Origin of the sequence: Pseudomonas sp. Bc-h (assembly GCF_002080045.1) — a bacterium.
In the GTDB taxonomy this organism is placed as follows: Bacteria; Pseudomonadota; Gammaproteobacteria; order Pseudomonadales; family Pseudomonadaceae; genus Aquipseudomonas.
In genome coordinates, this window is sequence record NZ_MUIN01000011.1 from 571,742 (window position 1) to 620,100 (window position 48,359).

Here is a 48,359-nt window from a genome sequence, read left to right on the forward strand (position 1 = left end):
GCTCGATGGCGCGATTGACCATGTATTTCTTGATCTCTTCGTAGCCTTGGTTGTTCCACAGCAAGACGATGATCGGCGTGCGCGCTTCGACCGCGCTGGCCAGTTCCGACAGGGTGAACTGCAAGCCACCATCGCCGATCAGGCACGCCACCGGGTTGCGCTCACCGGCGTCCTGGCTGCCCAGCCAAGCACCGACCGCAGCAGGCAAGGCATAACCGAGGGTGCCGTAACCGGTGGACGAGTTGAACCAGCGGCGAGGCTTGTCCAGATCCAGCGTCAGGTTGCCGGTGTAGACCGGTTGGGTCGAATCCCCTACCAGCACCACGTCAGGCAACACGTCCAGCACGGTTTGAAGGAACAGCGTTTGCCCGCGAGTTGCTTCGTCCCACGAGGCATCCAGCGTGGTTTTCAGCGCTGCAGCACGCTTGTGCCCCCAGTCGCTTTGACGCTCGGCGAGGGACTCGCTGGCTAATACAGCGACCAGCGCCTCAGCGGCGGTCTGTGCGTCCGACACCAATGCGACCTTGGGCGCGAAGTTGCGCACGGTCTGGTCCGGGTCGATATCGATGCGCAGCAACGTGCCAGGAATCTTGAAGTGGCCCTGGAAGGTGATGTCGTAATCGGTCTCCGCCAACTCGGTGCCGATGGCCAGCACCACGTCGGCACCCTCGATGATCTCGCGGGTCGGATCGAGGGACTGGGTCGAGCCGATCAACAGCGGATGGCTGGACGGCAGCATGCCCTTGGCGTTGATCGTCAGCGCAACCGGGGCCTCAAGCTTTTCTGCCAGTTCGGTCAGCGCGGCGGCGGCGTCGATGGCGCCCCCCCCGGCCAGAATCAACGGACGTCTGGCATTGGCCAGCAAGCCCGCCATTTGCTTGATCGCGGCAGGTGCGGGCCCGGCACGGGTGATCGACACCGGCTGGCTGTCCAGCAGGTCGTCGGCGTTCTCGACCAAGACGTCCAGCGGGATCTCGATATGCACCGGGCGCGGACGACCTGCCTGAAACAGGGCAAAGGCCTGCGCCAGCACTGACGGCAATTGCGCCGCCGACATCAACGTGTGGGAGAACGCGGCAACGCCGGCCACCAGCGCGCTCTGCGATGGCAGTTCGTGCAGCTTGCCGCGACCGCCGCCCAACTGGCTGCGCGATTGCACACTGGAAATCACCAGCATCGGGATCGAATCGGCGTAGGCCTGGCCCATTGCCGTGGTGATGTTGGTCATGCCCGGGCCGGTGATGATGAAGCACACGCCCGGCTTGCCACTGGTGCGCGCGTAGCCGTCGGCCATGAACCCTGCACCCTGCTCGTGGCGGGGGGTGACGTGATTGATCGAGGAGCTGGCCAGCCCGCGATACAGCTCAACCGTGTGCACGCCGGGAATGCCGAAGACCTGCTCGACACCGTAACCCTCGAGTAACTTGACCAACACTTCGCCGCACGTCGCCATTTGTCTGGACCTTTATATTCGTTCTGATAACCGTATTTCGAAGCTGCCCGCCAGGCTCGCACCAGACGCAGCAGATGTAGGGTAATTGGAACCGTGCAGACATATCGGTGACAACGCAAAAAATGTCATGCTTAGGCATGTTCTCCACTCATGCCTGCGCAATCGATGAAACGTCTGCCCCCCCTCCCCGCCCTGCACACCTTCCTGATCACGGCTCAGTGCTGCAATTTCACGCGGGCTGCGGAGCTGCTGCACATCACGCAGGGCGCGGTGAGCCGGCAGATCTCCGGGCTGGAAACTCACCTGGGTTATAGCCTGTTTCAGCGCCAGGCCCGTGGTTTGAGCCTTACAGCTCAAGGCCGTGAGCTGTTTCCACGGATCCAGCAGGTGTTCGCCCTGATAGACGAGGCGGTCGACCAGGTCGGGGTCAAGCGCGAGGCGCTGCAACTCAAGGCGCCGACTTGCATGATGCGCTGGCTGCTGCCACGGCTGCTGGAATGGCAAAAGGAACGCCCCGACGTGCCGGTTGAGCTGACCACCACAGTCCAGCACGCGGTGGACTTTCGTCGCGAAGAGTTCGACGCGGCAGTGGTCTACGGCGCACGTCCTGACGGGTCGATGCAGGTTCATCACATTTTTGACGAACAACTGACGCCGGTCTGCTCACAATCTTTGCTCGATAGCTCGACTCCGCTCAGTCAATTGAGTGATCTGGAGCAACACATGCTGCTGCACCCGACTCGCGATCAACGGGACTGGGAACAATGGCTCAAGGCTGCCGGTACAACCCTGAGCAACATCAGCAAGGGGCAACATTTCGACACGCTGGACCTGGCGATGACCGTGGCCTCTCAAGGCTCGGGCGTGGCGATTGGTGACTGGGCACTGATTGGTGAGGACTTGAGCGCCGGACGGCTGGTGATGCCGTTCGATCTGAAGGTCCGGACCGGCGCGGCGTATTACTTCGTGTACCCGAACCGCGGCGGATCGTCGCCGCAATTGCAGGAATTGCTGGACTGGTTGCTCGCACAGGCCGCGCAGCGTGAAGAAGAATCGGTGACCCCGTAGCCCCCTTCGCCCGCACGTCTTTGGCAAGCTCGTGCAACAATGAAGCTTCACGCGCCGCAGAATCGATAAAAACATTCAATCTCTATCGTTCCGCCATCATGGCAATCCCGACCTACACTTACCTTGTCCGTCAAAAAAAGCATTTTTTTAACCGGATCGAGGCAAATGTCATGAGAACCACAATAAGAAGACAATGCGTATACGTCGTCGCTGTTCTGACGGTTCTGAGTATCTACGCCGCTGGCGCCTACCGGATCGAGCAACTGCGCCAGCAACCTCGTATGGCGGTGGTCTGCACCTTCGGCCATTGCGCGCCCGCCGATGCCAGTTTCAGTGCATTGCGCTGAACTCACCCAGGATGAATCGATTAAGTCAGCTATCGATTAGCTAGCTAACGGACTAGACTGGTGACACTTTTCCCGCTGAGGTTTACGGCGGGTCAACCTGCCAGTTCGAGTCCTCGTTCGTGACCAGCCTCAATCAAACCCGCCCCGACATTCGCAGCATTCTGTTCGCGCTGATGATGGCCGTCTTCCTCAGTGCGCTGGACCAGACCATCGTTGCGGTCTCGATGCCCGCCATCTCCGCTCAATTCAAGGATTTCGACCTGCTGGCCTGGGTCATCTCGGCCTATATGGTGGCCTTGACCGTGGCCGTGCCGATCTACGGCAAACTTGGCGATCTTTATGGACGCCGACGCCTGATGCTGGTCGGACTCGGAACCTTCACCATCGCCTCGCTGTTCTGTGCCATGGCGCAAAGCATGGAGCAGTTGGTGCTCGCGCGGGTGCTACAGGGGATCGGCGCAGGTGGCATGGTCTCGGTCAGCCAAGCGATCATCGGCGACATCGTGCCGCCTCGTGAGCGCGGTCGCTATCAAGGTTACTTCAGCGGCATGTATGCGACGGCCAGCGTTGCCGGGCCTGTACTTGGCGGCTACATGACCGAGTACTTGTCGTGGCGCTGGGTCTTTATCATCAATCTGCCGCTGGGCTTCCTGGCCTGGTGGGTCGCTCGCCAGACGCTGGTCGGCCTGCCGATTCCGCAACGCAAACCGATCATCGACTATCTCGGCACGATTCTGATGATCGTCGGGCTGACCGCACTGCTGCTTGGCATCACCGAAATCGGTCAGGGCCACAGCTGGCGCGATGATCATGTACTGATCCAGCTGGGTGTCGCCCTGGCGGCATTGCTGCTCTTCGTCCTGTATGAGCGTCGCACACGCGAACCGCTGCTGCCCATGCACCTGTTTGCCAACCGCAGTGCGGTGTTGTGCTGGTGCACGATCTTCTTCACCAGCTTTCAGGCGATCTCGTTGATCGTCCTGCTGCCGCTGCGCTTTCAAACGGTGACCGGCGGCGGCGCCGACAGCGCGGCATTGCATCTGATGCCACTGGCTATCGGCATGCCGATGGGTGCTTATTTCGGAGGCCGACGCACGTCACTGACCGGCCGCTACAAACCTATCATTCTGACGGGTGCGCTGTTGATGCCGCTGGCAATCCTCGGCATCGCCTTCACTGCGCCGCAATCGGCGATTCTGACGGGACTGTTCATGGTTCTCACCGGCATCGCCAGCGGTTTGCAGTTCCCGACATCACTGGTGGGCACGCAGAACTCGGTGGAAATGAAAGACATGGGCGTGGCCACCAGCACCACCAACCTGTTCCGCTCACTGGGTGGTGCAGTGGGTGTTGCCAGCATGTCGGCATTGTTATTGGCAATGCTGGCGGGTTCCGGGCTGGGTCAGGTCAGCGGCAATGCGCTTGGCGAAGGCAGTTCGGGCAATCTGCTGATGGACAGCCTGCACGCTGTCAGCGGCCCGGCGCTGGAGTTGTTGCGCGGCCAGCTGTCGATGACCTTTCAGCATTTGCTGATGATCAGCGCCGCCGTTTCGCTGCTTGGCCTGGCAGCGGCGCTGATGATGCCGAACAACCTGCTCCGTGGGCGTGAAGATAAGGATCGCTGAGGCTCAACCGTTGTAGTAGCCCACCGCCACCAGAAAATCGCCCACTTTGCGCATGTACGCATGCTTGTGTTCAATTTTGCCGGTGACCGGATTGCGCCAGCGGTATTCGTATTCGCCTTCAGGCTGCTTCTTGATCATGTCCAGCATGGGCAAACCAACGGGTTTGCCCTCCGGGTCCTTGATCTTGCTGAAATCGGTGTTGACCAGACGAAGATTGGTGCCATGAGCGACATAACGCTTGGTGTCGACATTGACCACGAACACATAGAGGTCGTCCTGCAGGAACCCGCCCTTGAGGTTATTGATCGCCTCGACGGTGCCGTTCTCATCCTGCTCCAGCGCTCTTGAAGCCTTGTCCAGCAGCGCTCTGGCCTGCTCCGGCGATGCCCTGGGCAAGTAATAACCCACGGCCAGAACGCGATTATCGACACGCTGGAAATAAACGCGCTTGCGCTCGACCTTGCCATCGTTCTGGTTCTTCCAGCGATACTCGGCCTGCTGAACGCCGGCACTTTCCGGGGTTTGAAGGACTTCCTTGAAGCCCTTCTGCAGATCGGGGTCGAGCACCGAGGAAACGTCCCGACCGATCAAAACCACCGACGGGCCGCCACTGGCAAGCATGACGCCGCTGGTGTCGGTAACGAAGACATAGCGCTCGCCGTCGACGTACTCGCCCTGCCGGCTGAACTCAGCCAGCGCCTTGTCGCCCACTTGCCGGTAATGGGCCACGGCTTTTTCCAGCAACGCCTTGGCCGCCGCTGACTCCTGGGCCTCATCGTCCGTCGCCCACGCCTGCCCGGCCAACAGGCAGGCAATGGCGACGAACACAAGTTTTTTCCACGTTCCACGTTCCGAAACGACCGGCATCGCGTTTACCCCGTTGTTGTTGGTTTGGGAGCAAGCTTAGACCGGGGATGGCATTAAGGAAGTATTCAGCACCACAGCGTTGAGCCTGGCTGGAACCACCGCGCTGCACTATTGAGGCTGTCGGCTTGCTGAATGCGCTGGGGGATTTAGGTAAAGGCTAAGTAAACCACCTGTTCAAGCGTGGTGTACGTATGTATAGATGCAGGCTAACCGCCACACGGTTATAGTCGTGCCCTACAGATCAAGACGGCCGTGGCCTACAGGTCTATGGGCGATTGGAAGCGCTCATCAAGTGGGGCCATCAGCGGGCAATGGCGCAAGGTCTCGCAAGGCAGGACTGAAACGGAGCATATCCAGCACGGTATCGACCAGCCGTTCAGCGTCCTGGTACAGCGCAAAGCTGTCCGGCACCAGTAACCACTGGCCGAGGATGCCGTGAATATAAGCATGCAGACAAATGGCCCCGCGCTGGGGATTCAGGTCAGCGGGCAATTGCCCCTGGCGCGCAGCGTTGCTCAACGCCAGAGCGATACGTTCATTGGCATCGAGCCAGACGAATTGACGCTGACGCCGCATGTCACACATTTCATCGGTGAATTCGAATTTATGAAAAAGAATTTCATTGATGCGGCGGGTTTTTGGGTCCATGGCAACTTGCTGAAACAAATGAACCAGAAGCTTTCGCGTCCATCCCAGCGGGTCGACTTCGTCCTCGCTTTCGCTGGCGCGCGCCATTTCTTCGAGCGGCTCATGCAGGCTGTCGAGCATCGCCTGCACCAGATCAGCCTTGTTGCTGAAGTGCCAGTAAATCGCGCCCCGGGTCACGCCCGCGAGGTTGGCGATGTCCGCCAAGGTGGTACGCGCAACGCCTCGCTCATAGAAAGCCTGCTCGGCAGCTTCGAGAATCTGCCTGCGGGTTTCCTGAGCTTCTTCTTTCGTGCGTCGGACCATGGCAGTAAAACCTCAATGAAAATGCGTCAGGCTCTCCGGTCGAGTGGCCTGAATAGCACGCCGGACGGCCTTTGTAATGCCTTGTCCCGGACCTACAATCGATGCCCTCGCTGCGTTCGCATGTCGCAGTCTTGGGTGTTTACAAACAACCGTGAACGTAAGTATATTCATTAGCTTGCTACTTATCCAGCCGGAAACTCTTTTACACCCTTCCAACTTCTCATGAGCTCAGACTCCTGACCCGAGGATCTTCATGCAATTCAAGCCAGCTGTTACCGTACTGGTCACTGCCGTCGCCCTGGCATCGCTGCTCAGCGGATGCAGTAAAAAGGATGAAGCGGCCGCTGCTGCACCACCGCCCCCTCAGGTCGGCGTAGTGACCATCCAGCCCCAGCCTTACACGCTGGTTTCCGATCTGCCGGGTCGCACCACTGCTTATCGCGTCGCCGAAGTACGCCCGCAAGTGAACGGCATCATCCTCAAACGTCAGTTCACCGAAGGCACCGACGTCAAGGCCGGTCAGCAGCTGTATCAGATCGATCCGGCTATCTATGAAGCCAACCTCAACAGCGCAAAGGCGACTTACGACGCGACCAACTCGCTGGCCGGTCGCTACAAGCAGCTGATCAGTGAGCAGGCCGTGAGTCGTCAGGAATACGACACCGCTGTCGGCAACGCTCGGGAAGCTCAGGCCGCTGTGCAGACCGCCGAGATCAATCTGCGTTACACCAAAGTGTATGCGCCGATTTCCGGCCGCATCGGTCGCTCGCTGGTGACTGAAGGTGCACTGGTGAGCAACGGTCAGGCCGATGCGATGGCAACCATTCAACAACTCGACCCGATCTACGTGGACGTCATTCAGTCCTCGACCGAGATGTTGCGCCTGCGTCGCGAGCTGGAAAGCGGCAAGCTGCAGAAAGCCGGTGACAACGCTGCGAAGGTCAAGCTGACCCTTGAAGACAATAGTCAGTACCCGATCGATGGCAAACTCGAGTTCTCCGAAGTGTCGGTCGACCAGACCACAGGTTCGGTCACGCTGCGCGCCGTGTTCCCCAACCCGAACCACACACTGTTGCCGGGCATGTTCGTGCACGCGCGTCTGCAGGCCGGTGTGAACGAGCAGGCCATCCTGGTGCCGCAACAAGGCGTCACCCGTGACCTGAAAGGCACGCCGACTGCCTTGATTGTCAACAAGGACAACAAGGTCGAGCTGCGTACTCTGGTCGCCAATCGCACCAGCGGCACCGACTGGGTCATCGAGAAAGGCCTGAGCGCGGGTGATCGCGTCATCACCGAAGGCCTGCAGTACGTCAAGCCAGGTGCGGAAGTGAAAGTGGCCGAGGCCACCAACGTCAAGGCAGCAGCCGCCCCGGCTCCCGCGCAAGGGAGTAACTGATCCATGTCGAAGTTTTTCATCGACCGTCCCATTTTCGCGTGGGTAATTGCCCTCGTGATCATGCTGGTCGGAGCTTTATCGATCCTCAACTTGCCGATCAACCAGTACCCGGCGATTGCGCCGCCGGCCATCGCGATTCAGGTGACCTACCCAGGTGCGTCTGCACAGACCGTGCAGGACACCGTGGTTCAGGTGATCGAACAGCAGATGAACGGTATCGACAACCTGCGCTACATCTCTTCGGAAAGTAACTCCGATGGCAGCATGACCATCACCGTTACCTTCAACCAGGGGACTAACCCGGACATCGCGCAGGTTCAGGTACAGAACAAGCTGAACCTGGCGACCCCGCTGCTGCCCCAAGAGGTGCAACAGCAGGGCCTGCGCGTCACTAAGGCCGTGAAGAACTTCCTGTTGGTGGTCGGTCTGGTATCCGAAGACGGCAGCATGGGCAAGGAGGACTTGTCCAACTACATCGTGTCCAACATTCAGGACCCCATCGCGCGTACGCCAGGTGTGGGTGACTTCCAGGTGTTCGGTGCACAGTATGCGATGCGTATCTGGCTCGACCCGGACAAACTGAACAACTTCCAACTGACCCCGGTCGACGTGAAATCCGCCATTACTGCGCAGAACGTTCAGGTATCGTCCGGTCAGATTGGTGGTCTGCCTGCCGTCAAAGGTCAGCAACTCAACGCAACCATCATCGGCAAGACGCGCCTGCAAACCGCCGAGCAGTTCGGCAACATCCTGCTTAAGGTCAATCAGGACGGCTCGCAAGTACGCCTCAAAGACGTCGCAAGCATTGGCCTGGGCGGCGAAAACTACAGCGTCGACGCACAGTTCAACGGCAAGCCTGCTTCGGGTCTGGCGATCAAACTGGCCACCGGCGCCAACGCCCTGGACACTTCCAAGGCGATCCGCGACACCCTTAGCCGACTTGAGCCGTTTTTCCCGCCAGGCATGAAAGTCGTTTACCCGTATGACACGACGCCAGTCGTCAAGGAGTCGATCACCGGCGTGGTACACACCCTGGGTGAAGCGATCATCCTCGTGTTCCTGGTGATGTACCTGTTCCTGCAGAACTTCCGCGCCACCGTCATCACCACGCTGACGGTACCGGTGGTATTGCTGGGGACTTTCGGCATTCTTGCGGCAGCCGGCTTCACCATCAACACGCTGACCATGTTCGGTATGGTGTTGGCAATCGGCCTTTTGGTGGACGATGCCATCGTTGTGGTGGAGAACGTCGAGCGGGTAATGGCCGAGGAGCATTTATCTCCCCGGGACGCGACCCGCAAGTCCATGGAGCAGATCCAGGGCGCGCTGGTAGGTATCGCCATGGTGCTCTCGGCCGTACTGCTGCCAATGGCCTTCTTCGGCGGCTCGACCGGTGTGATCTATCGGCAGTTCTCGATCACCGTAGTATCCGCCATGGCGCTGTCGGTGCTGGTCGCGTTGGTCTTCACGCCGGCACTCTGCGCCACCATGCTCAAACCGATCAACCCGGAAAAACACGGTCAGCCGCGCAAGGGTTTCTTCGGCTGGTTCAACCGCACCTTTGATCGCAGCGTACTGAGCTACGAGCGTGGCGTCGGTAATGTCATCCGCCACAAGATCCCGGCATTCCTTGTTTACATACTGATCTTCGCCGGCATGATCTGGATGTTCACCCGCATTCCGACGGCGTTCCTGCCTGAAGAAGACCAAGGTGTGATTTTCGCCCAGGTCCAGACACCGCCAGGCTCTACTGCCGAGCGGACGCAAGGCACCCTGGACAAGATGCGTGAGTTCCTGCTGACCGACCCGGGCGTCAAATCGGTATTCTCGGTCAACGGCTTCAACTTCGCAGGCCGTGGTCAAAGCTCGGGGCTTGCGTTCGTGTTGCTCAAGCCGTGGGAAGAGCGTGACTCCTCCAACAGCGTGTTTGAAGTGGCCAAGCGTGCACAGCAGCACTTCTTCGGCTTCCGCGACGCGATGTCCTTCGCTGTTGTTCCTCCTGCGGTGCTGGAACTGGGTAACGCCACCGGTTTCGACGTTTACCTGCAGGATCAGGCTGGCCTGGGCCATGAAAAGCTCATGCAGGCGCGTAACCAACTGTTGGGCCTGGCGTCACAAAGCAAGGTTCTGGCAGGCGTACGCCCCAATGGCCTGACGGACGAGCCTCAGTACCAGTTGATCATTGACGACGAAAAAGCCCGCGCTCTGGGCGTAACGCAGTCCGACATCAACACCACCCTGTCGGTGGCCATGGGCGGCAGTTACGTCAACGACTTCATCGACCGTGGCCGCGTCAAGAAGGTCTACATCATGGGTAACCCGAAATCCCGGATGAGCCCTGAAGACCTGAAGAAATGGTACGTGCGCAATAGCAGCGGCACGATGGTACCTTTCGATGCCTTCGCGGGCGGCGAATGGGTATTCGGCTCGCCGAAACTGTCGCGTTACAACGGTGTTCCCGCTGAAGAGGTCCTCGGTACCCCGGCCCCGGGCTACAGTACCGGTCAGGCGATGGCCGAGATCGAACGTCTGTCCAAGCAGTTGCCGCAGGGCATCGGCTATTCCTGGACAGGTCTGTCATTCGAAGAACGACTCTCCGGTTCGCAGGCACCAGCGCTGTACGCGATTTCCGTACTCGTCGTATTCCTCTGTCTGGCGGCGCTGTATGAAAGCTGGTCGATCCCGATTGCCGTTCTGTTGGTCGTCCCGCTGGGTGTCATCGGTGCGTTGATGGCAACGAGTTTGCGCGGCCTGTCCAACGACGTGTTCTTCCAGGTAGGCCTGTTGGTGACGGTGGGCCTGGCGGCGAAGAACGCCATTCTGATCGTCGAGTTTGCCAAGGAGCTGCACGAGCAAGGCAAGAGCCTGGCCGACGCGGCAATCGAAGCGTGCCGGATGCGTCTGCGTCCGATCGTGATGACGTCCATGGCGTTCATCCTCGGTGTGGTACCGCTGACCATTTCCACCGGCGCAGGCTCAGGTAGCCAGCATTCGATCGGTACTGGCGTAATCGGCGGTATGATTACCGCGACTATTCTGGCGATCTTCTGGGTACCGTTGTTCTTCGTATCGGTATCCTCGCTGTTCAAGAGCAAACAGAAACACATCCCACACGATGAGGCTGGCCAATGAGCAAGTCCCTGATCTCTCTGGCAGTTACCGCGTTCGTGCTTAGCGGCTGCTCGTTGATCCCTGATTACAAGCAACCTGCAGCACCGGTGGCCGCTCAGTATCCGCAAGGTCCGGCGTACTCGCCGGCCGAAGCGGCCAACCAGGCAGCCGCCGAACAGGGCTGGCGTCAGTTTTTTCATGACCCGGCCCTGCAACAGCTGATTCAGACGGCCCTGACCAACAACCGCGACCTGCGTGTCGCGGCCCTGAACATCGACGCCTACCGTGCGCAGTACCGCATTCAGCGTGCGGATCTGTACCCGGCAGTGAACGCTGAAGCCACCGGAACCCGTCAGCGGGTTCCGGGGGACCTGTCGCAGACTGGCGAATCCGGTATCACCAGCCAGTACTCGGTGGGTCTGGGTGTCAGCTCCTATGAGCTGGACCTGTTCGGTCGTGTTCGCAGCCTGAGCGAGCAGGCTCTGGAAACCTACTTCGCTGGCGAAGAAGCCCGTCGCAGCACGCAGATCAGCCTGGTGGCCAACGTCGCCAACGCTTATCTGACCTGGGAAGCGGACAAGGAGCTGCTCAAGCTGACGCAAGACACCCTCGGTGCCTTTGAAGAAAGCTTGCGCCTGACCTCGCGCAGCAACGAAGTGGGTGTGGCCTCGGCACTGGACCTTGCGCAGTCGCGTACCTCGGTGGAAAGCGCCCGCGTCAGTCTGGCTCGCTACCAGCGTCTGGTCGCGCAGGACGAGAACAATCTGGTCCTGCTGCTGGGTACCGGCCTGCCTGCCAACCTGCCAGCGCCGCAGCCGTTGAGCGCCGATATGCTCAATGAAATGCCAGCGGGCTTGCCTTCCGAATTGTTGCAACGTCGTCCGGACATCCTTCAAGCCGAACACAGCCTGAAGGCCGCCAACGCCAACATCGGCGCGGCACGCGCAGCGTTTTTCCCGAGCATTAGCCTGACGGCCAGTGCCGGCACTGCGAGCGGTGATCTGAGCGGATTGTTCAAAGGCGGTTCGGGTACTTGGCTGTTCCAGCCAACGATCAATCTCCCGATCTTCAACGCGGGCAGCCTGCGCGCCAGCCTGGACTACTCGAAGATCCAGAAAGACATCGGCGTCGCCAACTACGAGAAGGCCATTCAGACCGCGTTTCAGGAAGTCTCCGACGGCCTGGCCTCGCGCAAGACTTTCGTCGATCAGCTCAAGGCGCAGACCGATTTCGTCAACGCCAACCAGGACTACTACCGCCTGGCAGAGCGTCGCTATCGTATCGGCGTCGACAGCAACCTGACCTTCCTCGATGCCCAGCGTCAGTTGTTCAGCGCGCAACAGTCGTTGATCACCGATCGCCTGTCGCAGCTGTCTGCCGAGGTCAATCTGTACCGCGCCCTCGGTGGCGGCTGGTACGAGCAGACCCAGACCGGTCAGAAAAAACCGACTTCGGGCGATGTGCCTGAAATGCGCATGTTCTGATTCACCGCTCATAAGAAACCCACCGCAAGGTGGGTTTTTTATGCCTGCTCACACAGCAAACCTATCTGTGGATGACGGCCTTCGTCACTCCAGTTGGCGCTCAGCTCAACAGAAATTCCGTCACCCGCAAGCTGAACGTCTCGCCCAACTCAACGCTCGACAGGTGCGCCGCGTAGTAATCCGACAGCTGCGACCCATGAATGTGGTTCTGCAGATAGTGCCCGTCTGCGACGGTCGTCACCGAATCATGACTGCCACAAATGATCAGCGTGTCGACGGTGATCGATCCCACCTGCTTGCGCAAATCCGCGTCACGCACCGCCGCGCAACATGCGGCATAGCCCAGCGGTGAAGTCGCCGCCAGAACGTCGGTTACCGCCGCGACCTTATCCGCATGATCGCGGGCGAAGTCTGGGGTAAACCAGCGTCCTACCGCGCCGGCACCCAATTCCTTCATCGCTTGCTCGCCGCCCTTCTCCACCATCTCGATGCGAGGCCCCCACATTTCAGGGCCACCGATCTTCGCCGCGGTGTTGCACAGAATCAGCTTGTGCAGACGGTTGTTGGCATGAATTCCCAGCCACTGACCAATCAGCCCACCCATGGACAGGCCACAGAAATGCGCCTTTTCAACTTTCAGCGCATCGAGCAGCGCCAGTACATCGCGCCCGAGTTGCTCGATGGTGTACGGGCCTTGAGTGACAAGGGATTTGCCATGGCCACGCGTGTCGTAACGCACGACGCGGAACGACTTGCTGAACGATGCGATCTGCGCGTCCCACATGTGCAGATCGGTACCCAGCGAATTGGACAGGACCAGCACCGGCGCACCCGCAGGGCCCTCGATCTGATAATGCAGTTCACCGTCTTCAAGTTGTACGAATGCCATAGCAGCTCCCTTTTGTTGAGCACTTTGCGAAAAAGTCATTGAAGAGTATGGATGACGCGCGCCCGATCACAGGCGCGCGCGATTGAATCAGAGATCTTCGTGCAGGTACGCCGGCTTCTTCGGCAACCGCAGGCTGAACAGGAAGGCAATCGCCATCATGGCGGTGACGTACCAGTAGAACGTACTTTCAATGCCCATGTTCTTGAAGTTCAGCGCGACGAATTCCGCTGAACCGCCAAAGATCGCATTAGCCACGGCGTACGCCAGACCGACGCCCAGTGCCCGCACCTGGACCGGGAACATTTCGGCTTTTACCAGACCGCTGATCGAGGTGTAGAAACTGACGATTGCCAGTGCCAGGGTGATGAGCACAAACGCCAACACCGGACTGGTGGTGGTTTTGAGCGTCATCAACAGCGGCACGGTGCACAGGGTTCCCAGGCCACCGAACCACAGCATCGAGGCGCGTCGGCCGATCTTGTCCGCCAGAGCGCCGAACACCGGCTGCATGCACATGTAAAGGAACAGCGCGCCGGTCATGATGTAGCTCGCGACCTTGGGGTCCATGTGAACAGTGTTCACCAGATACTTCTGCATGTAAGTGGTGAACGTGTAGAAAATCAGCGAACCACCAGCGGTGTAACCAAGCACGGTAATGAACGCGGCTTTGTGATCGCGAAACAATGCCGCGATGCTGCCGGCGTCTTTGTCCTGACGCACTTCAGCGGTGGTGGTTTCCTTCAGCGAGCGACGCAGCAGCAGCGAAATCACTGCGGCAATGGCGCCGACCACGAACGGAATCCGCCAGCCGTAGGCTTTGAGCTCATCGGCGCTGAGGAATTGCTGCAGGATGACCACGGTCAGGACCGCCAGCAACTGGCCGCCGATCAGCGTTACATACTGGAAAGAGGCGAAGAACCCACGCTGCCCCCGCAGCGCGACTTCGCTCATATAAGTCGCCGTGGTGCCGTATTCGCCACCCACCGACAGCCCTTGGAACAGGCGCGCGATCAGCAACAGAAACGGCGCCCAGGCACCGATCGAGGCGTAGGTCGGCAGACAGGCGATGACCAGCGAGCCCGCGCACATCATCAGGACCGAGATCATCATCGAGTTCTTGCGGCCATGCTTGTCGGCCACACGACCGAACAGCCAGCCGCCGATGGGACGCATCAGGAAGCCCGCGGCAAACACGCCCGCCGTGTTGAGCAGTTGCACGGTCGGGTCATCGGACGGGAAGAAAGCCGGTGCAAAGTAGATCGCGCAGAAGGCATAGACATAGAAGTCGAACCATTCCACAAGGTTGCCTGAAGAGGCACCTACAATCGCAAAAATCCGTTTGCTCCTTTCTTCTCCGGTGTAGTGAGTCGTTGTCATTATTTTTCCCCAGTTTTTTAAAAGACCAGTCGGTTCGACCAGGATCCAACCACCAGTCTACGACATAGTCTGCAACACTTAGACTTAAGCAGTAACACTTCGACATCACAAGGACAACCGCCCAAGCCGTCGAGTGGCCTTTTCGTGGAGGCAATCGACAGCTCGGGTAGTTGATTTCAGACGTGTGTCGCTTATCTTTCTATTGCCAGAGCCAAGCCCTGTCCTACACCGACGCACATGGTAGCCAGTCCCTTGCTGCCGCCGGTTTTCTCCAATTGATGCAACGCTGTCAGTACCAGGCGTGCTCCGCTCATTCCCAAAGGGTGGCCCAAGGAAATGGCGCCTCCGTTCGGGTTGACCTTCGGCGAATCGTCGGCGATGCCCAGTTCACGCATGACGGCCAAGCCTTGGCTGGCAAAGGCTTCGTTGAGTTCGATGACGTCGAAGTCCGAAACTGCCAGCCCCAGGCGCTCAACCAGCTTGCGCACCGCCGGAACCGGGCCGATGCCCATCACGCGTGGCTCGACGCCAGCGCTGGCCATGCCCAATACCCTGGCGCGAGGTGTGAGACCGTGCTTCTCGACCGCTTCGGCCGAGGCGAGAATCAGCGCCACGGCGCCGTCGTTCAGACCGGCAGCGTTGCCTGCGGTCACTGTCTTGCCAGCGCCATTGACCGGCTTGAGCTTCGCCAGTCCCTCCAGGCTTGTATCGGCGCGCGGATGCTCGTCCTTGTCGACGACGGTTTCACCCTTTTTGTGAGCGATACGCACCGGCACGATTTCTTCAGCGAAGAAACCCGACGCCTGGGCCGCTGCCGTGCGCTGCTGGCTGCGCAAGGCAAAAGCATCCTGGTCTTCCCGAGACACCTTGAAGTCCTCGGCTACGTTGTCTCCGGTCTGCGGCATGGTCTCGACGCCGTACAGATCCTTCATCTGGGGGTTAACGAAGCGCCATCCCAGCGTGGTGTCTTCAAGCTTCTGACCGCGCCCGAAGGCGGTGTCAGCCTTGCCCATTACGAACGGAGCGCGGGACATGGACTCGACGCCCCCGGCAATCGCCAACTCCATCTCGCCGCAGGCAATGGCACGGAACGCCGTCCCGACAGCATCCAGACCCGAGGCGCAGAGTCGGTTCAAGGTCATGCCCGGCACGGTTTCGGGCAGGCCCGCCAACAACGCAGCCATACGCGCGACATTACGATTGTCTTCACCAGCCTGGTTAGCGCAGCCGAGGAATACCTCGTCAACTTCATTCCAGTTCACTGATGGATTGCGCTCCATCAAGGCCCTGATCGGTAATGCCGCCAAATCATCGGCCCGAACCGTGGCCAGTGCGCCGCCAAAACGGCCGATGGGGGTGCGGATGGCGTCGCAGATGAAGACATCACGCATCATGGAAAGAGTTTCAGCCATGGGTGCTCCAGGTTCAAAAATCTCGATCGGAGAGCGGCGCACTGAGCAGCGCCGGAATGAGATTCAGGTTAAGCCTGAGCGTAAGGCGGGACAATCCGATAACCGACTAACCGTTCGATAATCGAACAGATAGTAGAGTCCTCGCCTGAGCTTGTAGCACCAGTCAGGTGAACAGCTGTGTGCTCAGATCACGGCTGGCATCGAGCATGATCGGGAGAAACTTCTGCTCCAGTTCGTTGCGTGTCACTCGCCCCGCACTGGTACTGACGTTGAGCGCTGCAAGCACCTGGCCCGACGCGTCGTACACTGGCACGGCGATGGAGCGCAAACCCTGCTCCAGCTCCTGATCGACAATGCACCACCCCTGCTGACGAACCTGTTCCAGGCATTCAAGCAGCGCCTCGGGGGTTCGCAGGGTACGGCTGGTCTTGGGTTGCAGATCGGCATGATCCAGGTATTCGTGCAGCGACACATCGTCCAGCGCCGCCAGAAGAATCCGGCCCATGGACGTGCAATAGGCTGGTAGACGACCGCCCACCGCCAGGTCTACCGAGATCAGACGCTGAGTCGTCGCAGAGCGCGCTATATAAAGGATGTCATCGCCTTCCAGCGTGGCCATGTTGCAGGCCTCGTGCAGCTGATTGCTCATGCGATCCAGATAAGGCTGGGAAGAAACCGCCAGCGGCGTCGACGACAGATACGCATGGCCAAGGGTGAGCACCTTCGGCAGCAGAGAGTAGGTACGGCCGTCGGTCGTTGCATAGCCCAGCTTGATCAGCGTGTGCAGGCACCGCCTGACAGCTGCGCGAGGAATTTCAGTGCGGTGGCTGATCTGCGCAATGGTCAGGTGTCGCTTGCGTTCCTGAAAGGCTTGAATGACCGCCAACCCGCGCGCCAGCGACGTCATGAAATCCGGATCACCTGTCAGGGCCTGAATCCGCTTGGCCGGGGACGCCACGATGGGCGGAGCCAGAGAGGCAAAGGAATTTCGCAGTTGATCGTTCATGTGACACCGTTCGTCGTGGCCACGGAGGCCTTCTGTTGCGCCACTCTCGCCTCTTTTCAATGCGACGGCAAGGGCGAATTGGGCGATTATCGAACCAGTGGCCGATAATCGCAATTGACCCGTTGCCTCGTTGCTTATACCTTTCACACGCCACCATGTGGCTTCTTGGAAATACTGGTCAGGTACCCACTGAGAAGTCCCAGGCAACGGCCTTGCTAATCGCGAGGCCGTTTTTGTTTCTCTCCTCCCCACCTTGAATTTCGTTTGTAAGGATCCGGATACAACGACATTGATCGGACCGTCGGATTTCTCAGGAATTACGTCGCCAGTTTTTTGTCTCAGGACTTCCGGAATTGAATAACAAACTACTGTCGTAAATTTCACTGCCAGAAACTTCGGAAGCTTCGTACACGAAAAGAGTATTTGTCCTCTGTAATTGATTAGATGCCCTTTGCGCAGTTGACTCTTTGCATATTCTTGGAGATAGTACCGGCAGTTGACGCGCTATAACGCTGAGGCGTGTGTGACGTCCAAGCCCAATCTGGCGTGGATCCAATCACCCGCTGCATGCACTACCCGAGTGCACTGCCCAGCGATAGACAGGCCAGAAGCCTGGTCAATGAGCCAGCCTCCTGGCAACCCGAGAAAGAGAATGTAGCTACGACAGCAATGTCGTTCTGGTGCCCGTAGCCGCATGTGACTGAAGTGTTTATTACTTTCGCCAAAGACTCATCGCAAACGTTTATCTTCACGCCGATCTGTCAATGGTTTCCCGCACTTTCAGTCACTGCGTTATCGCCAGAACCAAACTCGACACGATCAGGTAATAACGTGACCAAAGATGAACTGCGCGCAGAATTAGAGCGCCAGGAACAACGTTACAAGGAAGTGTACGGTGGCGAAGTGACCACCTACGCCGCTCAACCCGAGCCTGAACGCAAGCCTTGGCGCAAACGCGCCAGCCTGCTGGACCAAGCGTTCAAGCAAGAACTTCAGAAGATGGAAAGCGAGCTAAAAGAAGAGCCTTGATGGCGGTTTCTTGAATCGCCGTGGGCGTGAACGGCGCTCAACTGCTCGATTCCCCCTTGCCCGGTTTCAGCTAAGGTGAAGCTTGCGCGCTTGCGTTTCGCTTCCTGACAGGAAGTCAACGGCCTGGATGAACAGAATTTTCGTTGCAGGTTGCTACCAATTGGCGGCTTGCCTATCGATTAGTTTTTTTTCTGTCATAATCCCGCCCCCTTAATACCGGGTCAGAAAACCTTCCATGATCGATTTATTCAGCGGACTGGATGCTTGGGTGATTGTGAGCCTGCTGCTCGCCCTGGCTTTTGTCCTCACCTTCGAGTTCATCAACGGCTTTCATGACACCGCCAACGCGGTGGCGACAGTCATTTACACCAAGGCCATGCCGCCTCACCTGGCGGTGTTCTTCTCGGGTGTGTTCAACTTTCTCGGGGTGTTGCTCGGCGGCGTCGGCGTGGCTTATGCCATCGTTCACCTGCTGCCGGTCGAGCTGCTGATCAACGTCAACACAGGTCATGGCCTGGCAATGGTGTTCTCGCTGCTGGCCGCTGCGATCACCTGGAACCTGGGTACGTGGTACTTCGGTATCCCCGCTTCCAGCTCCCATACGCTGATCGGGTCGATACTGGGCGTAGGTCTGGCCAACGCATTGATCAACAACATTCCGTTGGCCGACGGGGTGAACTGGCAGAAGGCAATCGATATCGGCGCCTCGCTGGTGTTCTCGCCGCTGATGGGGTTCATCGTCGCAGCGCTCGTGCTCCTTGGTCTCAAGGCTTGGCGTCCATTGTCGAAGATGCACAAGACCCCGGAACAGCGCCGCAAGCTCGACGACAAAAAACACCCGCCGTTCTGGAACCGTCTGGTACTGGTGATTTCAGCGATGGCCGTCAGCTTCGTACACGGCTCCAACGATGGTCAGAAAGGTATCGGCCTTATCATGCTGGTGCTGATCGGTATCGTACCGGCGCAGTTCGTTCTGGACCTGAGCACCACTACCTACCAGATCGAGCGTACCCGCGACGCGACGCTGCATCTGAGCCAGTTCTACCAGCGCAACAACGCGACGCTGGGCGAGTACCTGGCGCTGGGCAAATCGACCACTGGCGACCTGCCCGAGCGTTTCAGCTGCAATCCCGAGCAGACCGAGCCGACCATCGATGCCCTACTGACCAATCTCAAAGGCGTGACCGACTACCGCAGCCTCGCGCCTGAACATCGCATCGAAGTTCGCCGCTATCTGCTGTGTCTGGACGATACCGCGCGCAAGGTTGGCAAGCTGCCGACGCTTGATGCCCGGGAAAAGTCCGACCTCGAGAAACTGCGCAAGGACCTGACCACCACCACCGAATACGCACCGTTCTGGGTGATCTTTGCGGTCGCATTGGCGCTGGGTATTGGCACCATGGTCGGCTGGAAGCGTGTGGTTTTGACCATCGGCGAGAAAATCGGCAAGCAAGGCATGACCTACGCACAGGGCATGTCGGCTCAGATCACCACCGCCAGTGCCATCGCCCTGGCCAACGTGTTCAGCCTGCCGGTGTCGACCACTCACATTCTGTCGTCCGGTGTGGCCGGGACCATGGTCGCGAACAAGAGCGGCCTGCAAGGCGGCACCGTGCGTAACATCCTGTTGGCCTGGGTATTGACCCTGCCAGCGACCGTCGCACTCTCGGCGGGTCTGTTCTGGCTGGCGTCCAAAGCGCTGGCTTGATCCAGGATCTATCCGTATTGATTGACCCATAGCAGTCCGGCTTGCCGGCGGTAGCGACTTAAAAGTGCCTCCGCCAGCTAGCCGGACTGCTACAGGACATCATCCAATCTTCAATTCTCTAGCGCCGTTTCTTGCTCCCGCCGAGCAACGACCCCATCAAGCCTCGCACCAACTCCCGCCCGATCTGATTGGCCGCCTGACGCATCGCGCTCTTGACCGCCTGCCCTGCCAGCCCCCCCAGAAACCCACCGGCCATATCGGCAAAACCGCCCTCGGATTTTTCCTCACCGGCTGAGGCCGTCCCCGCTTCAGGCACTGTTCCCTTGCGCGCCAGGAGCATTTCATAGGCGGACTCACGATCAACCGGTTTGTCATAACGCCCGGCCAATGGCGACTGAGCGATCAACGCCGCGCGCTCTGCTCCACTCAACGGCCCGATTCGCGACTGCGGTGGCGCTACCAGCACTCGCTGGACAATCTCCGGCGTGCCTTTTTCCTGCAATGTCCCCACGAGAGCCTCGCCGATGCCCAACTCCGTCAGCACCGTGAGCGCATCAAACTCGGGGTTGGGCCGAAAGCCGTCGGCCACTGCTCTGAGAGACTTTTGCTCTTTGCTGGTGAAGGCGCGCAGACCATGCTGAACACGCAGCCCAAGCTGGGCGAGGATGTTGTCCGGCAGATCGCCCGGTGACTGAGTGACGAAATACACGCCAACGCCCTTGGACCGAATCAACCTGACCACCTGTTCAAGGCGATCCTGCAACGCCTTCGGTGTATCGGCGAATAGCAGATGCGCCTCGTCGAAGAACAGCGCCAGCAACGGTTTGTCGGCATCGCCGCGTTCCGGCAGCTGCTCGAACAATTCGGCCAGTAACCACAGCAGGAAAGTCGCGTAGACCTTTGGCGCTTCGTGCACCAGACGACTGGCATCGAGCAGGTGGATACGCCCACGCCCATCACTGGCGGGCTGCAGAATGTCTTCAAGGTGCAGCGCCGGTTCGCCGAACAGCGCCTCGGCGCCCTGTTGCTCCAAGACCGCCAGTCGGCGTAACAATGCCTGACTGGATCCGGTGGTCATCAGCGCACTGTCTTCTCCCAGCACTTGCGGGTTATCACGCAGGTAATTGAGCAGCGCCTTGAGATCCTTGATATCCAGAAGCAGCAAACCTTCGCGGTCAGCGACCTTGAATGCGGCGTAAAGCGCCGATTGTTGGCTGTCGGTGAGTTCCAGCAGGCTTCCCAGCAGCAAGGGCCCCATCTCGGACAACGTCGTGCGCAACGGATGTCCAGATTCCCCGTGGACATCCCACAACGTCACCGGATACCCCTGAGGTTTGTGGTTCAGCCACGGCATGCCGGCGATGCGTTCGGCGATCTTGCCTTGCGGGTTTCCCGCCGCGCCGAGGCCGCAGAGGTCGCCCTTGATGTCCGCTGCGAACACCGCCACGCCGGCATCACTGAACACTTCAGCCAGGCGCTGAAGGGTCACCGTCTTGCCTGTGCCCGTGGCGCCTGCCACCAGTCCGTGCCGATTGGCCAGACGCAACGCCTGGCCGATTGGCTGACCGTCGAGGCCTGCGCCAATGAGAATTTGTCGAGAGTCCGGCATGTCTTCACCCACGGATCACACTGTCGTTATCTGAACGGCCGACGCAGCATAGCTACTGGGCCAGCCCTGAATCGCCAACCCAAGTCGGCTCCTTCACTCTAGTCCAAGCCGCGAGATGCCCACTACAGGGCGGGCCTTGCGCACGCAATCCTGAACGAACATCTATTATTGAGAGTGGTCAACCAAGGATGAAACGCCGTCGGATGGAGGCAATCGTGCATATCGCTGACATGACCATGTTCTACGCCCCTGCCAGTGGTGGTGTGCGTACTTATCTGGATGCCAAGCATCGTCGGCTGGCGCTTTATCCCGATGTTCGACACAGCCTTCTGATTCCCGGCCCCGGCGTCGCCCATAAAGATGGCGTGTACAGCGTTCCTGCCCCGCCTGTTCCATTCGGCAACGGCTATCGTTTTCCCTTGCGCGTGGCGCCCTGGCGAAAGGCCCTTCACGATCTTCAGCCAGATCTGATCGAGGCTGGCGATCCCTATCTCACCGCATGGGCCGCGCTGGACGCGCGGCGTCAACTAGATGTGCCAGTGATCGGCTTCTATCATTCCGACCTGCCGCTGCTGGTCAGTAACCGTATCGGCAACTGGCTGGGGAATAACGTCGAGACCTACGTCAGCAAACTCTACGGCAACTTCGACCGGGTTCTCGCCCCCAGCGCCGCCATGGCTGAAAAGCTGACGCGTTTGGGCGTTCGAAATGTGCACGTTCAACCTTTGGGTGTCGACCTCGAAACTTTCGCCCCTTCTCGGCGTGATTCCGGGGTAAAAGCGCAACTGGGACTGAACGAAGACACTCGCCTTTTAATATTCGCCGGAAGAGGTTCGCGCGAGAAAAATCTGGACGTGTTGCTCGGTTGCATGAAACTGCTGGGCAAGGACTATCATCTGCTGCTGGTGGGTTCCCACATGCCCAAAAAGGTGCCAAAAAACGTTTCGGTCATTGATCACTTCTGCCCGGCTGCGCGAGTCGCACGACTACTGGCCAGTGCCGATGCACTGCTGCATGCCGGCGATCAAGAAACGTTCGGCCTGGTGGTGCTTGAAGCCATGGCCTGCGGCACGCCGGTGGTTGCGGTCGATGCAGGGGCTTTTCGCGAGCTCATTCCCGAAGGCTGCGGGTTGTTATGCGAACCCAATCAACCGAAAGCGATGGCTGCGGCTGTACGCCAGCTGTTCCGGAATGAAACCTCAGTCAAAGGGCGCGCGGCACGCCTGCATGTTGAACGACATTACGCTTGGGACGCTGTGGTATTGGGCTTGCTCGGCCATTACCAATCGGTACTTGGTTCAACTGCGGCGGCCTACGCTCATGGCTGAGACGACGAATGAGCGCAGTGTTTTACTGGTCCTGCACGACGTGGCGCCCCAAACGTGGCAGGACTATCGCCCTTTTATCGAAACTGTCGACGCACTGGGCAACATTCCCATGACCTGGCTGGTTGTCCCGGACTTTCACAAAGCAGACCTTGTTGATAAATCGCCCTCCTTTCAACGCCTCATGCATGAGCGTCTCGCCCGTGGTGATGAACTGGCCCTGCATGGCTATTACCATTGCGACGACAGCCCTGCTCCGCGCACCCCGCAGGATTTTTTCATGCGCCGCATTTACACCTGGGAGGGAGAGTTCTATACCCTCGACCGCCAGCAGGCGATGCAACGCCTGGAAGCGGGGATGGAAGTGTTTCAGCACAACGACTGGCCGGTGCGTGGCTTTGTCGCCCCCGCCTGGCTCATGAGTAAAGGCACTCGGCAAGCGCTGAGTCAGTTGCCGCTGGACTACACCAGTGATGCCCAACACCTGTATCGTCTGCCGGACTTTTCCCCGATCGATGCACCGGGTATCGTCTGGAGCGCTCGCAGCGCCTGGCGTCGCGGGATGTCGAAAATCATCAGCGATCATCGTGAGGCTCATTTGCAAACTGCCCCCACCATTCGCCTGGGTCTGCACCCGGTGGACATGCGTCATGAGTTTTCCCGCAACTACTGGCTGCATACCCTGACGCGTCTGCTGGAAAACGGCCGCGTACCGATGACCAAATTCGACTGGCTGCAACGCCAGCGCACCTTAAGGTCGGCGGCGTGAAGCGACTGGCGTGGCTCACAGTGGTTCTGTTACTGGCTTTGCTTATCCCCTTCTTTATGGGCGGCGCGGACATGTTCCATCGCCTGCGCAATTTTCCGCTCTCACTGCTGCTGGGCATGTTCGGCATGGTTCTGGTGGGTTGGTGCATGAACACCATGCGCCTGCGCCTGCTGTTGGGCGACAGCGCCAGCGGGCTGGGCATGCGCAAGAGTCTCGGCGTGGTCATGGCCACGGAGTTCGCCTATTGCGCGACGCCGGGAGGCAGTGGTGCGCCATTGACGCTGGTCGCGCTGCTGTCGCGCAGCGGAATCGGCCCGGCAAAAAGCACGGCCGCGTTTGCAACAGATCAGCTCAATGATCTGGTGTTCTTCCTGCTCGCGCTGATCGGCATCCTCATCTATGCGGTATTTCACAAACTCAGCGAAAACCTTGAGTGGATGCTCATAGCAAGCGCGCTGCTGATCGGCGCAGGTCTGTGCGCCTGTGCAGGTTTCGCGCGCTATCATCGGCGCATCATCCTGTTCAATGGCAAGCTGCTCAAACGCCTGAAACGCAAAAACACCACCCTTATTCGCTGGGCGCGCAAACTCCTGCATTTTCGCGACGCGCTGGCCGAAACCTGGAAGATGCCTCATCGCATTCTGCTGAAGGTGTTCGCGTTGACCTGTATTCACTGGAGTCTGCGCTACAGCGTGATGTATTTGGCTTTGCAGGGACTGGGGGTCGACATCGACTGGGCGTGGACATTCCTGGTGCAGATGCTGTCCCTGAGTGCCGGGCAGTTCAGTCTGTCGCCAGGTGGGGCGGGCGCTGCGGAATTGACGTCGGCGGCCTTGCTGGCGCCGATGGTGGGCAAATCGACGGCGGCGGCCGCGATTCTGATCTGGCGGATCGTCACCTACTACTTCTACCTGGTGGCAGGCGGCCCGGTGTTCTTGCTGATGGTCGGGCGTCCGTTGCTGATCAAGCTACTTCGGATCAAAACTGCCTGAATTTTCATCGCCCTGGGCTTCAGGTTTGAGCTGCTCCCACAACTGCTGCGCACCTTCGAACTCGGTGCCATCTTCGGGCGACAACGCATCGGGGTCGTAACGGCTGAGGCAACCTTCACCAAGGGTTGGCGGGGCTTTGGAGGTGGCTTTGTCGAGCGGATCGGTCATGGCCTGGCCCTTCGGATCTACGAAAAATGACTGTGGGAGCGAATTCATCCGCGAGACATCGGTGCATTCACCGCATCTTTGCCGCGTGCCAGATTGCATCGTGAATGAGTTCGCCCCCACAGGACTACATATTGCCCCGTGCGGCACAGGTAAGTTTAGTCAAACACCACTGTCTTGTTGTCATGCACCAGAACGCGATCTTCCAGATGCGCGCGCAGACCGCGGGCCAGCACCATCTTCTCGACGTCACGGCCGAAACGCACCATGTTTTCGATGCTGTCGCGGTGACTGACACGCACCACGTCCTGCTCGATGATCGGACCGGCGTCCAGCTCTTCGGTTACGTAATGGCAGGTCGCACCAATCAGCTTCACGCCGCGCAGCGACGCCTGGTGGTAAGGCTTGGCGCCAACGAACGATGGCAGGAAGCTGTGGTGAATGTTGATGACCTGGTGCGCGTACTCACGGCACAGCTGTGGCGGCAGAATTTGCATGTAACGCGCAAGAACGACCACATCCGCTTCATGCTGTTTGACCAGACGGGAGACTTCAGCGAAGGCTGGCTCTTTGTCTTTCGGGTCGACCGGAACATGGTAATAGGGAATGTTGTGCCACTCGACCATGCTGCGCAGGTCCTGATGATTGGAAATCACACAGGCGATTTCGCAGTCCAGCTCGTCGCTGTGCCAGCGATGAAGCAAGTCTGCCAGGCAGTGTGACTCGCGGCTGGCCATCAGCACGACGCGCTTCTTCTGATCCGAATCAGTGATGCGCCAGTCCATCGAAAACTCTTCGGCGATCGGCGTAAAAGCCTCGCGGAAACCGTCGAGGTCGAATGGCAGGGTATCGGCACGGATTTCATGACGCATGAAAAACCAGCCGCTGAGATTGTCAGAGTGATGACTCGCTTCGGTGATCCAGCCGTTGTACGACGCCAGAAAGTTACTGACTTTGGCAACGATGCCGACACGGTCCGGGCAGGCAATCACCAGACGAAAAGTGCGCATGGGGGGAAACTCCAGAACTTCGCAAAGGCCGCCATTCTAGCGATTACCCGCCGACTGTGCAGTATTCCGATGGTGTTGATTTCATCGGATCTCATCTGCCCTGATTCCGCGGCCGATCAGAGGTAATGGCTCGCTGTTCTCAAGCCCCGCCAGCCCTTGTGGAACAAGGCTTGGTTTACTGCACTAAATAGAGGCGGACTTGTGCAAGGCACTCGCACAACATTTGTTTCATCGCTGGCACATCTGAGTGAGCTATTTCAAAATGCTACCGACAAAACTTTTCTTAAATGTTTACTTGCGCAAATACTCTGACTATTATTGCGTCATTACACCGTGCCCATCACAACATAGGTAGCCCCCATGTCCCTGATCAACGAATACCGCGCAACAGAAGAAGCCATCAAAGAACTGCAAGCTCGCCTGCAAAACCTGCAACAAGACGGCAAACTGCAAACTGAACTTGAGTTCGAAGGCAAACTGCGCGCCCTGATGGGCGAATATCAAAAATCCCTGCGCGACATCATCGCGCTGCTGGATCCAGAATCCAAAACAAAGGCCCCTCGTGGCGCAGCGGTAAAAACTACCGGCACCAAACGCGCACGCAAGGTCAAGCAATACAAGAACCCCCACAACGGTGAAATCATCGAAACCAAAGGTGGCAACCACAAGACTCTGAAAGAGTGGAAAGCCAAGTGGGGCGGCGACGAGGTAGAAAGCTGGGCAACTCTGCTGGGCTAATAGCTCACGTGCTGCGGCAGCCGTTGTACAGTGATGTGCGACTACAAAAAACGCCAGCGTACGCTGGCGTTTTTTATTGCCTGAGTTTCCTTCCGGCCAGTACTAGAGCCCCAGTCTCTGCTGCAATTGCAGTGAGTAGTCCTGCCACTGGCTCAGCACCTTGAGCTGGTCAGGCGTGGCCTTCAACGAGTGTTCTATCAACGCCTTGGTAAAGCCTTTAAGCGTGTTTGGCGCCCCGGCCTGCGGGTCTGTCAGACGCCACTGGCAGAAACTCAACCAGCGCTGGCGATCCTCGGCGCTGAGGGTTTCTGCAAAGTTACGCGCGCGATAGCGAAACAATAACTCGGGAAGACGCGGATCATCAAAAGGCCACGCTTCGCTGCCCAATTGCTGGGGGTCGGCAATACGAACCTGCTCGCAAAGACGGCGGTCACGGTCGTTAATAAAACCATCATATAACTGTTGTTCGGGGTCTTCGCTGACAGCGAATTCATCGCTCGCATAAACCTTTTTCAACTTGTCCTGCCAGATCGCCTGCCCTTCATTGAGCCGCATCACGCGTTCTTTGTAGACGTCCATATCCAACAGTAGTCGTTGACGATCTTCCTCGCGCAGCACGCTCAACGGCGCGACTACCGGGCATTTGTTTATATGGAGCAATTTGAGCGGAACCGGTAACTGCCCCCGCGCCAGATCCTCTCGGCGGGTATATAAACGCTGACGCAAGGTCTCGCCGTCTTCGTCCAGGAGCGGACTGTGGTCATGAAAAAGATCGCAGACAATCAGCGCATTGCGATTGGTCGGGTGCCAAGCCAGCGGCAGCACGACGCTCAAATAACTTCGCGCTGCGGAAAAGCGCCCGGATATATGCACCAGTGGCTGCAGAAGGCGAATTTGCTCCTGCACCTTGTGCTTGCTGCGTAATTGGAAAAGATAGTCATAGAGCTTGGGTTGTTTATCACGAACCCGCCGCGCCAGTGCAATAGTTGCTCGTACATCGGAAAGCGCATCATGCGCCTGCCCGTGATCAATGCCGTTGGCAGCCGTCAGGCGCTCAAGCTTGAGTGTGACCCGCCCGTCCTCTTCCGGCCAGACGATACCTTCGGGGCGCAGGGCATAGGCCGTTCGCACGACATCGATCAGATCCCAGCGACTGTTACCGCCCTGCCATTCTCGTCCGTAAGGATCGAAAAAGTTGCGATAAAGGCTGTAGCGAGTCATCTCGTCATCGAAACGCAACGTGTTGTAACCCGCGCCGCACGTCCCTGGCTTCGCGAGTTCGGCATGCACGCGGGTCATGAAATCCGCTTCGCACAGCCCTTTTTCCGCCAGACGTGCTGGCGTGATGCCCGTTACCAGACAGGCTGCCGGATGCGGCAGGATGTCGTCGCTGGGCTGGCAGTACAGATTGACCGGCTCGGCGATTTCGTTGAGCTGATCGTCGGTACGGATGCCTGCCACTTGAAGAGGGCGATCGTTACGCGGATTGATCCCGGTGGTTTCGTAGTCGTACCAGAAAATGCTGGAAGTCACGGGCTGATCCTGAGCAGAAGACCGGCAAAGTTTAACAGATGAAGTCGCCCTGCCCGGCTCGGCCTGACGCGGCTGTGACGATAGAGACGTTTCCCACAAATTGTTTCCGTAACCTGCGGTTGCTTAGCTCTCCTACCGTGGCTAGCATCAAGCTTTAATCTCAGGCGCCCACCTCCCGACAATGTCCTCCTCGCAAGCTTGGCCAAGGATCGCTGCGCAGCCTGCCCCGCTGGACACCCGCATCCGCATGGAAACCCCTGAAGGTATCGATCTGCTGCTGCGCCCGGCAGGGCTGTTGTCGCGCTCACTGGCGTTTTCCATTGACCTATTGATCCGCGGCGCATTGCTGGTGGGGTTGTTGTATATGTTTCAGGCGCTGGGTGAGTTCGGCACAGGTCTGTTTCTACTGGCGCTGTTCCTGATCAACTGGTGGTACATGGTGTTGTTCGAGGTGTTGAACCAGGGGCGCTCGCCGGGTAAACAAATCATGGGGCTGCGCGTGGTACATGACGACGGCACGCCAGTCGGTTGGTCCGCATCGCTGCTGCGTAATCTGTTGCGCTTTATCGATATGCTGCCTTTCGGCTACAGCGTCGGCGCTTTTACCTGTCTGCAACATCCCATGTTCAAGCGCTTGGGTGACCTCGCCGCAGGGACGCTGGTGATCTACCGTGACTCGTTAACAGAGCGGCCGGTTCTGCCAGAGGCGCAGCCGGTGGTTGCCCCGTTGGTACTGACACTTGAAGAACAACGCGCGGTGCTGGCATTCGCCGAGCGTCAGCAGACCATTTCTCCGGCACGCGCTCAGGAGCTGGCAACGATCCTCATCGCCCCGCTGCAGCTTCCCGCACACACGGCCCCTCAACATGCAGTTGACCAACTGAACGGCATCGCCCGCGGCTTGGCAGGGTCGATATGAAACAGCGCCAGTTCGAACAACGCCATCAAGACACATGGCTGCACTTTGGCGAACGTCTTGATGCACTTGAACGCAGCCGGGGCAAAAATGACGCTGGCGACGGTTTCACTGAACAATACCGACAAATCTGCCAGCACCTGGCGCTGGCACAACAGCGTGGCTACAGCAGCCACGTTGTCGAGCCGCTGCAGCAACTGGCGATGCGTGGTCATCAACAGCTCTACCGCCATCGCAGCCAGTTCGCCGCTCAACTACTTAACTTCGTGCTCGCCGACTTTCCGCGTCTGGTGCGTGCCGAGTGGCGACTGATGGCACTGGCGAGCCTGCTGTTCTTCGGCAGCCTGATTGTCATGGGGCTTCTGGTCTATGGCTATCCTGATCTGATCTACAGCGTGGTCAGCCCTGCCCAGGTTGGCGAAATGGAGTCGATGTACGATCCCGCCGCGCCCCGCATCGGGCAGGCAGCGGAACGGGCATCGAGCACTGACTGGCTGATGTTCGGCTATTACATCATGCACAACATCGGCATTGCCTTTCAGACCTTCGCCGGCGGTTTGCTGTTCGGTCTCGGCAGTCTGTTCTTCCTGTTCTTCAACGGTTTGATGATCGGCGCCGTAGCCGGTCACCTCACGGATGTCGGTTTCGGCGAAACTTTCTGGCCCTTCGTGGTCGGGCATGGCGCTTTCGAACTGACCGCCATTGCATTGGCAGGCGCCGCCGGATTGAAACTTGGCTGGGCGCTGTTGGCTCCCGGCCCGATGCCGCGCGGCGAAGCATTGCGAGTGGCCGCGCAAACCAGCGTGCGCCTGATCGGCGGCGTCATGCTGTTCCTTCTGATAGCAGCCTTTATAGAGGCTTACTGGTCATCGATGACATGGCCGCACGCGAACACTAAATATCTGGTTGGGGCCGTGCTATGGGCACTGGTCGCGGCCTATCTGATATTTGCCGGACGATCCGCTCATGCGCCTGACTGAGGCCTGCGTCGTCATTCGCCCACGCAACCCATGGGAAGCCATTGATCTGGGTGTCCTGCTCGCGCGCCAACACCGGCGCCTGCTGATGACCAGTTGGGCAATCGTCACATTGCCGGTCTTCGCACTCCTCAGCCTGGTGCTCTGGGACTACCCCACCCTGGCCGTACTGCTGTTCTGGTGGCTGAAGCCTGCGTTTGAACGCCTGCCGTTGTTGATTCTCTCCCAGGCCCTGTTCGGCGCGACACCTACACTCACGGCAGCGCTCAAGGCTTGGCCGCGTACGCTCAAGTCCCAACTGATCGCCAGCCTGACCTGGCGCCGCTTCAGCCTGAGCCGCAGTTTCAATCTTCCGATTCAGCAGCTGGAGGGTCTCGACGGCCTGCCCCGCGCGCAAAGGATCGCCCTTCTGGGCGAGAAAAACCTGCGGGTCGTGCGCCTCCTGACGTCCATGGGCAGCACGCTGGAGATGTGCCTTTGGGTCGGCGCGATGCTGCTGTTCTATGCGCTGATTCCACAGCAGATCGAACTCGACTGGTCCTGGCGCAGCCTGCTGGACATCGAGGGCAACTGGAACTGGCTGGAGCATCTCACCAACGCCTTTTATGCATTGGTGCTAGTTTTGTGGGGGCCGATTTACGTGTCGTGCGGTTTTACGCTGTACCTCAATCGCCGTACCACTCTCGAAGCCTGGGATATAGAGCTGGCCTTCCGCCGTTTACATCAGCGGGTGATGGGCAGCGCTTACGCTTTGATGATCGGCCTGGTGATTGCCTTCAGTGGTCTGCCATCTGAAGCGATGGCTGCTGCAAGGGCCGGCGAATCCACCTACAGCTGCCCTCTCCCCCCGCTGGATTCACCGTTGGCCGACGAGCAGCTCGCCAGCCCCTCTGCCCCTCGCCTGCTGAATCAGCCACTGAACAGTCAGGATTCGCGAGCAGCCATCAAAGGCGTACTGGATACTCCGCCCTTCAAGAACCCCAAGTCCGTATCGGGCTGGCGCCTTTCCGAGCAGAAACACGGCGCGAAAACCAGCGAGACGCCCAATTGGCTGACGAAGCTGATTGTCGGTTTGCTCAACGTCGGGAAGACCCTGTCGACTGTATTCGAGGCATTATTGTGGACGTCGATCACGCTGGTGGCTGCTTGGGTCATCTGGCGCTATCGGGCCTGGTTCACCACCTTTGTCAATGGCCCCGAACGCAAGCCCAAGAGCAGACGTGAAACGCCCCAACAGTTATTTGGCCTGCAAGTGAGTGCCGAAAGCCTGCCTGATGACATCGCCAGCGCGGCAGAAAAACTCTGGTCCCACTCGCCCCGGGAAGCCTTGAGCCTGCTGTACCGCGCGCTGCTCAGTCGCTTGCTCACCGACTATCACCTGCCGCTAAAAAGCGCAGACACCGAAGGCCAGGTGCTGGAACGCATCGCAGGCCTGAATCAACCGCCTCTGCACACCTTCAGCCATGAACTTACCCGCCACTGGCAGAACCTGGCCTACGGTCATCAAATTCCTGCCACCGACGTGCAAATCGCGCTGTGCGAAGACTGGCGAAGACTGTTCGCCTCGCAGGCTGACTCATGAGCCGACGCCTGTGGGTATTGACCGCCGCAGTGGTGCTGGTCGGCCTGGTCGTCGCCAGCATGCCGCTGATCAAACGCCTGGAGCATTATCAGGAAGTGGTCGATCAAGGCCCTTCCCCCGAAGTACGGGCCAATGCGTATCTGGCGGCGCAAACCTTCCTTCGCCAGCGCGGCATTTCGGTCAAGGCCATTCAGGCGCTCAACAACCTGCCCGAGAGTAGCCAGCAGGCGCAGACTCTGATGCTTCTGGATACCCGGGAAAAAATGACGCCGGCCCAAGTCACACGCCTGCTGAGCTGGGTCCGTGCCGGTGGGCGCCTGGTGTTCGTCGCCGAGCAGCTCTGGGACGAAAAGAAAGGCCGTAGCGGCGATCTGTTGCTCGATCAGTTGCAGATCCATCAATTCCTTACCCGCGACCTGCGCGAACAGGACCGACGGCGTGAGCGTGAACAGATCAAGCCAGTCATTCCCTTGAGTACGCCAGACATCGAAGCACCGAAAACGCCCTGGCCGGAGCTGACCAGACTCTACGTACAAAACGAAAACGACCCTGCCTACATGAGTTTCGATCCCGCGTTTCACCTGGACGATCCTCAGGATCATGCTCAGTCGTGGGCCAACAGCGCCGATGCCACGCATCTGCTGCAGATGGTTTACGGCAATGGCCTGATCACCATCCTTACCGATGCCGACCTGTGGAAAACCCGCACCATCGGCAAATACGACAACGCCTGGCTGCTGTGGTACCTGAGCCAGGACAGCGCCGTAACAATGCTGCTGCGAACCGATCACGACGATCTGTTTGCGTTGCTCTGGAAATATTTCCCGCAAGCATTACTGGCTCTGGCGCTATGCCTGGGGGCCGGCCTTTGGCACGCTGGCACCCGCCAGGGGCCAATGCATCCAGTACCTTCGCGGGCCCGGCGACAGTTGAGCGAGCACTTGCGCGCCAACGCCGACTTCCTGCTGCGGCGCAAAGGCCAGCACGCTTTACTGCGCGCGCTGCAGCAAGACATCGTGCGCCGCGCCCGCCAGCGACATCCCGGCTTTGAAACGTTGCCAGTCACCGAGCAGTGGCAGATGCTGGGACGCATGACCCGACAACCGACCAGCGACGTCGGCCAGGCACTGCGTCCACGCCTTGAAGAACGCCTGTCCAGCACCGAATTCACCCGCCAGGTTGCCTACCTGCAAACACTCAGGAATGCCTTATGAGCGATCACCCGACCGAACAGTCGAGCAGCGTAGCGAGCCCTGCAGAACACACGGAGCAATCTGCCGCCGAGCACAAGGACAGCCAGCCCACGCCGACCAGCAGTCCGGCGCAGCAGCGTCAGCGCGCCATCCATCTGGCCCAGGCCGTGCGCCTCGAATTGCAGAAAGCCGTGATCGGGCAGAACGCGGTGATCGACGACGTGCTTACAGCCCTGATCGGCGGCGGCCATGTCCTGATTGAAGGCGTCCCCGGCCTTGGCAAGACATTGCTGGTCCGAGCCTTGGCGCGCTGTTTCGGTGGGGAGTTCGCGCGCATCCAGTTCACCCCGGACCTGATGCCCAGCGACGTCACCGGGCATGCCGTCTACGACATGCAGACCGAGCAGTTCAAGCTGCGCAAGGGCCCGCTGTTCACCAACATTCTGCTAGCGGACGAGATCAATCGTGCCCCGGCGAAAACCCAGGCCGCGCTGCTCGAAGCCATGCAGGAGCGTCAGGTGACCCTTGAAGGCCGCGCCCTGCCGGTCCCGCAACCGTTCATGGTTCTGGCGACACAGAACCCCATCGAACAGGAAGGGACTTATCCGCTGCCGGAGGCCGAGCTCGACCGCTTCATGCTCAAGTTGCGCATGGATTATCCCCAGGCCGAACAGGAACTGGACATGGTGCGTCAGGTGACTCGGTCATCGCGCTCCGACATGCTCGACGTGCGGCCATTGCGCACGCTGATGCAAGCCAGGGACGTCCAGGCGCTGCAACGCATCGCCAGCGATCTGCCGGTGGATGAACAGGTGCTCGACTATGCCGTACGCCTGGCCCGCGCCACCCGCACATGGCCCGGCCTGACCCTCGGCGCGGGCCCACGTGCATCGATCGCGCTGGTGCGTGGCGGACGCGCCAGAGCCCTGCTGCGGGGAGGCGAATTCGTGGTTCCCGACGACATCAAAGGCTGCGCACTGGCGGTCCTGAGGCATCGGGTCAGACTGTCGCCCGAACTGGATATCGAAGGTATGTCGGTGGATCAGGTACTCAAGCAATTGCTCGATCAGGTTCCGGCGCCTCGTCAATGAAGCAACTGCTCAAGCCGTCGACCCGACTGCTCTGGTGGCTGGTAGGTCTGGCCGGCTTCGCCGTGCTGCTCGGTCTTTTGCAATCACTGGGACGTGGCCCGACGGCCAGGCTCGATGACGTGTTCTGGGCGCTGCTGTGCGTCATCGGCGTACTGGCTGCACTGGACGGATTCTGGCTGTGGCGCCTGCCCTCACCGCGTGTGCAGCGTCACCTGCCCGGCAGTCTGGCGTTGGGACGCTGGAGCGAAGTACGGATCGAAATTCAACATGACTGGCTGCGCTCAGTCCCCCTGAGCCTGTTCGATCATGGCCCCGAAGGCCCCGGTAATCATTTCGAGATGGAAAACCTGCCGCAGGAAATGCTGATGCGCAAGCAGCGCAAGGCGCAGTTGAGCTATCGACTGCGCCCCACCAGCCGTGGGCATTTCACGTTCGAACGCATTGAAATCCAGCTTCGCAGCCCGTTGCGGTTGTGGCTTTCCCGTCGTTACCTCCCGGCACTCAACTCGGCACGGGTCTATCCGGACTTCGCCCGTCTGCACAATGGTCAGTTGTTGGCGGTGGATAACTGGCTCAGTCAGATCGGTGTGCGTCAGCGTCAACGCAGGGGACTGGGCCTGGAATTCAATCAACTGCGCGAGTTTCGCGAAGGCGACAGTCTGCGTCAGATCGACTGGAAAGCCACCGCCCGACAACGTATCCCGATCGCCAGGGAGTACCAGGATGAACGGGATCAACAGATTGTCTTTCTGCTCGATTGCGGCAGGCGAATGCGCAGTCAGGACGGCGAACTGACCCACTTCGATCACGCGCTCAATGCCTGCCTCTTGCTCGGCTACGTTGCCTTGCGCCAAGGCGACGCGGTGGGGGTGTCGACCTTCGCCGCCGAACAGAACCGTCACCTGTCGCCGGTCAAGGGCGCGGCTCAGTTGAACCTGCTGCTCAACCACGTCTTTGACCTCGAGACCACGCAGCAACCCGCCGACTACAGCGGCGCCATTCGACACCTGCTCGCCAGACAGAAACGTCGCGCGCTGGTAGTGCTGGTCACCAACCTGCGTGACGAGGACGACGAGGAGTTACTGAGCGCGGCCAAACAACTGAGCCGTCATCATCGGGTACTGGTTGCCAGCCTGCGCGAAGAAATTCTGGATCAGCAACGCGACTCCCCTGTGCAGACATGGCAACAGGCGCTGGACTACTGCGGGACGGTGGACTTCCTGAATGCGCGGGCGGGGCTGCATGAGCGGTTGAGCGCCCATGGCATTCCTGTACTGGACGTGCGCCCCGGCGAACTGGGGCCGCAGTTGGTCACTCGCTATCTTGGCTGGAAGAAAGCCGGCACCTTATAAGGGTGCCGTTTCACGCCGAGGCTTCCAAAGGATAGAAGCTGAAGTAGCGCTGCAACGCCTGAATCAGGTGGTAGTACTCGGGCGGCGCTGCCTGAAGCTTGAAACCCGAGTCGAAAACACCCGGCGTTTCATCTTCCTGGCACCACAGGCAGCTGGCATTGATGTCGATGTTATAGACCCCGTTTTTCCCATCCGGGACTTTCAAGCGCAGTTGAAAGTCGGCCCCGACGAGAATCGGCAAGTCGCTGATCAGCATCATGCCCTGTTCCGAAACATTACCCAGACACCCCAGCGGTTTGTCGGTGTATCGATTGAACACCTGCAGGTAATACGGTAACTGGTGACGCTCGATTCGTCTTTCGTTGAGCATTGGACACTCGCCCCGGGATGACCATTGAGCATGGTCGCGCTAGTGCATTGAGATTCGGTCGAACGCGGAACTGCTCAGACGACGTACACAATCGAATCCACCTGTTCATTACAACAGGGACGTCATCTGACTCACCAGCCGTAACCGAAGTCACCGATCCGATTATTCGATTTGGCGATAACCGCCGCATTTCAATAACCAGATCGTCCTTCGCCACTCCTGTGATGAAATCTTAGGTCCCTATGTAATTTCAGCCTAGCTCAAGCTGACGCAAGATCCACCCAAAAAAGAGACCGACCATCCGTTCGGGTGTAACTAAAGTGAAGCAGGTCTAGTGACGGCCGGCGGTGCCAGATTGTCATGCCCCAGCTGATGCAGGGTATCCAGACGCGCCTGAGCACGATATGCGTACTCGCTGGACGGGTACTGGTTGATGATGAACTGGTACGTCTGCACAGCATCCACGTACAATTTCTGGCGTTCCAGGCACTGCCCGCGCAACATCGACACTTCCGGCTGTACATAGCGACGGGAACGGCTTTCGCGGTCCACCTTCGACAGGTTGTACATCACCGCATCGCAATCGCCTTGGGCGTACGCGCGGTTGGCGTTATTCAGATGGCTGTTCATTGCCCAACGGGTGCAACCGCTCAAGGCAGCCAGCGCCACTAATATCATCACGATTCGCATGAGAGTCTCCTGTGCTCTGCATTGTATCGGCGCACCGCAGGAATTCTTCAAGGCCGATTTGGGTGCCGCCGGTCTGCCCGTTGCCCAGTCAAATGCCACCCAGGTAGTGCAAAGGAACAATGACTACAGGCCAATACAGTAGTAGCCTCTCGCTGCGCTTCATTTAAGGAGTTTGTGCATGTCCGTTCGCCGCACCAAAATCGTAGCCACACTTGGCCCTGCAAGTAATTCGCCAGAAGTCATCGAGAAGCTGATTCTTGCCGGCCTGGACGTTGCCCGCCTGAACTTTTCCCACGGCACGCCCGACGAGCACAAGGCTCGCGCGAAGCTGATCCGCGACATCGCCGCCAAGAACGGCCGCTTCGTTGCGTTGCTGGGTGACCTGCAAGGCCCGAAAATCCGCATCGCCAAGTTCGCCAACAAGAAGATCGAGCTCAAAGTCGGTGACAAATTCACCTTCTCCACCAGCCATCCTCTGACCGAAGGCACCCAGGAAATCGTCGGCATCGACTATCCCGATCTGGTCAAGGATTGCGGTGTAGGCGACGAACTGCTGCTCGACGACGGACGAGTGGTCATGCGCGTCGACACGCAGACCGCTGACGCCCTGCACTGCACCGTGACCATCGGCGGCCCGCTGTCCGATCACAAAGGCATCAACCGTCGCGGTGGTGGCCTGACCGCGCCGGCGCTGACCGAAAAAGACAAGCAAGACATCAAGCTCGCCGCTGAAATGGACCTGGACTACCTGGCCGTTTCCTTCCCGCGTGACGCTGCCGACATGGAATACGCCCGCAAGCTGCGCGACGAATCCGGCGGCACCGCCTGGCTGGTGGCGAAGATCGAACGCGCCGAAGCAGTGGCCGATGATGAGACCCTCGACGCGTTGATCCGCGCCAGTGACGCGGTCATGGTTGCCCGTGGCGACCTGGGCGTGGAAATCGGCGACGCTGAGCTGGTCGGCATTCAGAAGAAAATCATCCTGCACTCACGCCGCCATAACAAAGCGGTGATCGTGGCTACGCAGATGATGGAATCGATGATTTCAAGCCCGATGCCGACCCGCGCCGAAGTGTCCGACGTGGCAAACGCCGTGCTCGACTACACCGATGCCGTGATGTTGTCTGCTGAGAGTGCCGCCGGGGCCTACCCTGTCGAAGCCGTTGAGGCCATGGCGCGTATCTGCGTCGGTGCCGAACGCCACCCGACCGGCAAGACTTCCAGCCACCGCATCGGTCACTCGTTCACCCGTTGCGACGAAAGCATCGCGCTGGCCGCCATGTACACCGCCAACCACTTCCCTGGCGTGAAAGCGATCATCGCGTTGACCGAAAGCGGCTACACCCCGCTGATCATGTCGCGCATCCGTTCGTCGGTGCCGATCTACGCGTTCTCCCCGCACCGTGCTACCCAGGCGCGTGCCGCCATGTTCCGTGGCGTGTATACCGTCCCGTTCGACCCCGCCTCGCTGCCGGCAGGCCAGGTCAGCCAGTCCGCTGTGGACGAGCTGCTCAAGCGCGGTCTGGTCGAGCAAGGTGACTGGGTCATCCTGACCAAGGGTGACAGCTACCACACCATCGGCGGCACCAACGGCATGAAGATCCTGCACGTTGGCGACCCATTGGTCTAAGACGCAGCGGCGATGACAAAAAGCCCCGGCACTTGCGAGAGTGTCGGGGCTTTTTTGTTATGGAAATTCCGCTGCCTTCTGCACACCATTGAAATAATCGCCAATCTGTTCAGCCTCGCAACCGGATCACGCCCTCGCTATACGGATTTCGTCTCTGTCACTATCTTTTTTCACCTTCGCTGCTCCCAACACTTCCAGCTGCGAAGGCAACCGATGCACCTCTTATGATCCACACGAGAATAAACTGCTCCCCGCAACAGACTCAAATCGTTATATCTCCGGAAGCCAGCAGTAGGATCAGCGTCATTGTAAGCAGCACGGCTCCGGCAAGATAAGGAATATAAACCCAGTATTTCAGCCGACCGGGGACCCGCCTGACTTGATCACCACGAACAAGTCCATTGCGCTCCCACATTCCGCAAAAGAAAATGGCGCTGAAAACCATGCTCAACCGCATCTGGCGACTTAAAGCCCCGGACGCCCCCCAATGTCTTTTAGAGTCACTAATCAGCTTGCAATCAATCAGTGAAGCTTCCAGCGGTTCGAGTTTAAACTTCGCCACCCACACCAACAGTAGTGCATCAATCAGGGACAACGCGGTCACCACCGTAATGCCAAGATCAAGTAACGCATTACTTCCCATAGACGGTCTCATACAGATAAGTAGCCGACTTATCTCCAGCTATAGATCCTGCCGTCCCGAATCCCCATGCGGCCAACGCCCCGCCAATGATTGCGCAAGCCAACGTGACGCCTCCCCCAGAAGGGACTCCCAATCCAAGACAAATCGCCGGCCCAGCAACACTTCCCATTGATCCGCCTAACCAAGCAAAGCCAATCCCCCCTGCTGTCTTAGCAGTCTCAACATACTTAGCCCTCCGACACTCCTCCTCCCTCCCCACCGAGCACGCCTCTTGAATCTCCAGCGCCCCGACGCCGACGTCCAGCGCGATGCCTACGTAGGTGCCTTTGCTCAACGCATTAGCCGTTTTGGCAACGTGTTTGATCGTTCGCGCATACCCCGCTATTTCACCGGAGTGCAGGTAACTCTTGCTGGAGATGCCCAGCATTTTTTTCATCTTTCCGGTATTTCGGAGCCCGGACCCGAAGCGGCCGATACCGGCCAACGCCTTCTCGATTTTGGAGAACAGGGCCTTGCGTTGGGCGAAGAACTGGTCGTTGGTGATTGCAGCGGACTTCCAGCGTTGGTGCAGCGCTTCGGTGTCTTTGAGCAAGGTTTCCAGTTCACGCATGTGCCTGGCCCACGCCGCGGTGCTGCTGCCCACGCCAATCGAGCCGTAGGCCATGATGCTTTGCAGCAGGTCGAAATTTTGCGTCATGACGTTGCTGCTGGCGTAGCCGGTGCCGATCATCGACAGGCGAACGTCCTGGGCCAGGCGCATGAGTTCTGTTTCTTCCGGCGTACACATCTGTGTGGCGTCGTCGCCCACGATCACGATTTGTCCGGGCAAGATGACTTCGTTGAGAATATGCGCATTAAGTTGGTCGAACTTTGCACGCCCGCCGATAGGCAACCCCGCAAGATGGTCCCGAAGATAGACGTAGGTCAGCATCTCATCGTTGATGAACGCATACGGCTTGGGCATTTGCGCGTTCCTCAGGCGTAGGGCTTGCAGGCAATACGGTCCCAACACCGCAGATGTTTCCAGCTGCCTGGCCGTCGACTCGGGATTGGTGGGTGTAGGTGGTATTGATGCGCCCGTAGTTGAGGCGAATCACCTCCAGTGGCTCGCCGCTTTCGCCATTTTGGGCAAAACTTGAAATCAGCACTTCTTCGAGTTTGATTTCAAAGTAACGCAACTTGTCGCCGCCTGCGCGGTTAAGCGACAACGTCACTTCTTTGAGGTGTGAACCTTTGCAATTGGCTTCGAAGAGTTTGCCGCTCGCGCTGTCCAGCCGCTTGCTGAATGTGAAGTCCGAAAGACGAACACCGCCCGCCGTCGCACCACCGGCTGAACGTGCAGTTGAGGAAACGCTTTGATCCGCACCGAAGCTGTAGCCGGTGATTTCGATCCAGCCTTTGTGCTGTTCATCCAGCGCATCGCCTTTGATGCCCTCGATCTTTATGAATGCATCGAATGCCATTGCTGACCACTCCCTTCATGAATGAGTGGCCGACGATAGGTCAGTCAGTTGTTGAAATTCACTAAACAACGCGTTTAAAGATGCATAATTCGGGCATTTCAGAAACACCCTACAACGTATCTTTTGATATATGGCCGATACACCATTCACCCGATCGCTTCTGAATAATCATGCCTACCTGTGCAGACGTTCAGATCGCGGACAGTCGGGATCAAACCTTCTCCAGAAAAACATCCGCCAATAGCTGACTGCGGGGTAATCCCGCGATGTAAAGGCGCTTTGAATATGCTTCGACACTCGCAGGCGATCCGCACACCAATGCGATGGTCTGGCGGGACGTGACGCGCAACCCTGAAAGCGCTGCCTGGAAATCGTCGGGACCGATCAATTCGATCTGCAGCTGCGGATGCTCGGCAGCCAACGCCTGAAGCTCAGCGGTCAGATAATGCTCGCGCGCCACATGCATCACCCGTATCGCGCCTTGGTGCTGTTGACGCAATGCCTCGCGCAATACACCCCACAACGGCCCGAGCCCGGTACCCGCCGCCAGCAGCCATAAAGGTCTCTCCTGCCAGTCGGGGTCATAGTGCAGCGCGCCGCCGCGCAACTCCCCTAGGCGGATGGGGTCACCCGGTTGGAGAGTACGCGCCACATCCACGAAAGCACCGGAGTAGCGGCAATCGATGTGAAATTCAAGAAACGGATCTTCGCCGGGCAGGCTCGCCAGCGAATAAGGCCGTGCAACGCCGCTTGCGGTCCACAACACCAGATGCTGGCCAGCGCGATATCGCAACGGACGTTCGGGCTCAAGACGCAGGTGCATCACCGTCGCGCAGAGCCAGTCGCTTGCAACCACTGTGGCGGGAGAACCGTCGCGCAGCGGATCGAAGATCTCCACGCTCAGATCGTCCACCACTCGGCACTGGCACGACAGACGCCAGCCTAAATCGCGCTTGCGTGCATCCAGCGCCTCGGGCAGCGCATCCAGTGGCTCACCACTGACGCAACGCACAAGGCAGGCATGGCAACTGCCCGCCCGGCAACTGTAGGGGACAGCCAGTCCGGCACCGTTAAGGGCATCGAGCAGATTGATTCCTGGCGCGACCAGCCACTGTCGGTCGCCGGCCCGCAACTCAGGCATCGACGTGATCCCAGGCGCCATGGCAGCGATTGCGTCCGTGATGCTTGGCGCGATAGAGCGCCTGATCGGCACGGTGCAAGGCGCGATCCATGTCGTCGCCGCGCTCGATGAGGGTCATGCCGACCGACAGACTCAGCTCCAGCCCCGGCAGTTCGGGAATGACCACCTGCGCAAACGCTTCGCGCACGCGCTCGCAACAATCGATCAACTGGGCGCGGGTGCAACGCGGAATCAGCAACACGAACTCTTCCCCTCCATAGCGCGCCAGCACGTCATCCGAGCGCAGGCATTGGCTGGCCGTTGCCGCGAACACCTGCAACACCCGATCGCCCGCCGCATGGCCCAGCAGATCGTTGACCCGTTTGAAATGATCGAGGTCGATCAGGGCCAGACCTTCGGTGAAGTTGCCATCCATGGTCTCAAGCTCACGGGTGGCAAGACGCAGAAAATGCCGGCGATTGTACAGGTTGGTCAGTTCGTCGGTAGAGGCCAGTTCTTCAAGCTGGAACATCATGCCGCGCAGGGTTTCTTGGTGCGCCTGCAAGGTAATACGGCGCTGGTGCATGCGCTGGCGCGAGTTCTGCACGAAACCCGCGTACATGCACAACCAGCCAAGCACGATGAACAGCGCACAGGTCTGCAGCGCAGCCAGCCCCGGGTCTGCCAAATGGCCAGTGTAAGCGTCCCAGAGGTTGACGCTCACGAACCCCAACAGGGCGAGAACCGCACAGCGCGTAAACACTCGGGAGGGAAGATGAAACAGGCCGAACAGCAGGACGAGGACATAGAGCACCAGAAAAGTGCCCCGTGCCGAATCCAGATGGGCCAGCAGGTAGGTTTCCCAACCGACACCCATCAGTACCTGAAACTCGGTAAGGCTCGGGTCCTTGAAGCGGTAATTGAACCCGCCGAAAAACACCAGGCTCAGCGCGCCCTGAGAGAAGAGAACGGCGACACTGGTGAGCCACACCGCAAAGAAAGAAGCGTGATAGTAACCCGCACAATAAGCCACCCACAGCAGGGCTATCAGCAACACGTAGGTGCCAGCCGCCAGGGCAAAACGCTTCAGCAATAACCGCTGCAGGCTAGGGTCAGTCACTCGATGACTCATCATGCGGAAAAAGGGTCCGTCCCGTACTTGGCAAGATGACCTGCATGACGTCCCGGGTGCGAAATTCGCGAAGAATCCGACGCGGGGATCAACGGTGCAGGCAGCTTGCCACTGTAGTGCCTGGGCTGGAAAATCACCAATCAAATGTACGAATCCAGACGGCCGTAGCATCGGCTGTGGTCTCTATGACCGGCGGATGTGGGCGATGTTCGACCAACGTTTAGCCAATAGCGGCTGTACCTGAACCGACCACAGGTTATACTGCCGCGCCTTTTTAAGCCGACCTGCCGATAGTGTTCCTCGGCGACCTGACGTCTGATCAAGATGCCTTCGTCGTGCCGTAGCGGTACTGTCGTCAACAGCAAATCGAATGTTCCCGCCAAAATCAGAGGAGCGCGCCCCATGACCGTGATCAAGCAGGATGACCTGATTCAGAGCGTCGCCGACGCACTGCAGTTCATCTCCTATTACCACCCCGTCGACTTCATCCAGGCCATGCACGAGGCCTATCTGCGCGAAGAATCGCCCGCTGCACGCGACTCCATGGCTCAGATCCTCATCAACTCGCGCATGTGCGCGACCGGCCATCGCCCGATCTGCCAGGACACCGGCATCGTTACCGTGTTCGTACGGGTGGGCATGGACGTGCGCTGGGATGGCGCGACCATGGGCCTGGACGACATGATCAATGAGGGCGTGCGTCGCGCCTACAACCTGCCGGAAAACGTCCTGCGTGCTTCGATCCTCGCCGACCCGGCAGGCGCTCGCAAGAACACCAAAGACAACACCCCGGCAGTCATTCACTACTCCATCGTCCCGGGTAACACCGTGGAAGTGGACGTGGCGGCCAAGGGCGGCGGCTCGGAAAACAAGTCGAAGATGGCGATGCTCAACCCGTCCGATTCGATCGTCGACTGGGTTCTGAAGACCGTTCCGACCATGGGCGCGGGCTGGTGCCCACCAGGCATGCTCGGCATCGGCATCGGCGGTACTGCCGAGAAGGCCGCGGTCATGGCCAAGGAAGTGTTGATGGAATCCATCGACATCCACGAGCTCAAGGCTCGCGGCCCGTCGAACCGTCTGGAAGAAATGCGTCTGGAGCTGTTCGAGAAGGTCAATCAACTGGGCATCGGTGCTCAGGGCCTGGGCGGTCTGACCACCGTGCTCGACGTCAAGATCATGGATTACCCGACTCACGCCGCTTCATTGCCGGTGTGCATGATCCCCAACTGCGCCGCCACCCGTCACGCGCACTTCGTGCTCGACGGTTCGGGTCCTGCGTCGCTGGAGGCGCCACCACTGGACGCCTACCCGGAAATCGTCTGGGAAGCCGGTCCGTCGGCTCGCCGCGTCAACCTCGACACCCTGACGCCAGAAGACGTACAGAGCTGGAAGCCGGGCGAAACCGTTCTGCTCAACGGCAAGATGCTTACCGGCCGCGACGCTGCGCACAAGCGCATGGTCGAGATGCTGAACAAGGGCGAAACCCTGCCGGTCGATCTGAAAGGTCGCTTCATCTATTACGTCGGCCCGGTCGATCCGGTCGGTGACGAAGTGGTGGGTCCGGCCGGTCCGACCACCGCTACCCGTATGGACAAGTTCACCCGTCAGATCCTCGAGCAAACCGGCCTGTTGGGCATGATCGGCAAATCCGAGCGCGGTCCAACCGCTATCGAAGCGATCAAGGACAACAAGGCCGTGTACCTGATGGCCGTCGGCGGTGCTGCTTACCTCGTCGCTCAGGCAATCAAGAAATCGCAGGTCCTGGCCTTCCCTGAACTGGGCATGGAAGCGATCTACGAGTTCGAAGTCAAAGACATGCCGGTCACTGTCGCAGTCGACAGCAAAGGCGAGTCGGTTCACATCACAGGTCCCGCCATCTGGCAGAAAAAGATCAGTGAGAGCCTGGCGGTCGAAGTGCAGTAAGCGTTTCGCCTGGCATGCAAAAGCCCGGCCTCGTGCCGGGCTTTTGCATGCCTTGGATGGTTAACGCAAACGGCTTGTCGTCAACGTTGATACCAATGTTTTTTCTTCCCGGCTCCCGAGCCGTCATCCAGGGGTTCCAACCCGGCAGCCGCGCGCCCGGCATTCACTTCCTCGGCAGTGTCGTTTTCATCCTCTGCGATGGTGTACCAGTTCAGGTAGGTCGTGCGTTTCAGCCAGCCCTTGGCGGTCCAGGTTTGCGTCGGACGCCCTAACGGATCATAGAACTGTTTGTCGTGATGCCAATGCAGACGCACCGAGGTGTCGTCGACGTATCTGTGAGTGTTGGTGAAGTACGGCCGATAAACTCTCACCGCCAGCCCTTTGTTGTTGTATTCCACGCGCCCGCTGACTCGCCAGCGGTCCGGCGCAGTGACCTCGACCAGCTCGCCACCGCTCCAAATGAGACTGCCGCCCTCATCGACTTGATAAGCCTTGCCTGGCTCGACCTTTTGCCGAGTCTGCAGCACGCGGCCGAAGCCATCCACCGAGGTCAGCATCATTCGCTGCTGACGTTCCCGATCGCCAAGGTATCTGTCCCATTGCAGGTCCAGGCTATGAACGGGGACTTTCTTCCCATTCATCCAACTGAACGCGTCGTAATAGTGGGCAGTGGCGTAGTTAATCGAGGAAGAGGCGTGCATGGCTTCCTCCGGCGTCGAGTCGAATACCTGCTGGCCTGCCAACTCTCCGAATCCCACCTCCTGTCCAAGCTCAGTGCCGTAAAAACTGGTAAATCTCACGACGCCGAATCCGTCGTATACCGCTTCCTGAGTATTCTGATTGGGGTCAACCACCCTGCTGGGCTGCAACAGGTAATAATTGAAGATCGCTCGCGTGACGCAGCCGTCTGGCGCTGTCACTGCCGTCACCGACACGCTGTACGGATCGTAGTCGACAGTGCTCAGCCCATGACTCGCTGTCGGCCTGAATGCCTCGACACGATAGAACTGCTCGGGGCCCGCGTACGTGTTGAAGCCGCGTTTGACCGACCATAGATTCACCGATGGCTCTTGCGGCAGGAAACTCGCCATCCGGTGATAACCCGCCTGGGTAAGTCTGGCGGTCAACTCATGAGCGCACATCACCCGTTCATATGCCGTAAGGGCGTGATCATCCAGCTCTGCGGTTTCAATCGCGCCGGGCAACGCCTGAAACGTCGCTTCACCATCACTCATCTCAGCCATGATTTTTCTGTGTGGATCTGATGCGTCTGAAACGACCTCGACATAACGTTGCTTCGAGAGCGCTGCCAAGGTACGCGGCAGCGAGGCGAACCATCCGTTCTCGGTTCTGAAGCTTTCGTAGCTGATGTCTTCAGCCGCCACGTCCGAGGCTTCATCCACCATTACGTTGACCCGGCTCAAGTACGGCAAACCCAGCCGCCAGGTCTGCGCAGAAGCGAGATGGATCGCCTGTTCTCTGGTTTCAGTCAGGTAATAACGCTGCTGCGCCTCATCATGAGCCGCCTGCCACCAGCGGGCCTGATACTCATCCGCGAACGGTGGTGCGTCGCCAGGCTTTTTGCGCCTCGCGTAATTCACGCTGGCGCCGTGAGTCAGCACGCCATATTCATCCCAACACAAGTTGATTGTGTGCGCACACATCGGGTCATCCTGCTGGCCTTCGTATTGATAGCTGACCGCCTCCAACGCCAATGGCAGCATACGAGCGTAAGGTTGATGCTCACCCATTACTTCGAGCTGACGAATCAGATAGCGAGTTGTCTGCACCGAGTAAGGCCACGAGCGCGGGTATTCGCCTTCGAAGCCGAATACCTCGCTTCGCAGGACCGAACCGGCCAGGGTTCTGGCCATCTCTCGCAATTCGCCTTCAGAGGGCTGAGCAGTGACCTCATCGTCTCCATTCGTGAATGAAGTCAACAGGTCGTCGCCCAGCACAACAGCCTGCGCGTCACTGTCGTTGAAACCACGGGGTGCTCTGAATGGATAGCGCCCGGTGTGGTACCAGGTTTTGCTCAGAACAGGCGCAGTGAACCCTTCGTCTTCGCTGCCGTCTTCGTCCTCGGTATCTTGCTGCAACACCAGGCCAAAACCACGAAACTCACGGTCGTAGCCGTCGTAATAGCCGTCGCGGTATTTGAACAGCTGGGTCAGTTCGTTGCCCGTCACTTCATCGAGTTGGGTCTGCCTGGTCACGACATGCAACGCGAACGGCACACCAGACTCAGGCACTGACCCTGCGGCCAGCAACTCGGCTTTTTCATCGAGCCATTCCTGGGCGCTGCTGCGATAAGTCACCGTGCCGGATGCGCCCATATTGTTGTTGGTCGTGTTCAGCAGATAAGGCTTGATTGCAGGGTAGTCGAAGCGCCAGTGGGCCGGCTTCATGTGGGGCTTCGTCAGGACAAGACTTGAACATCCGAGCCCCTGAAGATCGACCAGGCTGACCTGACATGTGTCGTCATAGCGAATCCCTTGCGGCCATGACACGTTGCTCGGTAAAGCGAGCGTATGCCCGGACTTGTTCATGAACAGCCGAAAACCATCGGGCTCCAGGTACACCAGATCAACCGCGCCGGAGCCGTCCATATCGGCCAGACGGACCCGCTGGGCCTTGAACTCTTCATATGAAAACGGGAGGTCGGCAAACTTCTTCCCTTTACCGAAATGCCCCCGGCCCATGTTTGGCCAGAAGCGGATTTCATTGTGCCGGATACGTACCAGATGCTGCTGCCCACTCCCCAGGATGTCAGCGAACGCCACCAGCTCTGTCTGGCTGTCGCTCAGCAGCGGCAGGCGATCGTCGTCTTCGTCATGGGCAACCTCAATGGCCGACGAATAGCCCTCGGCACGCCGACTGGTGTATAGACGCACACTGCGCGGACCGATCATCGCCAGATCGGAAAGCCCGGCGCCCACCAGATCGGCTATCTGCCCCTGTGCATGAAAAAACTCGGCAGGAAAGGCAGCGAACGGCGCGAATTTCGACCAGGTCCGATCCGGTCTGAGCGTAAAAAAACCGGCCGTTCCCGGTTGCGCGATAATCCAGTCCAGCCTGCCATCGCCCGTCAGATCGGCGAGTGATTGCCGAACCGAGGTTTGCGGATCGGCAACCGGCAGACTGGGAACCTCCTTGAAATCGCCAAATTTGAGAGCATCCGGTTCGTCGGCGCGCGCATCGCGAACAGGCTCTGCATACATCCAGCCCTTGTCAGACTGATACAGCACCCCAGGCAAGCCTTCACCATAAAGATCGACAAACTGATAGTGATGGCCGTCGTTGAGTCCAGGCATGGCATCGAATGGCTTGAAGGTCCCGGACATGGCATCGAACTCCTGGTAGCCGAACAGGACCGGGGGGCGATGCTGAATATACCTATGCATATCAGGCATCCAGGCCAGACTCTGGGCAGACTCCAGCACCTTGTAACTTTGCGTGAGATCCTTGTAGCTCAGTTTGAGTGCGCCAACGAGTTGCGGCTCATCCTCGGCAAACTCATCAGGAAAGTTGTGAAACATCAGCACGTAGTGCACGAAGCGAAGATTACCCAGCTCGAAGCCATAGGCGAACGAGGAATGAAAATCGGCCCGCCCATCCCATGGCTGTGCTCCCTCGTCATAAGTAAGGCTGGCAGCGGAATCGGAACCATTGCCACGCTCGCCGTAATCAAAAATCAGGTCGAAGTGCCATTCCAGCTTGTCGAGCCGGCTCGGGTCCCAAAGGTACAAATGCGGATGCGCCGTGAAGTTGCCATAACGCACCCGCCGCAGATAACACTGGGACATGAAATTCCGGGCGTCGCCGGGATCAGTCGCAGCAGTCAATCCTCGAAGGTCCTCAGCCTTGTATTCATAGAGAATGTGCTCGCCGGTAGCGTTCATGGTCTCATCCAGCAACCACTCCGCGACACGATTCGAATTCGCCGTGTCGGTGCTGCGCGAGCCAGGGTTACGCCCGTAAAACGCCAGGGTTCCATCGGCGCCATGTACCAGCCAGAAACCAGGCGGGTCGTCTGCATTTCGCCAATGTTCGATCAGATCGAAAGCGCCTTCTACACGGGCGTAGTAACGAATGACCTCATATTCCTGATCCAGCGCCAACCCGTTATAGGTATGGATATTGTCTGTGATGACCGCGCCGTTTTCGTCCCTTTGTGCCAGCCAGACGCCCCCATCCGGCCCCAGAATCACGTCATCGTCGTTGTACAGCGGTACGCCCTTTGTGGCCCGGCGAGCGACACAGCCCAGATTCAGATTCCACCCCAGGCCAAACAGCCCGTTCCCCACAGAGCTTTGATAGTTGAGCGCCAGCGGCGGCGCGTAACCTCGCCCCGTCGTGATCGGCAAAGGAATACTCAGCGAAGCTGCCCCCGTCGCCCCAACCGCCCCC

38 protein-coding genes and 1 pseudogene (1 of these 39 cut by a window edge) are annotated in these 48,359 nt (G+C 59.0%); 20 read left to right on the forward strand and 19 right to left on the reverse strand.

Annotated elements, in window-relative coordinates; genetic code table 11:
* On the reverse strand, positions 1-1,453 hold the 5' portion of the coding sequence (locus BWR59_RS22930) for a 5-guanidino-2-oxopentanoate decarboxylase (protein ID WP_081567904.1). It extends 185 nt beyond the left edge of the window; only the first 1,453 of its 1,638 coding nucleotides appear in the window; it begins with the start codon at positions 1,451-1,453; its stop codon lies off the left edge, out of view.
* A 165-nt stretch (positions 1,454-1,618) separates the two neighbouring features.
* Between BWR59_RS22930 and BWR59_RS22935 the strand changes: the two genes are divergently transcribed.
* The 3 genes from BWR59_RS22935 to BWR59_RS22945 all read left to right on the forward strand — a co-directional run bounded on the left by BWR59_RS22935 (position 1,619) and on the right by BWR59_RS22945 (position 4,493).
* Entirely contained in the window at positions 1,619-2,521 is a 903-nt protein-coding gene (locus BWR59_RS22935) for a LysR substrate-binding domain-containing protein (protein ID WP_081567964.1), read from the forward strand.
* Between the two features lie 170 nt (positions 2,522-2,691).
* Entirely contained in the window at positions 2,692-2,868 is a 177-nt protein-coding gene (locus BWR59_RS32475; protein WP_168184521.1) for a hypothetical protein, read from the forward strand.
* 119 nt (positions 2,869-2,987) lie between these two features.
* On the forward strand, positions 2,988-4,493 hold the full coding sequence (locus tag BWR59_RS22945) for an MDR family MFS transporter (RefSeq protein ID WP_081567906.1): 1,506 nt from the start codon (positions 2,988-2,990) through the stop codon (positions 4,491-4,493).
* 3 nt (positions 4,494-4,496) lie between these two features.
* Here the strand turns inward: BWR59_RS22945 and BWR59_RS22950 are convergent, their stop codons facing one another.
* Together BWR59_RS22950 and BWR59_RS22955 are read right to left on the reverse strand one after the other, a co-directional pair.
* A complete protein-coding gene (locus BWR59_RS22950; RefSeq protein WP_081567907.1) occupies positions 4,497-5,360 on the reverse strand; it encodes a cache domain-containing protein in 864 nt (287 codons plus the stop codon).
* A gap of 288 nt (positions 5,361-5,648) precedes the next feature.
* Positions 5,649-6,311 carry a TetR family transcriptional regulator gene (locus BWR59_RS22955; protein WP_081567908.1) on the reverse strand — a complete coding sequence of 221 codons (663 nt, stop codon included), beginning with the start codon at positions 6,309-6,311 and terminating at the stop codon, positions 5,649-5,651.
* Between the two features lie 253 nt (positions 6,312-6,564).
* Here BWR59_RS22955 and BWR59_RS22960 point away from each other — a divergent pair, with 253 nt between their 5' ends.
* From BWR59_RS22960 to BWR59_RS22970, 3 genes are read left to right on the forward strand one after another with little or no spacing between them, the layout of a single operon-like run.
* Positions 6,565-7,707, forward strand: coding sequence for an efflux RND transporter periplasmic adaptor subunit (locus BWR59_RS22960; protein ID WP_081567909.1), 1,143 nt, complete (start codon positions 6,565-6,567; stop codon positions 7,705-7,707).
* 3 nt (positions 7,708-7,710) lie between these two features.
* Positions 7,711-10,839 (forward strand): efflux RND transporter permease subunit, encoded by a 3,129-nt coding sequence (locus tag BWR59_RS22965; RefSeq protein ID WP_081567910.1) that lies wholly within the window; start codon positions 7,711-7,713, stop codon positions 10,837-10,839.
* Positions 10,836-12,302 (forward strand): AdeC/AdeK/OprM family multidrug efflux complex outer membrane factor, encoded by a 1,467-nt coding sequence (locus tag BWR59_RS22970; protein WP_081567911.1) that lies wholly within the window; start codon positions 10,836-10,838, stop codon positions 12,300-12,302. Before BWR59_RS22965 ends, BWR59_RS22970 begins: the two co-directional genes overlap by 4 nt.
* A gap of 100 nt (positions 12,303-12,402) precedes the next feature.
* Here BWR59_RS22970 and pcaD read toward each other — a convergent pair whose 3' ends face one another.
* The 4 genes from pcaD to pcaR all read right to left on the reverse strand — a co-directional run bounded on the left by pcaD (position 12,403) and on the right by pcaR (position 16,986).
* The gene (pcaD, locus tag BWR59_RS22975) at positions 12,403-13,191 is read right to left on the reverse strand and encodes a 3-oxoadipate enol-lactonase (protein ID WP_081567912.1); all 789 of its coding nucleotides are present in this window, start codon (positions 13,189-13,191) and stop codon (positions 12,403-12,405) included.
* Between the two features lie 87 nt (positions 13,192-13,278).
* A complete protein-coding gene (locus tag BWR59_RS22980; RefSeq protein ID WP_081567913.1) occupies positions 13,279-14,568 on the reverse strand; it encodes an MFS family transporter in 1,290 nt (429 codons plus the stop codon).
* A 191-nt stretch (positions 14,569-14,759) separates the two neighbouring features.
* Positions 14,760-15,962 (reverse strand): 3-oxoadipyl-CoA thiolase, encoded by a 1,203-nt coding sequence (gene pcaF, locus BWR59_RS22985; protein ID WP_168184527.1) that lies wholly within the window; start codon positions 15,960-15,962, stop codon positions 14,760-14,762.
* 181 nt (positions 15,963-16,143) lie between these two features.
* The gene (gene pcaR, locus BWR59_RS22990; protein ID WP_081567914.1) at positions 16,144-16,986 is read right to left on the reverse strand and encodes a pca regulon transcriptional regulator PcaR; all 843 of its coding nucleotides are present in this window, start codon (positions 16,984-16,986) and stop codon (positions 16,144-16,146) included.
* Positions 16,987-17,817: 831 nt separating this feature from the next.
* Between pcaR and BWR59_RS22995 the strand changes: the two genes are divergently transcribed.
* Both BWR59_RS22995 and BWR59_RS23000 read left to right on the forward strand, forming a co-directional pair.
* On the forward strand, positions 17,818-18,015 hold the full coding sequence (locus BWR59_RS22995; protein ID WP_081567915.1) for a hypothetical protein: 198 nt from the start codon (positions 17,818-17,820) through the stop codon (positions 18,013-18,015).
* A 235-nt stretch (positions 18,016-18,250) separates the two neighbouring features.
* Positions 18,251-19,723 (forward strand): inorganic phosphate transporter, encoded by a 1,473-nt coding sequence (locus BWR59_RS23000; protein WP_081567916.1) that lies wholly within the window; start codon positions 18,251-18,253, stop codon positions 19,721-19,723.
* Between the two features lie 118 nt (positions 19,724-19,841).
* On the opposite strand, the gene BWR59_RS23005 is transcribed toward BWR59_RS23000, so the two are convergent.
* On the reverse strand, positions 19,842-21,332 hold the full coding sequence (locus tag BWR59_RS23005; protein WP_081567966.1) for a helicase HerA-like domain-containing protein: 1,491 nt from the start codon (positions 21,330-21,332) through the stop codon (positions 19,842-19,844).
* A 215-nt stretch (positions 21,333-21,547) separates the two neighbouring features.
* On the opposite strand from BWR59_RS23005, the gene BWR59_RS23010 reads away from it, so the two are divergent.
* The 3 genes from BWR59_RS23010 to BWR59_RS23020 are packed head-to-tail and all read left to right on the forward strand — an operon-like array spanning position 21,548 to position 24,418.
* On the forward strand, positions 21,548-22,660 hold the full coding sequence (locus tag BWR59_RS23010) for a glycosyltransferase family 1 protein (protein ID WP_081567967.1): 1,113 nt from the start codon (positions 21,548-21,550) through the stop codon (positions 22,658-22,660).
* Positions 22,653-23,426 (forward strand): polysaccharide deacetylase family protein, encoded by a 774-nt coding sequence (locus BWR59_RS23015; RefSeq protein ID WP_081567917.1) that lies wholly within the window; start codon positions 22,653-22,655, stop codon positions 23,424-23,426. The genes BWR59_RS23010 and BWR59_RS23015 overlap by 8 nt, the downstream gene beginning before the upstream one ends.
* Complete coding sequence (locus tag BWR59_RS23020; protein WP_081567918.1) at positions 23,423-24,418, forward strand: lysylphosphatidylglycerol synthase transmembrane domain-containing protein; 996 nt, start codon at positions 23,423-23,425, stop codon at positions 24,416-24,418. The genes BWR59_RS23015 and BWR59_RS23020 overlap by 4 nt, the downstream gene beginning before the upstream one ends.
* Here the strand turns inward: BWR59_RS23020 and BWR59_RS23025 are convergent.
* Positions 24,395-24,586 (reverse strand): hypothetical protein, encoded by a 192-nt coding sequence (locus BWR59_RS23025; protein WP_081567968.1) that lies wholly within the window; start codon positions 24,584-24,586, stop codon positions 24,395-24,397. The two genes, BWR59_RS23020 and BWR59_RS23025, sit on opposite strands and share 24 nt — an antisense overlap.
* A gap of 155 nt (positions 24,587-24,741) precedes the next feature.
* Complete coding sequence (purU, locus tag BWR59_RS23030) at positions 24,742-25,593, reverse strand: formyltetrahydrofolate deformylase (RefSeq protein ID WP_081567919.1); 852 nt, start codon at positions 25,591-25,593, stop codon at positions 24,742-24,744.
* Between the two features lie 360 nt (positions 25,594-25,953).
* Here purU and mvaT point away from each other — a divergent pair, with 360 nt between their 5' ends.
* The gene (mvaT, locus tag BWR59_RS23035; RefSeq protein WP_081567920.1) at positions 25,954-26,331 is read left to right on the forward strand and encodes a histone-like nucleoid-structuring protein MvaT; all 378 of its coding nucleotides are present in this window, start codon (positions 25,954-25,956) and stop codon (positions 26,329-26,331) included.
* A gap of 102 nt (positions 26,332-26,433) precedes the next feature.
* Here the strand turns inward: mvaT and sbcB are convergent, their stop codons facing one another.
* Positions 26,434-27,864, reverse strand: coding sequence for an exodeoxyribonuclease I (gene sbcB, locus BWR59_RS23040; protein ID WP_081567921.1), 1,431 nt, complete (start codon positions 27,862-27,864; stop codon positions 26,434-26,436).
* Between the two features lie 181 nt (positions 27,865-28,045).
* Between sbcB and BWR59_RS23045 the strand changes: the two genes are divergently transcribed.
* The 6 genes from BWR59_RS23045 to BWR59_RS23070 are packed head-to-tail and all read left to right on the forward strand — an operon-like array spanning position 28,046 to position 34,975.
* Positions 28,046-28,783 (forward strand): RDD family protein, encoded by a 738-nt coding sequence (locus tag BWR59_RS23045; protein ID WP_081567922.1) that lies wholly within the window; start codon positions 28,046-28,048, stop codon positions 28,781-28,783.
* Positions 28,780-29,760: a stage II sporulation protein M gene (locus BWR59_RS23050; RefSeq protein WP_081567923.1), complete on the forward strand. Its 981-nt coding sequence runs from the start codon at positions 28,780-28,782 to the stop codon at positions 29,758-29,760. Before BWR59_RS23045 ends, BWR59_RS23050 begins: the two co-directional genes overlap by 4 nt.
* Positions 29,747-31,339: a DUF4129 domain-containing protein gene (locus tag BWR59_RS23055; protein WP_081567924.1), complete on the forward strand. Its 1,593-nt coding sequence runs from the start codon at positions 29,747-29,749 to the stop codon at positions 31,337-31,339. The genes BWR59_RS23050 and BWR59_RS23055 overlap by 14 nt, the downstream gene beginning before the upstream one ends.
* Positions 31,336-32,553: a DUF4350 domain-containing protein gene (locus BWR59_RS23060; protein WP_081567925.1), complete on the forward strand. Its 1,218-nt coding sequence runs from the start codon at positions 31,336-31,338 to the stop codon at positions 32,551-32,553. The genes BWR59_RS23055 and BWR59_RS23060 overlap by 4 nt, the downstream gene beginning before the upstream one ends.
* Entirely contained in the window at positions 32,550-33,623 is a 1,074-nt protein-coding gene (locus tag BWR59_RS23065) for a MoxR family ATPase (RefSeq protein WP_081567926.1), read from the forward strand. The genes BWR59_RS23060 and BWR59_RS23065 overlap by 4 nt, the downstream gene beginning before the upstream one ends.
* Complete coding sequence (locus BWR59_RS23070) at positions 33,620-34,975, forward strand: DUF58 domain-containing protein (RefSeq protein WP_081567927.1); 1,356 nt, start codon at positions 33,620-33,622, stop codon at positions 34,973-34,975. The genes BWR59_RS23065 and BWR59_RS23070 overlap by 4 nt, the downstream gene beginning before the upstream one ends.
* Positions 34,976-34,985: 10 nt before the next feature.
* Here BWR59_RS23070 and BWR59_RS23075 read toward each other — a convergent pair whose 3' ends face one another.
* Entirely contained in the window at positions 34,986-35,345 is a 360-nt protein-coding gene (locus BWR59_RS23075) for a PilZ domain-containing protein (RefSeq protein WP_081567928.1), read from the reverse strand.
* 315 nt (positions 35,346-35,660) lie between these two features.
* Positions 35,661-36,035: a hypothetical protein gene (locus tag BWR59_RS23080; protein ID WP_081567929.1), complete on the reverse strand. Its 375-nt coding sequence runs from the start codon at positions 36,033-36,035 to the stop codon at positions 35,661-35,663.
* A gap of 178 nt (positions 36,036-36,213) precedes the next feature.
* Between BWR59_RS23080 and pyk the strand changes: the two genes are divergently transcribed.
* On the forward strand, positions 36,214-37,665 hold the full coding sequence (gene pyk, locus BWR59_RS23085) for a pyruvate kinase (protein ID WP_081567930.1): 1,452 nt from the start codon (positions 36,214-36,216) through the stop codon (positions 37,663-37,665).
* Positions 37,666-37,927: 262 nt separating this feature from the next.
* Here the strand turns inward: pyk and BWR59_RS23090 are convergent, their stop codons facing one another.
* The 5 genes and pseudogenes from BWR59_RS23090 to BWR59_RS23110 all read right to left on the reverse strand — a co-directional run bounded on the left by BWR59_RS23090 (position 37,928) and on the right by BWR59_RS23110 (position 42,011).
* Positions 37,928-38,308: a hypothetical protein gene (locus BWR59_RS23090; RefSeq protein ID WP_081567931.1), complete on the reverse strand. Its 381-nt coding sequence runs from the start codon at positions 38,306-38,308 to the stop codon at positions 37,928-37,930.
* Positions 38,298-39,272, reverse strand: a complete 975-nt coding sequence (locus BWR59_RS23095; protein WP_081567932.1) for a hypothetical protein — start codon at positions 39,270-39,272, stop codon at positions 38,298-38,300. The genes BWR59_RS23090 and BWR59_RS23095 overlap by 11 nt, the downstream gene beginning before the upstream one ends.
* Positions 39,273-39,283: 11 nt before the next feature.
* Positions 39,284-39,771 (reverse strand): annotated as a pseudogene (locus tag BWR59_RS23100) (type VI secretion system tube protein Hcp).
* A gap of 211 nt (positions 39,772-39,982) precedes the next feature.
* The gene (locus BWR59_RS23105; protein ID WP_081567933.1) at positions 39,983-40,912 is read right to left on the reverse strand and encodes an iron-sulfur-binding ferredoxin reductase; all 930 of its coding nucleotides are present in this window, start codon (positions 40,910-40,912) and stop codon (positions 39,983-39,985) included.
* Positions 40,905-42,011, reverse strand: coding sequence for a GGDEF domain-containing protein (locus BWR59_RS23110; RefSeq protein ID WP_081567969.1), 1,107 nt, complete (start codon positions 42,009-42,011; stop codon positions 40,905-40,907). The genes BWR59_RS23105 and BWR59_RS23110 overlap by 8 nt, the downstream gene beginning before the upstream one ends.
* A 414-nt stretch (positions 42,012-42,425) precedes the next feature.
* Between BWR59_RS23110 and BWR59_RS23115 the strand changes: the two genes are divergently transcribed.
* A complete protein-coding gene (locus BWR59_RS23115; RefSeq protein ID WP_081567934.1) occupies positions 42,426-43,949 on the forward strand; it encodes a fumarate hydratase in 1,524 nt (507 codons plus the stop codon).
* An 80-nt stretch (positions 43,950-44,029) separates the two neighbouring features.
* On the opposite strand, the gene BWR59_RS23120 is transcribed toward BWR59_RS23115, so the two are convergent.
* On the reverse strand, positions 44,030-48,359 hold a 4,330-nt coding region (locus BWR59_RS23120; protein ID WP_143490911.1), incomplete at its 5' end, for a SpvB/TcaC N-terminal domain-containing protein.

Coding starts and splice junctions, on each gene's coding strand:
- BWR59_RS22935 (WP_081567964.1), top strand. CDS start 1,619: ATGAAACGTCTGCCCCCCCTCCCCGCCCTGCACACCTTCCTGATCACG.
- BWR59_RS32475 (WP_168184521.1), top strand. CDS start 2,692: ATGAGAACCACAATAAGAAGACAATGCGTATACGTCGTCGCTGTTCTG.
- BWR59_RS22950 (WP_081567907.1), bottom strand. CDS start 5,360: ATGCCGGTCGTTTCGGAACGTGGAACGTGGAAAAAACTTGTGTTCGTC.
- BWR59_RS22955 (WP_081567908.1), bottom strand. CDS start 6,311: ATGGTCCGACGCACGAAAGAAGAAGCTCAGGAAACCCGCAGGCAGATT.
- BWR59_RS22960 (WP_081567909.1), top strand. CDS start 6,565: ATGCAATTCAAGCCAGCTGTTACCGTACTGGTCACTGCCGTCGCCCTG.
- BWR59_RS22965 (WP_081567910.1), top strand. CDS start 7,711: ATGTCGAAGTTTTTCATCGACCGTCCCATTTTCGCGTGGGTAATTGCC.
- BWR59_RS22970 (WP_081567911.1), top strand. CDS start 10,836: ATGAGCAAGTCCCTGATCTCTCTGGCAGTTACCGCGTTCGTGCTTAGC.
- pcaD (WP_081567912.1), bottom strand. CDS start 13,191: ATGGCATTCGTACAACTTGAAGACGGTGAACTGCATTATCAGATCGAG.
- BWR59_RS22980 (WP_081567913.1), bottom strand. CDS start 14,568: ATGACAACGACTCACTACACCGGAGAAGAAAGGAGCAAACGGATTTTT.
- pcaF (WP_168184527.1), bottom strand. CDS start 15,962: ATGATGCGTGATGTCTTCATCTGCGACGCCATCCGCACCCCCATCGGC.
- pcaR (WP_081567914.1), bottom strand. CDS start 16,986: ATGAACGATCAACTGCGAAATTCCTTTGCCTCTCTGGCTCCGCCCATC.
- BWR59_RS23000 (WP_081567916.1), top strand. CDS start 18,251: ATGATCGATTTATTCAGCGGACTGGATGCTTGGGTGATTGTGAGCCTG.
- BWR59_RS23005 (WP_081567966.1), bottom strand. CDS start 21,332: ATGCCGGACTCTCGACAAATTCTCATTGGCGCAGGCCTCGACGGTCAG.
- BWR59_RS23015 (WP_081567917.1), top strand. CDS start 22,653: ATGGCTGAGACGACGAATGAGCGCAGTGTTTTACTGGTCCTGCACGAC.
- BWR59_RS23025 (WP_081567968.1), bottom strand. CDS start 24,586: ATGACCGATCCGCTCGACAAAGCCACCTCCAAAGCCCCGCCAACCCTT.
- purU (WP_081567919.1), bottom strand. CDS start 25,593: ATGCGCACTTTTCGTCTGGTGATTGCCTGCCCGGACCGTGTCGGCATC.
- mvaT (WP_081567920.1), top strand. CDS start 25,954: ATGTCCCTGATCAACGAATACCGCGCAACAGAAGAAGCCATCAAAGAA.
- BWR59_RS23045 (WP_081567922.1), top strand. CDS start 28,046: ATGTCCTCCTCGCAAGCTTGGCCAAGGATCGCTGCGCAGCCTGCCCCG.
- BWR59_RS23050 (WP_081567923.1), top strand. CDS start 28,780: ATGAAACAGCGCCAGTTCGAACAACGCCATCAAGACACATGGCTGCAC.
- BWR59_RS23055 (WP_081567924.1), top strand. CDS start 29,747: ATGCGCCTGACTGAGGCCTGCGTCGTCATTCGCCCACGCAACCCATGG.
- BWR59_RS23060 (WP_081567925.1), top strand. CDS start 31,336: ATGAGCCGACGCCTGTGGGTATTGACCGCCGCAGTGGTGCTGGTCGGC.
- BWR59_RS23065 (WP_081567926.1), top strand. CDS start 32,550: ATGAGCGATCACCCGACCGAACAGTCGAGCAGCGTAGCGAGCCCTGCA.
- BWR59_RS23070 (WP_081567927.1), top strand. CDS start 33,620: ATGAAGCAACTGCTCAAGCCGTCGACCCGACTGCTCTGGTGGCTGGTA.
- BWR59_RS23075 (WP_081567928.1), bottom strand. CDS start 35,345: ATGCTCAACGAAAGACGAATCGAGCGTCACCAGTTACCGTATTACCTG.
- BWR59_RS23080 (WP_081567929.1), bottom strand. CDS start 36,035: ATGCGAATCGTGATGATATTAGTGGCGCTGGCTGCCTTGAGCGGTTGC.
- pyk (WP_081567930.1), top strand. CDS start 36,214: ATGTCCGTTCGCCGCACCAAAATCGTAGCCACACTTGGCCCTGCAAGT.
- BWR59_RS23090 (WP_081567931.1), bottom strand. CDS start 38,308: ATGGGAAGTAATGCGTTACTTGATCTTGGCATTACGGTGGTGACCGCG.
- BWR59_RS23095 (WP_081567932.1), bottom strand. CDS start 39,272: ATGCCCAAGCCGTATGCGTTCATCAACGATGAGATGCTGACCTACGTC.
- BWR59_RS23105 (WP_081567933.1), bottom strand. CDS start 40,912: ATGCCTGAGTTGCGGGCCGGCGACCGACAGTGGCTGGTCGCGCCAGGA.
- BWR59_RS23115 (WP_081567934.1), top strand. CDS start 42,426: ATGACCGTGATCAAGCAGGATGACCTGATTCAGAGCGTCGCCGACGCA.